Source organism: Streptomyces sp. NBC_00249 (genome assembly GCF_026342355.1).
Lineage (GTDB): Bacteria > Actinomycetota > Actinomycetes > Streptomycetales > Streptomycetaceae > Streptomyces.
In genome coordinates, this window is sequence record NZ_JAPEMV010000008.1 from 168072 (window position 1) to 225344 (window position 57273).

Sequence of the window (57273 nt, forward strand, 5' to 3'; positions counted from 1 at the left end):
GGCTGGGCCGCGGTGAAGGAACCGCCGAGCAGCTCCTTGACCACCTTCTTGTTGGCCTCGTCGGTGAGGCCGCCGTCCGCCTTCACCCCGAGCAGTTCGGTGCGGTACGCGCCCACCTTGGCGTGCTCGCCGATCCGCGACAGCAGGGCGCCGAGGTTCTGCGCGTCCAGCCCCGGGTCGAGGATCTGGCCCATGCTCTCGACGGTCGTGGCCGCCGCCTTCGGGTCGCCGGGGATCTTGCGCAGGACGGCCTGGAGCACCTTGCCGGTGCGCTCCAGCTGCTTGGCCTCGGGCTCGCCCGGGGCCCGGTACGTGGCGTAGGCGACGGCCATCGCGCCGGTGAGGCTCTGCTTGGGTCCCTGTCCGACGGCCGGGGTCCTGGCCTGGTCGTCGGCCGGGACCGCGACGTCGGTGTCGGCCTCGACGCCGCCGAGCAGCTCGACCAGCCGTTCCAGGAAGGGGGTGTCCAGGCGCCAGGTGCCGCCGATGCGGGTACCGAGGACGGTGTCGAGGGCTTCGCGGGTGCCGAGGGCGCCGGCGTCGACCGCCTTGCCGAGGGGGGCTCCGGTGCCGTCCTGGCCGGGGATTGCGAGGGTGTTGGGCAGCAGGACGGTGGCGCCCTGGCGGGTGGTGACGTTGTCCACGAGGAGGGCGGTGGAGCTGCCGCCCCGCTTGGTGTTGCGCAGGTGCACGACGATCATGTCGCGCTTCTGCGCCCCGGCGGCGGCCGCGGGGGCCTTCTTGTCGCCGGGGCCGTCGAGGAAGGGCAGCTTACCCGCGTACCAGAGGTAGCCGATGCCCCCGACGACGGACAGGGCGAGGACGACGACCAGCGCGACGATCCGGTTGCGGCCGCGGCGGCGGGCCTCCTCGCGCCGTTCGGTGCGGCTCTCGGTGAAGGCCAGCCAGTCGATGACGTCCTCGGAGTCCTCGTCGGGCTGGTCGATGAAGGCGAACTGCTCGGTGCGGTAGTCCGGGTCCTGCGGCACGGCCGGGGCACCGGCCGGCTCCCGGCGCGGCTCGGGCACCGGGGCGGCGCCGGGCGGCTCGGGGCGCGGCCCGGCCGGGGCGCCCTGCTGCGGGATCCACTGCTGGGCCTGCTGGGTGTCGTACCCGTAGGGCGGGGCCTGGGGGTACTCCTGCTGGGGCGGGTAGTACGGCTGCTGCGGCTGCTCGTACGCATACGGCTGTTCGTACTGCTGCTGCGGCTGGGGCTGCTGGTACTGCTGCTGGCCGTACTGCTGCGGCGCGGGCTGCGCGGGCACGGGGGCGTAGACCGGCCTGCCGTACGGGTCGTAGCCGACGAGCTGCTGCGCCTGGGCTGTGTGCGGATCGTATCGGCCGTACTGATCCTGTGGGTCGGTCACCGCGGGGCCCCTCTCTCCGGAAGCTCAGGCTCCCCGGTACAGCTCACGCTTGTCGATGTAACGCACGACACCGTCCGGCACCAGGTACCAGACGGGATCGCCCTCGGCGACGCGTGCGCGGCAGTCCGTGGAGGAGATGGCCAGGGCGGGGACCTCCACGAGGGAGACGCCGCCCTCGGGCAGTCCGTCGTCGGTGAGCACGTGGCCGGGCCGGGTGACACCGATGAAGTGGGCGAGGGAGAAGAGCTCGTCGGCGTTGCGCCAGGTGAGGATCTGGGCGAGGGCATCGGCGCCGGTGATGAAGAACAGGTCGGCGTCGTCGTTGAGCGCGCTCAGATCCCGCAGGGTGTCGATGGTGTACGTCGGGCCGCCGCGGTCGATGTCGATGCGGCTCACCGAGAACTGGGGGTTCGAGGCCGTCGCGATGACCGTCATGAGGTAGCGGTCCTCGGCGGGCGACACGGCCCGCTGCGACTTCTGCCACGGCTCGCCCGTGGGTACGAACATCACCTCGTCGAGGTGGAAAAGGGCGGCGACCTCGCTGGCGGCCACCAGGTGTCCGTGGTGGATCGGGTCGAACGTCCCACCCATCACGCCGAGCCGGCGCTTGACCGGGCCCGTAGGCACTTCCTGCTCTCCCATGAGCGCAGAGCCTACTGGCCCGGTGGCACGTCCACTGAGGTCCGGACCCGAAACGGGGGTCTGCGGCCGGTTCAGCGGTCGCGGTTCAGGCGCGTGGTCACCCAGAGCATGAGGAGCAGGATGACGAAGGCGCCGCCACCGGTCAGGTACGGGCTCAGGCTGTCGTGGTTACCGCCGTGCTGCTCGGCTCCCTCCGAAGCGAGAACGACCAGGTTGTGGGCGGTGGTGGAGAGGCTCATCAGGCAGGTACCTATCGAGTCGGGGAGCGGGCGGAGATTTCGCTCACATCGTATGCGGGGGCCCGGGGCACGCTCACGCCGACTCAGGCGTTGGAGAGGATAGGCACCAGGCACCACAGGCCGATCGAGGGGGAGGGCCCTATGACGGACACCGGATTCGAGAAGGCACCGGCACGGAACCGCAGGCGGTTCCCCGGTATTTCCTCGCGGGCGTACGAGCACCCCGCGGACCGTTCGGCGCTGGTGGCGCTGCGCAAACTGACGGGCTTCGACACGGTGTTCAAGGCGCTCAGCGGCCTGCTCCCGGAGCGCAGCCTGCGGCTGCTGTTCCTGTCGGACTCGGTGCGGGTGGGCGAGACCCAGTTCCCCCACCTGTACGAGATGCTGCGCGACGCCTGTTACATCCTGGACCTGGAGAAGGTCCCCCAGATGTACGTGCAGCAGGACCCGAAGCCCAATGCCATGTGCATCGGGCTGGACGAGCCGATCATCGTGGTCACGACCGGGCTGGTGGAGCTCCTCGACGAGGAGGAGATGCGGGCGGTGGTGGGCCACGAGGTGGGCCACGCCCTGTCCGGGCACGCCGTGTACCGCACGATCCTGCTGTTCCTGACGACGCTCGCGGTGAAGGTGGCGTGGATCCCGCTGGGCAATGTGGCGATCATGGCGCTCGTCACCGCGCTGCGGGAGTGGTTCCGCAAGTCGGAGCTGTCGGCTGACCGGGCGGGACTGCTGGTGGGGCAGGACGTGAACGCCTCGATGCGCGGGCTGATGAAGCTGGCGGGCGGCAACCACCTCCACGAGATGAACGTGGACGCCTTCCTGGCCCAGGCCGAGGAGTACGAGCAGAGCGGGGACCTGCGCGACTCCGTCCTGAAGATCCTCAATGTGCTGCCCCGGACGCACCCCTTCGCCACCGTGCGCGCGGCCGAGCTGAAGAAGTGGTCCCAGAACCGCGACTACCAGCGGGTCATGGACGGCCACTACCCGCGCCGGGAGGAGGACAAGGACACCTCGGTGACCGACTCCTTCCGCCAGTCCGCCTCGCACTACGCGGAGTCGGTGCGCACCAGCAAGGATCCGCTGATGAAGCTGGTCGGCGACATAGCCGGTGGCGCGGGCGACCTCGGCGGCAAGCTGCGAGACAGGTTCACCGGCGCGGGCGCGGGCACCGGCGGTTCCCCGGACGCGAAGGACCCCAAGGGCTCTGAGGGCACCTACGGCGGGGGCGCTACGGAGCGGGGCTGACCGAGGATCCGCCCTCCGGCGGGGCGGGTGTCCGGGCCGTCGGCGGCGCGGGCATCTGCGAGGGCGGGGCCGTCGCCGCTCCGGCGGTGGCCAGGACGCCGCACAGCCCGGCGGTGCGCCTCGGGTGGCCGCTGGCGTACGGGTCGCTCGCGGGCGGTCCGACGGTGGTGGGTCCGGCTCCGGCCAGCAGGGGGCGGAAGCCTTCGGCGGGCTCGGTGGCGCAGTCCTGCGGCCCGGCCATCACGTAGGCGGAGGCCAGCTCCGCGCGGCGCGCCGTGAGGTCCTCCCGGTCGAAGCGCAGCCGCAGCTCGCGGCGGACGGTGAAGAGCGAGGCCCCGTCGACGGCGGCGGGCGGCCCGGCCGCCGGGCGCACGGCGTACACGAAAGTGTGGTCGGAGGTGACCTCCAGCACCTCGGGGCTCAGCTCCTGGACGTCGAGGGTGCCGCTGACGCGGACCCGGGAGTCGGCCATCACGGCGGTGCGGGGGTCGAAGCGGACCAGCCAGCCGGTGGCGGCGTGCCGGCCGTCGCCCGAGGGCGCGGCGATGCTCTCGTCGAACTGCGCGAGCTGGCCGGGGTCGAGCAGGACCCGGACGGGCCGGGAGGCGGTGCCGGAGAGGACGTCGGGGTCCAGCGAGGACTGCACGAGGTAGTCCTTGGCGATGGACAGCGCGGCGACGACCTGGCTCTCGGCGAAGTGGTGGGTGCGGCGCACGGCCGGAAGGGTGATCCCGGCCGCCCCGACCCGGTACTCGGCGGCGGGGCTGTGCGCGTAGAGGTCGGCGGGCCGGCCGCCGGGCACCGCCCCGGCGGGCGCGAGGGGGACGACGGTGCTGGTGAGGGGTTCGGTGCCGCCGTCGGCCGGGGGCATGTAGGGGTTGCGCAGACCCATGTAGACGGCGACCGCGAAAGCGGTGGCGATGAGCAGCACGAGCAGCATGCCCTGCCGGGCGCCGCGCCCCGGGCGGCCCGTCCCGTGGGACGCGGAGCCGGCTCCCGACCAGATGGAGCGGCTGCGGACGGCCCGCGCGTGTTCGCCCATGCGTTCCTGGGCGGAGAACTCCTGGAGCCGGGCAGCGCGGACGAAGTCCTCGTCGAACACCACCGACCGGTACTCGTCCGGGCGTAGTTCGTCGTCACCCCCGCCGATGCCCTCGGGGGTGCCGCCTGGTGGATCTCCTGGAACGGCCATCGCTTCTCCCCGCTGTCCCCGCTTCAGAGAAGCCCCCAGCTCCGGCACAGGCGAGCGGGGTCGTACCTTCAGGGTTGGCGAACGACGGGGTACGTAAACGCACCGACGCCGGTGACTTCCCTGAGCGGCGTACTGGCGGGCGCAGGTGCGGGGTCCGCCTCGCCGGCGGCGCTGCGGTAGACGGCGCTGAAGGCCAGGGCGACCATGCCGAGCCCCATCACGACGGCGAGCACCCAGGCGACGGGGCGCAGCCAGGGCGATCGGCCGCGGTAGGGGCGCAGGCTGCCGCCGTAGGCCCCGTACGGGCCTTCGGCGTAGCCGTAGCCGTAGTGGCCGGCCTCCCAGCCGGGGTCGTCGAGTCCGTAGCCCTCGGGGTAGCCGTGGTCCTCGTCCTCTCCGGACCAGCCTCCGGTGACGCGGGCTGCTTCGGCCTCCGCGCGGGCGCGGTCGGCGGTGCGCTGGCGCTCGGCCGCGCTCGGTTCATGGATCTCGGCGTTCCGGACGAAGGCCTCGTCGAACACCACGGAGGCGAAGTCCTGATCCGCGCCTCCGCGGTCGTCGTCGGGCTCCCCGTCGTCCGGGAACGGCTTGCCCCCCACGTCGTCCGGCACGAGACCAACATAGACCTGGGGGGCTGCTTTGGGCAGGGTGCAATCCGGAATCCGGCCACACCGCGTTTTGGGGACGATTACCGTACGTGACCGTCGCCGGTGACGATGTACTTGGTGGAGGTGAGCTCGGGAAGGCCCATCGGGCCCCGGGCGTGCAGCTTCTGCGTGGAGATGCCGATCTCGGCGCCGAAGCCGAACTGACCACCGTCGGTGAACCGGGTGGAGGCGTTCACGGCGACCGTGGTGGAGTCGACCAGCTGGGTGAAGCGGCGGGCGGCGGCCTGCGAGGTGGTGACGATCGCCTCGGTGTGGCCGGAGGTCCAGCGGCGGATGTGGGTGACGGCGTCGTCGAGGGAGTCCACGACGGCGGCGGCGATGTCGTAGGAGAGATACTCGGCGGCCCAGTCCTCGTCGGTGGCGGGCAGGGCCGTCACCTTGGACTCCTCGGCGTACGAGAGCACCTCGGCGTCACCGTGCACGGTCACCCCGGCGTCCGCGAGGGCGTCCAGCGCCAGCGGGAGGAAGGCCCCGGCGATGTCGCGGTGCACGAGGAGGGTCTCGGCGGCGTTGCAGACGGAGGGCCGCTGCGCCTTGGAGTTGATGAGGATGTCCACGGCCATGGCGAGGTCGGCCTGGGCGTCGACGTAGACGTGGCAGTTGCCGGTACCGGTCTCGATGACCGGGACGGTGGACTCCTCGACGACGGTCTTGATGAGGGACGCGCCGCCGCGCGGGATGAGGACGTCGACGAGGCCGCGGGCGCGCATCAGCTCGCGGACGGAGTCGCGGGACTCGCCGGGGACGAGCTGGATCGCGTCGGCGGGCAGTCCGGCGCTCTCGATCGCGTCGCGGAGGATGCCGACGAGGGCGGTGTTGGAGGCGTAGGCGGAGGAGCTGCCGCGCAGGAGCACGGCGTTGCCGGACTTCAGGCAGAGGGCGGCGGCGTCGACGGTGACGTTGGGGCGGGCCTCGTAGATGATGCCGACGACGCCGAGCGGGACGCGGATCTGGCGGATGTCGATGCCGTTGGGGAGGGTGTTGCCGCGGACGACCTCGCCGACGGGGTCGGGGAGGGCGGCGACGTCGCGGACGTCGGAGGCGATGGCGGCGACGCGCTCGGGGGTGAGGGTGAGGCGGTCGATGACGGTCTCGCTGGTGCCGGCCGCGGCGGCCTTCGCCGTGTCGACGGCGTTGGCGGCGACGATCTCGGCCGTGCGGGCCTCCAGCGCGTCCGCGATGGCCAGCAGGGCCGTGTCCTTCGCGGACCGCGGGAGTGGGGCGATGGCCGCGGCCGCGGTGCGGGCGGCTCGCGCGGTGGCGAGGACGGGCGAGGTGGTGGCGGTGGCGTCGTCGAGCGAGGTCATGCGGCCAGGGTAGTCCCCGCCGCCGGGCGCCCGGCCGCGATTCCATCCCCCGAGACACCCCGCCCTGTCCCGGGCCCGGGACACCCCGGCCGGCCCCCGCACCGGGCCGCCGGCCGCCGCGACTCGGCTCGCGCCGACCCCGCTCCGGGGCCGCTACCGCCCGGGCCCGGGCCCCTCCCCGCAACGCCGGCCCGAGCCGAACGGAGGTGTGCCGCTGCGCGGGCTCCTCCCCGCCCCACCCTTCGCCCGTTCCCCGGGCGCTGCCCGGCCCCGCGCCTCAAACGCCGGCGCGGCTGAAAGCCCCTGGGGCTCCGCCCCAGACCCCGCGCCTCAAACGCCGGCGGGGCTGGATGTGGCTGGCGTAGCCGTTCGTCGCGGCTGGGGTGCCCGGAGGGCACTCCCAGCCCCGCCAGGGGGCACCTCCCAGCGGTAGCTGGGGGAGTTTGAGGCGCGGGCGCGGAGCGCCGTGTCGTGATGCGCGCCCAGCGCGAAAGGGACAGCCCGGCCCACCCAGCCCCGCCGGCGTTTGAGGCGGGAACGGTGGAAGGGCGGGTAGGGGACCCCGCCCCGCGCAGCGGGCAACGGTCCGCAGACGAAAGACGGGCCCGGCCACCCGAACCGGCCCCGCCCGGCCACCGCCGGCCGGAGGCCGGCGCAGCGGCGCGAAGCCGGTAAGGCCCGCCAGGGCCGCACCGCGCGAGCGGCGCGTCTAATAGGGGTGCACGCCCACCGGGTGGGCCGGGGGTGGGCCGTAGCCTTCCGCGACGCGTTGGCGGTAGGTCGCGCGGTCGATGACCTCGAGGCCGACGATCTCCCACGGCGGCAGCTGCGCCGACGAGCGGTGTTCGCCCCAGAGCCGCAGCGCGACGGCGGCCGCGTCGTGGAGGTCGCGGGCCTCCTCCCAGTACCGGATCTCCGCGTGGTCGTCGGCGTACCGGCTGGTCAGCAGGAAGGGGTGGTCGTGGGCCAGTTGTTCCAGTCCGCGTCGGACCTCGGACAGCGGCGCCGGCTTGCCGGAAACGCTGAGGGTGACGTGCCAGAGCCGGGAGACGTCCTGCTCCTCGCCACCGCCACCGTCCCCGGTGCTGACGCTGGTCAGCGCTCGTCTCACCAGCCGCCTCCTGTCTGCGCCCTACGCGTGTCCGCCCCTCACAGTTGACCAGTCCCCGGCCCTGCGCGCGGCGGTTTTACCGAACCTCAGCCCTGGAGCAGCACCAGATCGTCGCGGTGGACGACCTCCCGCTCGTACGCGGGTCCGAGCTCCCGGGCAAGCTCGCGGGTGGAGCGGCCGAGGAGCTGCGGGAGTTCCTTGGCGTCGAAGTTGACGAGGCCGCGGGCGACGGCGCGGCCGTCGGCGGCGCGCAGTTCCACGGGGTCCCCGGCGGCGAAGTCGCCTTCGACGGCCGCGATGCCGGCGGCGAGCAGGGAGCTGCCGCGCTCGGTGACGGCGCGGACGGCTCCGTCGTCGAGGACGAGGTGTCCTTGCGGGGTCGACGCGTGCTGGAGCCACAGCAGCCGGTCCGCGGAGCGGCGGCCGGTGGCGTGGAAGTGCGTTCCGGTCTGCCGTCCGGACAGCGCGTCGGCGGCGTGGCTGGCGGAGGTGAGGACGACGGGGATGCCCGCGGCGGCGGCGATGCGTGCCGCTTCGACCTTGGTGACCATGCCGCCGGTGCCGACGCCCGCCTTGCCGGCGCTGCCGATGGAGACGTGGGCGATGTCCTCGGGGCCGCCGACCTCGTCGATGCGGGTGGTGCCGGGCAGCGAGGGGTCTCCGTCGTAGAGCCCGTCGACGTCGGAGAGGAGGACGAGGAGGTCGGCGCGGACGAGGTGGGCGACGAGGGCGGCGAGCCGGTCGTTGTCGCCGAAGCGGATCTCATCGGTGGCGACGGTGTCGTTCTCGTTGACGACGGGCAGCGCGCCCATCGCCAGGAGCTGGTCCAGGGTGCGGTAGGCGTTGCGGTAGTGGGCGCGGCGGCTGGTGTCGTCGGTGGTGAGGAGCACCTGGCCGACGCGGATGCCGTAGCGGGCGAAGGAGGCGGTGTACCGGGCGACGAGCAGGCCCTGGCCGACGCTGGCGGCGGCCTGCTGCCGGGCCAGGTCCTTGGGGCGGCGGCGCAGGCCGAGCGGGGAGAGTCCGGCGGCGATGGCTCCGGAGGAGACCAGGACGATCTCCTTCTCGCCGCCGCTGCGGGCCTTGGCCAGGACGTCGACCAGCGCGTCCACGCGGTCGGCGTCGAGTCCGCCCTCCGCCGTGGTCAGGGAGGAGGATCCGACCTTGACCACGATCCTGCGGGCGTCCACGACACCTTGCCTAGCCGCTGACACGTCTTTCCCCTTGCCCCTCGCCCGGCCGGGAACCGGCCGGAGAACCACTGTCCGCCCCAATCTACGGGGTGGCGCGCCACGGCCGCGGCCGGGTTTCAGACCGTGGACGAGGTCCGCTCGGGTGCGGGCTCGGCGGTGGGTCCGGTGCCGGGGGTCAGGATCTTGCGGGAGAGCAGGAAGGTGAACGGGATGGCCACGACGGCCGCGACGAGCGGGGCGATGCGGGTGTCCAGCCCGGCCCAGGTCACCAGGGCGTAGAGGCCGGCCGACTGGATCACGTAGTTCGTGACGTTCGTCAGCGGGAAGAGGAGGAATTTCTTCCAGGTGGGGCGGGTGCGGTAGGTGAAGTAGGTGTTCATGAAGAACGACCCGATCATCGACAGCACGAAGGCCAGGGTGTACGCGGCGAAGTAGGGCAGCCACGGGTGCAGCAGCAGGTAGATGCCGAAGAAGGTGCCGGTGTTGACCCCGCCCACCAGGGCGAAGCGGAGGATCTGGCCGAGCTGCTCCCGCCGGGTGCGGTCGGCGGGAGGAGCGGGCGTCGGGGAGGTCATCGGCTGCTGCGCTCCGCGATCACTGCTTCGGAGATCCCGGGGACGCGTTCGGCGCCGTGGGCCTCCTTGACGAGGAAGTGCGGGCGGCGCTTGGTCTCGTAGTAGATGCGGCCGATGTACTCGCCGATCAGGCCCAGCATGATCATCTGGACGCCGCCGATACCGGCGATCATCGCGACCAGGGTGACGTAGCCGGGCGAGTCGATGCCGTTGGTGATCGCCATGACGGTGATCCACAGCGCGTACAGGACGGTCAGGCCGACCAGCGACACGCCCAGCCAGATGCCGATGCGCAGCGGCCGGTTGTTGAAGGAGATCAGGCCGTCCATGCCGTAGTTCAGCAGGGCGCCGAACTTCCACTTCGTCTCGCCGGCCTCGCGCTGGGCGTTCTGGTAGTCGAAGTGGACGGTGTCGAAGCCGATCCAGGAGAAGAGGCCCTTGGAGAAGCGGTTGTACTCGGGGAGCGCGAGGAGTGCGTCGACGGCGGGGCGGGACAGCAGCCGGAAGTCGCCGACCCCGTCGGTGAGCTCGACGTCCACCCAGCGGTTGACGCCGCGGTAGTAGAGGCGGCTGAGCGCGGAGCGGACCTTCTTGTCGCCCTCGCGGGTGCGCCGGGCGATGACCTGGTCGTGGCCCTGCCGGTAGTGCTCCAGCATGGTGGCGATGAGCTCCGGCGGGTGCTGGAGGTCGGCGTCCATGATCACCACGGCGTCGCCGGTGGCCTCGCGCAGTCCGGCGAGCATGCCGGCCTCCTTGCCGAAGTTGCGGCTGAAGGAGACGTACCGGGTGCGGTCGCCGTGCTCGGCGGCGATCGCACGGAGTTTGCCGAGGGTGCCGTCGCGGCTGCCGTCGTCGACGTAGCAGACCTCGTACTCGACGGGCAGAGCGTCCAGAACCTTGCGGATCTCGACGTCGAAGCTGTCGATGACGGCTTCTTCGTTGTAGCAAGGGACGACTACGGACAGCTTCATGAACAACTTCCTGCCAGGTCCGAACGGGTGATTATGGATGGCCGGCCCCACCACTCAGCTCTTCCTTAGAAGTATGCACGCCGGGCGTCGGCCTGCCTGAGTCGTGTGCCGCACACGGTAGCTTTGACGGGATAAGCGGAATGGAACGAAGGGATCGAGGTGCACGTGCCTGACGTCTCCGTGGTCGTCATCGTCTACAACGACGCAGAGCGTCTGCCGACAGCCGTCCAGTCGGTTTTGGACCAGACCCTGCGCGGGGTCGAAGTCGTGATCGTGGACGACTGCAGCAAGGACCGGTCCTACGCGGTCGCCAAGGAGCTCGAAGCAGCGCATCCGGGACGGGTGCGCGCCTTCCAGCTGCCGCAGAACAGCGGCGGCTGCGGCGCGCCGCGCAACCACGGCATCCAGCAGGCCACCGGCACCTACGTCATGTTCCTGGACAGCGACGACGTGCTGGAGCGCAACGCCTGCCGCAACATGCTGGCGGCCGCCGAGCGCACCGGCTCCGACCTGGTCTCCGGCATGTGCGTGCGGGTCCACCTCGACAACCGGTGGGGCAAGACCACCGAGTGGTACCCGTGGATCTACGCGCGCACCCGCACGCTGGAGTCGATCACCGAGTACCCGGACCTGCTGGTCTACGACACGCTCTCCACGAACAAGTGCTACCGCCGCGCGTTCCTGCTGGAGCAGGGCCTGGAGTTCCCGGTCGGCATCCACTACGAGGACCTGCTGTTCTCGGCGCAGGCGTACGTCGCCGCCCGCCGCATCACGCTGATCCCCAACCACGTGTACTTCTGGAACGTGGTCGAGAAGGCCTCGGCGAAGTCGATCAGCAACCGGCGCCACGAGATCGCGAACTTCGTCCACCGGATGGAGATCCACCGCCGCGTCGACGAGCTGCTCGCCGCCAAGGGCCACACCGACATCAAGTCCGCGAAGGACACCAAGTTCCTCAAGCACGACCTGGTGCTCCACCTGCGCGACCTGCCCCTGCTCGGTGACACGTACCGCCAGGAGTTCGCCCGGCTCGCCAACGGCTACCTCGCGGGGATCGACCCGGCCGCGTACGAGAACGTCACCCACCTGCAGGCCATCTGCGCCTACCTGCTGGGCAAGGAGGACTGGGACAACCTCCTCCCGGCCGCCGACGCGATGACCAACAAGGGCCGGCTGTCCTCCCCCCTCGCCGAGCGCGACGGGCGCGTCTACTGGTGCTCCCGCCACCTCGACGACGCCGAGGGCCGCCGGATACTGGACGTCACCGACCAGGGCTTCCACACGACCGCGCTGTCGTCCCTGATCCTCGGCAACCGTCTGACCTCCTACGAGGACGACGGGCGCGGCACGGTCACCCTGTCCGGTGCCGTCGTGAACCCCCTGGGCCGGATCCAGGAGGGCGCCGAGCTGAAGGCCACGCTCGAATTCCGGGCCCGCCGCCAGATCGGGGTGCGTTCTTTCAGCTTCCCGGTGGCAACCGTGCGCCACGCCGGTGACACGATCGAGTGGACCGCCACGGCCGACGTCGGCAGCACGGTCCGCCCCCTCGGCATCATCGACGCCGTCTGGGACGTCCGCCTGAAGCTGACGGCCGGCGGCGACCGGATGACCACCCGCGTCTCCGTCGGCGGCGTCGACCTGGAGTCGGCGGCCCGGCTGCGCGTGCGCCCCCGCCTGACCCGTCTGGTGTCCGACCGGTTCGAGCCGGAGATGACCAAGAAGGGCAACCTCTCCTACGTCCTGACCGCCGAGGGCCCCGCCGCCGTGCGCACCCAGTCGCTGATCAACAGCGCGATGCACGGCAAGGCCGCGGGCGTGGTCAAGCGCGGCCTGCGCCGGGCCCTGAAGGCCCGCCGCAACATCGGCTCGGGCGAGCAGAAGGTGAAGCTCTACCACGAGGTCTTCTCGAAGCTGCCACTCAAGAAGGGCACCGTCGTCTTCGAGAGCCACATGGGCAAGCAGTACAGCGACAGCCCCAAGGCGATCTACGAGGAGATGGTGCGCCAGGGCGCGCCCTTCGAGGCGATCTGGTCCTACGCGGGCGGCAAGCCCACCGGCTTCCCCAAGGAGGCCACCCTGGTGCGCCGCTGGAGCTGGGCGTACCTGCGGGCGCTGGCCCAGGCCGAGTACTGGGTCGACAACCAGGGCTTCCCGCTGGCGCTGGCCAAGCGCCCGGGGACCACGTACATCCAGACCTGGCACGGCTCCGCCCTCAAGCGCATGGGCTTCCACGAGCCCCGTACCAAGGCGCAGGGCAAGGCCGGCCAGGACCGCTTCCAGGCGGCCGTCGACCGCTTCGACCACTTCCTGATCCGCTCCGAGCACGACGCCCGCACCCTCGCGAAGGGCTTCCGGCTGCGCGACGAGGTCCTGCTGCGCACCGGCTACCCGCGCAACGACGCCCTCGTCGAGGCGCACCGCGCGGAGGCGCAGAGCGGGGAGCGGGTGCGCGGGCCGCTCGCCGCCGAGCTGGGCATCGACCCGGACAAGAAGGTGCTGCTGTACGCGCCGACCTTCCGGGCGAACGCGGACGGCACGGTGGAGGGCTTCGAGTTCCCCTTCGACGTGGAGGAGTTCGCCGACCGGCTCGGCGACCGGTACACGCTGCTGGTGCGCACGCACTACCTCAACAGCGTCTCCCTGCCGCCGTCGGTCGCGGGCCGGGTCCTGGACGTGTCCCGCCACCACGACATCACCCCGCTGCTGGCGCTGGCCGACGGGCTGATCACCGACTACTCGTCCGTGATGTTCGACTACGCGGTGCTGGACCGGCCGATGGTGTTCTTCGCGTACGACTACGAGAAGTACTCCACCGACATCCGGGGCACCTACTTCGACCTGAAGGAGAAGGCTCCGGGCCCGGTGGTGGCCACGGCGGACGAGCTGCTGCAGGCCCTCTCCGCCTTCGACGAGGCCGACGCCAAGTACGCGCAGGCCCGTCAGCGTTTCCTCACCGAGTTCGGCGAGTACGACCGCGGGGACGCCGCCCGCCAGATCGTCGAGAAGTTCTTCACCAGGAGCGGCAAGTGAGCCAGGGCCGTGACGTCTTCATCGTCTCCAACAGCGTGGACGAGCTCGGCGGCGTGACCACCTGGTCGCACCAGATGGCCCGGCTGCTGTGCGAGCGCGGGCACCGGGTGCACATCGTCGGCATCGCGCCCGTCGCACCGGAGATCCGGCAGAAGCTGCCGCAGGACCTGCCGTACGCGATGACCACGCTCTACGACACCCACCCGCCCAGGGCCCGGCGCCTGCACGGGGTCAAGGGCCGCCTCAACGCACCCGAGCGGCGCCGTCAGGCGGCCCGGCGGGCGAAGATGCGGGACAAGGCGGAGACGCTGAGCGGCCTGTTCCGCGCGGCGGGGCCGGGCGCGGTCGTCATCGTCACCCAGGTCTGGGCGATGGAGTGGGTGGCCCTCGCCGACACCAAGGGGCTCTCGGTGATCGGCATGAGCCACGAGTCCTTCGAGGCCAGCCAGAAGTCCACCCGCGGCGAGCGGGTCCGCCGCCACTACCCGGAGGTCGACCGGCTGCTGGTGCTGACCCCGGAGGACGCGGACCTGTGGATCCGGGCCGGCATGGAGAACGTCGACAGCATGCCGAACCCGCTGCCGTTCATGCCGGACTCCCCCGCCCCGCGCACCGCGAAGGTCGTCGCGAGCGTCGGCCGCCTCGCCTTCGAGAAGGGCATGGACCTGCTGCTCGACGCGTGGGCCGACGCCGCCCCGCACCACCCCGACTGGACCCTGCGGATCTACGGGGCCGGCGCGGAGGAGCCCGCCCTGCGGGCGCACTGCTCCGCGCTCGGGCTGGACGAGTCCGTCGAGTGGATGGGCAGCACCGACGACGTGCTGGGCGCGCTGCGCGGGGCCTCCGTCTTCGCCCAGGCCTCACGGGCGGAGGGCTTCCCGATCACCCTGCTGGAGGCGATGGCGGCGGGGCTGCCGGTGGCGGCCTTCGACTGCGCGCCCGGGGTACGGGAGATCGTGCGGCACGGTGAGGACGGGCTGCTGGCCCGCCTCGGCAACACGATGGAGCTGGCCGCGCACCTGGACGCGCTGATGGCGGACGCGGATCTGCGCGACCGGCTCGGCGACACCGGTTTCCGCACTGTGCGCCGCTACTCCAGCGCCGAGATCACCGACCGGTGGGAAGAGCTGTTCGCCTTCCTGGAGCGCTGAGCGCCCCTGCGCCCCCTCCCCTGTCGCAGACGAAGCCGCCCGCCCCGGACCTGGTCCGGGGCGGGCGGCTTCGTACGTCACACGGTGTGCAGGTCCCGGTGGTTGTCCTTCGGGGCGGCGGCCGTGCGGTTGGCCTCCCAGCCCGCCCAGGCGGAGGTGACCATGTCACGGACGTCGTGGCGGGCCTTCCAGCCCAGCTCGGTCGCGATCCGGTCGGCGGAGGCCACCACCTTCGCCGGGTCGCCGGGGCGGCGCGGGGTGACGACCGGGGCGTGGGTGTGCCCGGTGCCCTCGTTCAGCAGCTCGACCATCTCCTTGACGGAGACGCCCTCGCCGCGCCCGATGTTGACCGTCAGGTCCTTGTACTCCCCGGCCGCGGCCCACTGGGCGAGGCGGCGGGCGGCCACCACGTGAGCGTCGGCGAGGTCCTCGACGTGGATGTAGTCACGGATGCAGGTGCCGTCCGGGGTCGGGTAGTCGTCGCCGAAGATCCGGGCGCCCTCGCCGGCGTCGTAGCGCTCGAAGACCATCGGGACGAGGTTGAAGACCCCGGTGTCGGCGAGCTCGGGGGTGGCCGCGCCCGCCACGTTGAAGTAGCGCAGGCAGGCGGTGGCGATGCCGTGGGCCTTGCCGGCGGCGCGGACCAGCCATTCGCCGGCCAGCTTCGTCTCGCCGTAGGGGCTCATCGGGGCGCAGGGGGTCTCCTCGGTGACCAGGTCCACGTCGGGCATGCCGTAGACGGAGGCGGAGGAGGAGAAGAGGACGTTGCGCACGCCCGCGGCGGCGACGGCCTCGAGCAGGACGGTGAGGCCCTGCACGTTCTCGTGGTAGTAGTACAGCGGCTTCTCGACGGATTCGCCGACCTGCTTCTTGCCCGCGAGGTGCACCACCCCGGTGATCTTGTGCTCGCGGAGAACCTCGTCGAGGGCGAGGCGGTCCAGCACCGAGGCCGTGACCAGCGGGACGCCCTCGGGGACGCGGTTCTCATTGCCCGTGGAGAGGTCGTCGAAGACCACGACCTTCTCCCCCGCGTGCAGCATCGCGCGGACGACGTGAGAGCCGATGTAGCCGGCCCCACCGGTGATGAGGAACGTCATGCGTATCTCCCGAGCTCTAGCGTGACCTGCGCGTGCGGGCGCGGTCGAGGCGGTTGCGTACGAAGGTCAGCGCGCCCCCGGCGCCGGGCGCGAGGCGCAGCGCCAGTGCTCCGGCGGCCGTGCGGTAGGGCTGCGCCAGCAGAACACCGTACCGGCTGCTCGGCAGGGCCCGGCGGCGGAGGAGCCCGCCGAGGGGGCGCAGGGAGGTGAGCAGGGAGCTCCCGTCGGCGCACCGCACCTCCACCCGGACGTCCCAGGCCTGCATCCCGCGCAGCCCGCGGCGGCGCCCCACGGCGGCCAGCGCGGCGAGCCGGAAGGGTGACTCGGCGCTCCAGCCGTCGCCGTCGGCGGCGGGCCGCAGCGCGGCCGGGCGCACCAGGACGGGTTCGCCGCCCGCGCGGGGTACGAAGCGCAGCTCGGCGGTGCGCGGCCCGGCCCCGTCGAGGCGCCCGTACAGGTCGCGGACCCGGAGCCGGACCGTGTGGCCGGCGGCGGGTTCGGCGTCGACGGTGACGGGCAGCTCGGCGACGGGCAGGTCCGCGAGCCCGTCCAGCGGGACCGGCAGTTCCCGGCTCCACACCGGCGCCCCGTCGGCGGCGGTGGCGTACGGGGGCACCAGCCGGGGCGGCTCGGCGGCGAGCCGGGTGAGGCGCTCCAGGTCGGCGGGCGGCTCCGGCGCGGCCAGCAGGACGCGTGCGGTCCAGCGGGCGCGGGCGGGCGCGGCCTCGATGTCGGCCTCGGCGAAGCCGGCCACGTAGTCGCGGGTCAGGGTCCACCAGGCGGCCCGGTAGGCGGGGTCGGCGCCGATCTCGCGCAGGTACATGCGCAGGTCGTAGTCGAGGAACTTGGCCTGGCAGGCCCGGCCCAGTTCCGGGGAGGCGGCGGCGAGGGTCCGGGAGGCGGCGGCGTGGGCCTCGACGCGGGAGCGCCAGTTGGAGACGTCCCCGCGGTCCAGGGAGATCGACACCTGGGCGGCGCGCCGGCGCACGTGCCAGACGTAGACGAGGTCGCCGACGACGGCGATGCGGGGGGCCGCGGCCAGGACGCGGGCGGTGAAGACGAAGTCCTCGTAGACGAAGCGGCCGTCGGGGAAACGGATCGCGTGCTTCTCCAGGAAGGAACGCGCGTATAGCTTGTTGACGCAGAGGGTGTCGCGGACCAGCTCGGGCCGGTCGGCGGGGTGCTCGATGACCTCGCCCGGCGTGTGCAGGCCGGGCATCCAGGGCACGTCGCGGCCCTCGGGCAGCTCGCGGCGCACGCACGCGCCGACCGTGACCGGCGCCCGGTGCTCCTCGGCGGCCCGGACGAGGGCCTCGGCGGCGCCCGGCGGCAGCACGTCGTCGCTGTCCAGGAAGAGGACGTACGGGGAGGCCGCGGCCGCGATCCCGTCGTTGCGCGGGGTGCCGCAGCCGCCGCTGTTCTCCGTGCGGCGCAGGACCTTGACCCGGGGGTGGGCGGCGGCCAGCGCCTCCAGCACCTCCGGCGTCCCGTCCGAGGAGGCGTCGTCGACGGCGATGACCTCGGCGACGACCGGGCCCTGGGCGAGGGCCGAGGAGACGGCCTCGCCCACGAGCCCGGCGTCGTTGTACGCGATCACCACGACGGAGACCGAGGGTCCCGCGGGGGCGTCCGTGCTGGAATTGCTGCTGCTCACCCGCAGGATCCTAGGCGACCGGCGTAAAGCGGAGTTCAAACCCGTCAGAACGGGCGGAACTCGTCGTACTCCTTCTGCGCGGAGTCCCCGCGCTGGGCTTCCTTGTCCTTGCGGCGGGTGGTGGCCGGACGCGGGGCGTCCAGACGGTGGTCCTCACCGCGGCGGCCCAGCATCTCGGCGCCGGCCATGACGGTCGGCTCCCAGTCGAAGACGACGGCGTTCTCGTCGGAGCCGATGGCGACGCCGTCACCGGCGCGGGCGCCGGCCTTCTTCAGCGCTTCCTCGACACCGAGGCGGTTGAGGCGGTCCGCGAGGTAGCCGACGGCCTCGTCGTTGTTGAAGTCGGTCTGGCGCACCCAGCGCTCCGGCTTCTCGCCGCGCACCTTGTAGACGTCCTCGACCTCGTCGTAGGTGACGGTGAAGCCGGCGTCGTCCACGGCCTTCGGGCGGATGACGATACGGGTCGCCTCCTCCTTCGGCTTGCGGGCGCGGGCCTTCGCGATGCCCTCGGCGAGGAAGTAGGAGAGCTCCTTCAGGCCCGTACGGGCGACCGCGGAGACCTCGAAGACCTTGTAGCCGCGGGCCTCCAGGTCCGGGCGGACCATGTCGGCGAGCTCCTGGCCGTCGGGGATGTCGACCTTGTTCAGGACGACGAGGCGCGGGCGCTTCTCCAGGCCGCCGCCGTAGAGCCGGAGCTCCTCCTCGATGACGTCGAGGTCGGCGATCGGGTCGCGGTCGGACTCCAGCGTGGCGGTGTCCAGGACGTGCACCAGCACCGAGCAGCGCTCGACGTGGCGCAGGAACTCCAGGCCGAGGCCGCGGCCCTGGCTGGCGCCGGGGATCAGGCCCGGGACGTCGGCGATCGTGTAGACCGTCGAGCCGGCGGTGACGACGCCCAGGTTCGGGACCAGGGTGGTGAAGGGGTAGTCCGCGATCTTCGGCTTGGCCGAGGACAGCACCGAGATCAGCGAGGACTTGCCGGCGCTCGGGAAGCCGACCAGCGCCACGTCGGCGACGGTCTTGAGCTCCAGGACGATGTCGCCGGTGGTGCCGGGGACGCCGAGGAGCGCGAAGCCGGGGGCCTTGCGGCGGGCGGAGGAGAGCGCGGCGTTGCCGAGACCGCCGCGGCCGCCCTCGGCGGCCACGTAGGTGGTGCCCTGGCCGACGAGGTCGGCGAGGACGTTGCCCTCCTTGTCGAGGACGACGGTGCCGTCCGGCACGGGCAGGACCAGGTCCTGGCCGTCCTTGCCGGAGCGGTTGTCACCCGCGCCGGGCTTGCCGTTGGTGGCCTTGCGGTGGGGGCTGTGGTGGTAGTCCAGCAGGGTGGTGATCGCCTGCTCCACCACCAGGATGACGTCGCCGCCACGGCCGCCGTTGCCGCCGTCGGGGCCGCCGAGCGGCTTGAACTTCTCCCGGTGTACGGAGGCGCAGCCGTGGCCCCCGTTACCCGCGGCGACATGCAGCTCGACGCGGTCCACGAAGGTGGTCATGGTTGTTCCTCCAGATACATGCGGGAATGTCCCGGGCAGGCCTTGCTGCCCATTTAACGTGTCTATGTGACAACGCGCCGAGGGCGGACCTCTCTTCCCGGCGTGAGCCGGGAAGAGCTGAGATCCGCCCTCGGGAAGTTCAGTACGCCGTGATCAGCAGGAGCTGGATCAGGCGGCCGGAACGATGTTGACGACCTTGCGGCCACGGTGCGTGCCGAACTCGACGGCACCCGCCTGCAGCGCGAACAGCGTGTCGTCGCCGCCACGGCCCACACCCGAACCGGGGTGGAAGTGGGTGCCGCGCTGGCGGACGAGGATCTCACCAGCGGAAACGACCTGACCGCCGAAGCGCTTCACGCCGAGCCGCTGAGCATTGGAATCGCGCCCGTTCCGGGTGGACGATGCGCCCTTCTTGTGTGCCATGTCTCAGTCCCTCTTACTTCGCAGCCGTGGGGATACCGGTGACCTTGATCGCCGTGTACTGCTGGCGGTGACCCTGGCGACGGCGGTAGCCGGTCTTGTTCTTGTAGCGCAGGATGTCGATCTTGGCGCCCTTGTGGTGGTCCACGATCTCGGCCTGAACCTTGATCCCGGCCAGCACCCACGGGTCGCTGGTCACGGCGTCGCCGTCGACAACGAGCAGGGTCGAGAGCTCGACCGTGTCGCCAACCTTGGCAGTGGAAATCTTGTCAACCTCAACGATGTCGCCGACAGCAACCTTGTGCTGGCGACCACCGCTGCGCACGATGGCGTACACGCGGATCTCTCTCTCACTCGGGACGGATGCTCCTGAAGCCAGCCACTCACGCGGGCCGGGGCCCACGGTGATCCGGAATTGGACGAGCGGCCTCTCCCGTGACTCCGGCCGCTTGCGCGGACGGTGCGGGAGGAAGGTGCTCAGGAGCGCGACGCACGCTGAACGGGTAATCGTTCAAGACACGCCGACGGTCTAGGTTACGGGGCTGGTCCCAGGGGGTCAAACCGGGCCCCGCGCGCCCGTGGGCCCCGCCGTCAGGCGGGACCCACGGGCATCGGACGGATCAGGCTTCGGTCGGAGCCGAGACGGACGGGAGCGTCTGCTCCGCCGCCGCGGTCTTCTTCGTCGCCCGCTTCGCCACGGTCTTCTTGGCCGTCGTCTTCTTCGCGACGGTCTTCTTGGCGGCCGCCGCCTTCTTGGCCGGGGCCTTCTTCGCCGCCGTGGTGGTGGCCTTCTTGGCCGGAGCCTTGCGGGTGGCCTTCTTGGCCGGAGCCGCGGGCTCCTCCGGGGCCGTCTCCGGCGCGCTCTCCACGACCGGCTCGGGCTCGGCCGCAGGGGCCTCGACGACCACGACGGCCGCCTCGGCCGCGCCTGCCGGGGATCCGGCGGGTGCGGTGGCCTTACGGGTGGCACGGCGCCGCGGACGGGCCGGGGCGGCCTCGGCCACGGGCTCGGCCGGGGCCTCGACGACCACGGGCTCGGGCTCGGCCTCGACGACCGGCTCGACGACCGGCTCCGGCGCCACGACGGGCTCCGGCTCCGGGGCCGTCTCGACGACCGACGCGGTGGCCTTGCGGGTCGCCCGGCGACGGGTACGGCCCTTCGGCGCGGCGTCCTCGACGGGCGCGGCCTGTGCGGCCGTCTCCACCACCTCGGCGACGGCCTCGGCGGCCGGCTCCAGGACGGTGTCGGCCGGCTCGGTCACCGGCTCGGCCTCGGCCACGGGGGCCGGGACCTGCACCGGAGCCGGAGCGGCGGCCTGCGCGGCGCCACGCGGGGCGCCCGCCGGAGCGGTCGCCTTACGGGTGGCACGGCGGCGGTTGCGGCGCCCGCTGATGCCCGCGGCGGCCTCGGCCTCGGCCGGGCTGCTGTACAGCTCCTCGTCCGCGACGAACTGCGGCTCGGGCAGCGCACGCGGCGCGGCGGCCTCGGCGGCCACCTCGGCCTCGGTCTCCGCCTCCACCTCGGCCTCGAACACGTCGGTCTCGACGGTCTCGATCGCCTCCATGTCGTGGTCGTGCTCCAGGGAGCGGCCACCGCGGCGCTTGGAGCGCTTGCCGTTGCCGCCGCCGCCGACCGCGGTCGGGGTCTCCATGTGCACGATGACACCGCGCCCGTTGCAGTGGACGCAGGTCTCGGAGAAGGACTCCAGCAGACCCTGGCCCACCCGCTTGCGGGTCATCTGGACCAGGCCCAGCGAGGTGACCTCGGCCACCTGGTGCTTGGTGCGGTCGCGGCCCAGGCATTCGAGCATGCGGCGCAGCACGAGGTCGCGGTTGGACTCCAGGACCATGTCGATGAAGTCGATGACGACGATGCCGCCGAGGTCGCGCAGCCGCAGCTGGCGCACGATCTCCTCGGCCGCCTCCAGGTTGTTCCTGGTGACGGTCTCCTCGAGGTTGCCGCCCTGACCGGTGAACTTGCCGGTGTTGACGTCGATGACGATCATCGCTTCGGTCTTGTCGATCACGAGGGAACCGCCCGAGGGCAGCCACACCTTGCGGTCGAGGGCCTTGGCGAGCTGCTCGTCGATCCGGTACGTCGCGAAGACGTCGACCTCGGAGGTCCAGCGCGACAGCCGGTCGGCCAGGTCCGGGGCCACGTGGTTCACGTAGCCGTGGATGGTCTCCCAGGCGGTGTCACCGCTGACGATGACCTTCGAGAAGTCCTCGTTGAAGATGTCGCGCACGACGCGGACGGTCATGTCCGGCTCGCCGTACAGGAGGCTCGGCGAAGAGGTCGTGATCTGCTTCGACTTCTTCTGGATGTCCTCCCACTGGGCCTGCAGACGCTCGACGTCGCGGCGCAGCTCGTCCTCGCTCGCGCCCTCGGCGGCGGTGCGCACGATGACGCCCGCGTCCTCGGGGACGATCTTCTTGAGGATGGTCTTCAGGCGGGCGCGCTCGGTGTCGGGCAGCTTGCGGCTGATGCCGGTCATCGAGCCCTCGGGCACGTAGACCAGGTAGCGGCCGGGCAGCGAGACCTGGCTGGTCAGGCGGGCGCCCTTGTGGCCGATCGGGTCCTTGGTGACCTGCACCAGGACCGACTGGCCGGACTTGAGGGCGGACTCGATGCGGCGCGGCCCGTTGGCCATGCCGAGCGCCTCGAAGTTGACCTCGCCGGCGTACAGGACGGCGTTGCGGCCCTTGCCGATGTCGATGAAGGCGGCCTCCATCGACGGCAGCACGTTCTGGACCTTGCCCAGGTAGACGTTGCCGACGTACGAGGTGGCTTCTTCCTTGTTGACGTAGTGCTCGACGAGCACGTTGTCCTCGAGGACGCCGATCTGGGTGCGCTCGCCGGCCTGGCGGACGACCATCACGCGCTCGACGGCCTCACGGCGGGCCAGGAACTCGGCCTCGGTGATGATCGGGACGCGGCGGCGGCCCTGCTCGCGGCCCTCGCGGCGGCGCTGCTTCTTCGCCTCCAGACGGGTCGAGCCCTTGATGGACTGCACCTCGTCGGAGGACGTCGACTCGCTGCGCTCGCGCGCCGGGCGCGGCTCGCGGACCTTGACGACGGTCCGTACGCCGTCCTCGTCGCCGGCCTCGGCGTCCGTACCGCTGTCACCGCTGCGGCGGCGACGGCGACGGCGACGACGGCTGGAGGTGGAACCGAGGGCTTCCTCGGACTCCTCCTCGTCCTCCTCGTCGGCCTCCTGCTCGGCGGCCTCGGCCTCGGCGTCCTCGTCGGCGGACTCGTCGAGGTCGGCGGCCTCACCGCGACGACGGCGACGGCCACCACGACGGCGGCGGCGCGAGGGGCGCTCGCCCGACTCGTCGGCCTCGTCCTCGTCGAGCTCGGCCTCGGCCTCCGCTTCGAGTTCCTCGTCGACGAGCTCTACGTCGGCCAGCGACACAGGGCCGGACGACGGCGCGGCCGGGGCCACGGGCTCGGCGGCAGCGGCGCCACGGCGACGGCGGCGACGGCCCGCGGGCTGGGCGGCGGGGGCCGGGGTCTGGACCTCGGCCTCGACCTCGGTCTCCAGCTCGGCCTCTTCCTCCTCGGCCTCCTCCGCGCGGACGGCGGCGGCAGCGGCCGCGGCGGCCATGGCGGCGGTCTCCGGGGTCTGGAACATCGGCTCGGCGAACACCGGCGCCTGGAACACGGCGACGGCGGGACGCGCGGCACGACGGCCGCGAACCGGGGCGGCGGGCGCCTCGGCCTCGGCGGCGGGCGCCGGCGCGGCGGGGGCGGCCGCAGCGGTGGAACGGGTGGCGCGGCGGCGGCCGCCGCGCTTCGGGGAGTCCACGGCGTCGGCGACGGTCACGGAGCGGGTCGCGGCGCGGGGGGCCTGCGGGGCCTCCTCCACGACGGTCTCGGCGACGGTCTCGGCGGCGGGCGCCTCCGGGGCGGTGACGGCGCGGGTCGCACGGCGACGGGCACGCGGCGCCGGAGCGGCTTCCACGACGGCCTCGGCGACGGGCGCGGCAGCGGCCTCCACGACCACCGGGGCGGCCTCGACAGCGGCCGGAGCGGCCACGGCACGGGTCGCACGACGACGGGCACGCGGCGCGGGAGCGGCGGCGGGCGCCTCTTCCACTACGGCTTCCACGGCGGCCGGGGTCTCCTCGGCGACGGCCTCGACGGCGGCCGGGGCGGCGACGGCACGCGTGGCACGGCGACGGGCACGCGGGGCGGGAGCGGCGGCGGGCGCCTCCTCCTCCACGACGGTCTCGGCGACGGCCTCGGCGGCGGGCGCCTCCGGGGCGGTGACGGCGCGGGTCGCACGGCGACGGGCACGCGGCGCCGGAGCGGCTTCCACGACGGCCTCGGCGACGGGCGCGGCAGCGGCCTCCACGACCACCGGGGCGGCCTCGACAGCGGCCGGAGCGGCCACGGCACGGGTCGCACGACGACGGGCACGCGGCGCGGAAGCGGCGGCGGGCGCCTCTTCGGCGACGACGGCCTCGGCGGCGGGTGCCTCCGGGGCGGCGGCAGCGACGCCGCCGGGCGGGCCTGCCGGCCGGGAGGCGGCGCGGCGACGCCTGCGCGGGGGCAGGTTGTCGCTGGGGCTGCCACTGTCGGCGGCGGGGGGGTTCTCGTTTTCGGTGTTGAGCATGCGGGCGGTTCTCCCGTCACGCTCCCGGGCGCCGCGGCTGACATCCGGTCCGGCACGGCTCCGCGTAATGAGCGCGGAGCCGGCCTCCGGGGCGCGTTCGCCACACGGGAGCTGTAGTCCATGGCCGCCGGTTCCGTACGTCTTGTCCGTACGGCCTGGCGGAAGTCTTCAGGTCAGTGCGCTGCCCGACCCAGGTGGCTCCCGAGTGCCAGGGCGGCGCGACAACGACGATCCTTACGCGGCGGGACCTTCCGGCGCCTTCGCGTCGGCGGTCACGGCGGCCGTGGGTGGGGCGGCCGTGTCTGCTTCGCGGTCGGGCGCGAGCGGGTCGGTCACCGTGCCGGACTCCTCATTGAAGAGCCCCTGCGCCAGCCTGGTCACCGCTGCGGGGACCGGCGGCGCCAGGTCGGCCACAGCGTGGAGACCGGACAGGACGTCGTCGGGTCGCACGGCAGGTGTCAAATGCCGAACAACCAGCCGCAGTATCGCACAGGCATTGTCCAGCGGCCTATCAGCCTGAGCGGGCAGGGCCTCCAGGCTCACGACCGCGCCACGGGTGTCGAAGGTGCGGATCCCGTTCTTGGTGCGGCGTTGCACCTCCACCGTCTCGGCGGCGAGGAAGGCCTCCACGGCCCGCCCGGCGTCGGCGGGGTCCACGCCCTCCAGGCGCAGCTCCCACACGGAGGCGGTCAGCCGGTCGGCGAGGCCCGAGGTGCGGGCCTCGACGGCGTCGATGATGTCGAGGCCGAGCGGCATCGACTCGTCGAGCAGCTCGCGGAGCTTCTCGGGGTCGCGGGGCTCGGCGAGGGCGATCTCCAGGTACTCGGCTTCGCTGCCGGTGCCGGTGGGCGCGGCGTTGGCGTACGAGACCCGGGGGTGCGGGGTGAAGCCGGCCGAGTACGCCATGGGTACCTCGGCGCGGCGCAGGGCGCGTTCGAACGCGCGCTGGAAGTCTCGGTGGCTGGTGAACCGGAGGCGGCCACGCTTGGTGTAGCGCAGTCGAATGCGCTGCACGACGGGTGCGGGAGGCGGGCCTTCGGGCTGTCGCTTGCCCAGTGGTTCTTCTCCTTGTGCGGGGCGTCGCGCTCGCGCGTCGCCCTGAGTGTCTGTGGGGCCGGCCGGCCACGCCCTGCCTCCGGCTCACCCCTGCCGTTCGTGCAGGGAGATCTCGGGAGCGGGCGCGTTGCCTACGGCTGTCGTACTACCCAGAGTACGCGCCCGTGACCTCGCCGGTTCCCGCGGCGGGCCCCCGAACAGCACCCGGCGCACCTCGGCGCGGGCCTCGCGCACCGCGGCGCGGGCGGTGCGCCAGGAGGTGCGCAGGACATGTCCGACCGGGGTGGCCACCTGCCGGTACACCCAGGCGGCCGGGCGGGCGACGAGTCCGCGCCACAGCCACCGCAGCCCGCGCCCGAGGGCCCGGCTGATCCGGCCTGCGAGGTGCCAGGCGCCGACGAGGAGCTGCCCGAGGGGTGCGAGGACGTACCGGTGGAGCAGGGCGAGCGGCGGCGCGAGCACGTACCGCCAGAGCCCGGCGCCCAGCCACAGCAGGCCCCGCCCGACGGGTACGACGGCGTAGCGCCACAGGGCGGTCCAGGGCCAGACGAACACGGCGGCGAAGGCCCTGGGCAGCAGCCAGCGCAGCCCGTGTCCGAGGGGCGTCAGCAGCCGGCGGTACACCCAGGCCACGGGCGGGACGAGCACCTGCCGGGCGATCCACCCGGCTCCGGCGCCCAGCGGCGCCAGCACGTAGCGTCCGAACGCGAGGAACGTCCACGCGATGCCCAGTGCGGCCGGGCGCAGCAGGTAGCGGTGCAGGGCGGTGGCGACGGGGACGAGCAGGTAGCGCCAGAGGCCGACCCACGGCCAGTAGAAGAGGACGAGGGCGAGCGGCCGCAGCAGGTAGCGGTGGAGGCGCAGGAGCAGCCAGCCGAGGGCGTCGCCGAGGGGCCGCAGGGCGTGGCGGTGGACGGCGCGGGCGCCGGCGACGAGCAGGTCCCAGACCACACGTACGGGGAGCACCACCAGTACGGCCACGATCTTGACGGGGACCCTGACGATGCCGACCAGGCACCCGTCACCTCCGGGCGCGGGCTGCGGCTTTTCGATGTCCATGCAGGTAAAGACACCCGTGAGGCGGTTTCCGTTGCGTGCGGGCGGTGTACGTCAGTCGATCGAGCCGGGCTCTGCGAGCCAGCGCGACTGGAGTTCGGTGACGCCGGCGATGGTGTCGAAGTCCCGGTCGTAGTGCAGGACCGTCAGGCCGTGCGCCTTCGCGGTGACCGCCACGAGGAGGTCGGTGCCGCTCGCGGAGCGGTGGCTGCCCCGGCGCGAGAGCTCCTCCTGGAGCCCGAGGATCTGCTGCCAGCCGTCCTCGGGGACCGGATGCCAGCCGAACAGGTCACGGAGCTGGGCCTTGGTGCGCTGGTAGTCCTGCACCGAACGGGCCGAGAACAGCATCTCGAACTCCGTCGGCTCGCACAGCGAGATACGTCCGGCCTTGAGGATCTCCAGCCAGGCGTCGCGCACACCCGGCCGGAGGATCCGGCCGGCGGCGGACTTGTCGATGAGGAACTGCTGCTGCCCGATCATTCAGCGCCACGCCTCGTCCTCGAAGCCCGGCTCCGTGAGGGCATCGAACGCCCCCTCGTCGGCCAGGACGATGAGCTGCTCCAGTGCGCGCTCACGGCGAAGGCGTGCTCCTATTTCCGCCAGCGCGCCGTTGACGGTGTCCTTCTTGGTCGTGGTGCCGAGGGCCTCGGCGGCGAGCGCCAGCGCTTCCTCGTTGATATCGATCATGGTCTTGGCCATATCAGGACCTCCCGAAGTATTGCCACATGAGCACTCCCAGGATATCCCCGGAGGATAAATACAGAAACCTTCACTCGCCGATCGCACAAATAAGCCCCCCACCGTCGAACGGTGGGGGGCTCACCCGGTACCAGGGCCTCAGCCGGAGGCGAAGGTCACTTCACGACCGACAGCGGCAGCAGCTTCTTGCCCGTCGGGCCGATCTGGATGCTCGTGTCCATCTGCGGGCAGACGCCGCAGTCGAAGCACGGGGTCCAGCGGCAGTCCTCGACCTCGGTCTCGTCGAGGGCGTCCTGCCAGTCCTCCCAGAGCCAGTCCTTGTCCAGACCGGAGTCCAGGTGGTCCCAGGGCAGGACCTCCTCGTACGTACGCTCGCGCGTCGTGTACCAGGCGACGTCGACGCCGTAGGCCGGCAGCGTCTTCTCCGCGGCCTGCATCCAGCGTTCGTAGCTGAAGTGCTCGCGCCAGCCGTCGAAGCGGCCGCCCGACTCGTAGACGGCACGGATGACGTCGCCGATGCGGCGGTCGCCGCGCGAGAGCAGGCCCTCGACGATGCCCGGCTTGCCGTCGTGGTAGCGGAAGCCGATGGAGCGGCCGTACTTCTTGTCGCCGCGGAGCTTGTCCCGGAGCTTGCCCAGACGGGCGTCCGTCTCCTCCGCCGACAGCTGCGGCGCCCACTGGAACGGGGTGTGCGGCTTCGGTACGAACCCGCCGATCGACACCGTGCAGCGGATGTCGTTCTGCCCGGAGACCTCGCGGCCCTTGGCGATGACGTTGACCGCCATGTCGCCGATCTGGAGCACGTCCTCGTCGGTCTCGGTCGGCAGGCCGACCATGAAGTACAGCTTCACCTGGCGCCAGCCGTTGCCGTACGCCGTGGCGACCGTCCGGATGAGGTCCTCTTCCGAGACCATCTTGTTGATGACCTTGCGCATGCGCTCGGAGCCGCCCTCGGGGGCGAAGGTCAGGCCGGAGCGGCGACCGTTGCGGGTCAGCTCGTTGGCCAGGTCCACGTTGAAGGCGTCCACGCGGGTCGACGGCAGGGACAGGCCCACCTTGTCGTCCGTGTAGCGGTCCGCGAGGCCCTTGGCGATGTCGGCGATCTCCGTGTGGTCCGCGGAGGACAGGGAGAGGAGGCCGACCTCCTCGAAGCCCGTCGCCTTGAGCCCGCGCTCCACCATCTCGCCGATGCCGGTGATGCTTCGCTCCCGCACGGGGCGCGTGATCATGCCGGCCTGGCAGAAACGGCAGCCGCGGGTGCAGCCGCGGAAGATCTCCACGGACATGCGCTCGTGGACGGTCTCGGCGAGCGGGACCAGGGGCTGCTTGGGGTAGGGCCACTCGTCGAGGTCCATGACCGTGTGCTTGGACACGCGCCACGGCACGCCCGAGCGGTTGGGGACGACACGGCCGATGCGGCCGTCCTCCAGGTACTCGACGTCGTAGAAGCCCGGCACGTAGACCCCGCCGGTCTTCGCGAGGCGCAGCAGGACCTCCTCGCGCCCGCCCGGGCGGCCTTCGGCCTTCCAGGCGCGGATGATCTCCGTCATGTCGAGGACGGCCTGCTCGCCGTCGCCGATGACCGCGCAGTCGATGAACTCCGCGATCGGCTCGGGGTTGAAGGCCGCGTGGCCGCCCGCGAGGACGATCGGGTGGTCGACCGTACGGTTCCTGGCCTCCAGCGGGATGCCCGCGAGGTCCAGGGCCGTGAGCATGTTGGTGTAGCCCAGCTCCGTGGAGAAGGACAGGCCGAACACGTCGAAGTCACCGACCGGGCGGTGGCTGTCGACGGTGAACTGCGGCACCGCGTGCTCGCGCATCAGCTCTTCGAGGTCCGGCCACACCGAGTACGTGCGCTCGGCGAGGACGCCCTCGCGCTCGTTCAGCACCTCGTAGAGGATCATGACGCCCTGGTTGGGCAGCCCGACCTCGTAGGCGTCCGGGTACATGAGGGCCCAGCGCACATCGCACGCGTCCCAGTCCTTGACGGTGGAGTTGAGCTCACCACCGACGTACTGGATGGGCTTCTGCACATGCGGGAGCAGAGCTTCGAGCTGTGGGAAGACCGACTCGGACATCACGCGACTTTCGTGAAGCGGGCAGGGGGCGACTCTCAAGCGTACCCCGAGGGGTCGGGGCCCCCGCTCACATGATCACTTCACCGACGCGCGCAGCCCGGGGTCCGAGGCCTGCGCCCAGATGTCCGGAAGCTGCTGTTCGTGCCGTGCGGACAGGGCTTCCTCCCGGGCGTAGAGCACGCCCCAGCTGAACGCGGACTCCCCCGCGTCCGTCGCCTGGACGGCGAGGCCGTGCAGGGCCGTGCGGGCGACGACGCCGTCGCGATGGTCGCCGAGCAGGGTCTGCACGCCCTTCGCGGCGCGGGCCAGGCGCCTGGCCGGGTTCCCGAGGGCGGGGGCCGCCGCCTCCGCCGCGTACCGGGCGCGCTTCGCGGCCTTGCGGGCCTCGTGCAGGGCGAGGTCGCGGTCCTCCCCCGGGTCCAGGGCCAGCGCCGTACCGACCCGGTCGGCGAGCCGGTCCCAGTCGCGCAGCACCGCCTTCGGCAGGGTACGGGCGGCCGGGCGGGCGGCGGCGGGACGCAGCGGGGGGTCGGCGAGCAGGGCGTCGAGGGCGTCCAGGAGGGCGAGGTAGCGCGCGCTGTCGAGGGCGGCGACGGCCCGGCGGCGGGTGCTGGAGCGGCGGGTGGTGTTCCAGGTGCGCAGGCGGGAGGTGACGGGGCCCAGGCGCAGGCCGCGCGGGAGCTCGGCGAGCCCGGCGCGCAGCCGCTCGAAGAGCACCTCGCGGTCGCGGTCGGCGCCCAGTTCGGCGGCGAGCCAGCGCAGCTCCTCGCGCAGCGGGTCGGTGGCGGCGCGCTCCAGGACCCGGCGGTAGGTGGCGAAGGCGCTGCGCAGCCGGCGGGTGGCGACCCGCATCTGGTGGACGGAGTCGGGCAGGTCGCGGCGTACGGCCGGGTCCTGGGCGACGAGGGCGTCGAGCTGTTCGCGCAGGTACGCGAGGACGTGCGCGCCCGCCGTCCCGTCGGCGGGGCCGGGCCCGGGCCGGGGCGGGGGCTCGGCGCCGGTCTCGGCGAGGGCGCGGGCGAGCTTCGAGGGGGCGTCGCTGACCCGGAGTCCGGCCTTGCGGAAGCGCTTCTCGACGGCGTCGAGCAGGGCGGGGTCGCCGTCGTCGGCGAGTTCCACCTCGACCTCGGTCCACTCGGCGACGGCCGCTCCCCGCTCGGCCCGCACCTGGTCGCGGCTCAGCTCCGCGAGGAGGGTGCCGTCGGCGTCGAGGAGGTGGCTGACCTGCCGTTCGGAGCGCAGTGTGACCTGCGGCTCGAGCCCGGCGCCGCGGACCCGGGAGCGCAGCAGGGCGTCGAGGGAGCGCGGGACGGTGTCGGCGAGGGGGGCCCGGACCTCGTCGCGGACCCCGGGGGCGACGGGCAGTTTCAGGTGCCAGCCGGCGTCCTCGCCGCCGGTGCGGCGGCGCAGGGTCAGCCCGTCGGCGGCGAGCCGCTGGTCGGGGGTGTCGTAGTAGACGGCGTCGAGGCGGACGGTGCCCCGGTCGCGTACGGCGGCGATCGGGCCGGTCCCGGTCAGGTCGGGGGGCTGCGGTGGCCGCTGCTGCTTCCGGCCGGCCGGCGTGAACTCGAATTTCCGCTCGATCTCGCGCTTGATGTCCGCCATGGACCGAATCTAGTCCTGAACCGGCGGCGGTGGGAGGCTGGCGCTTCGGCCCGGCGCAAACCCGCCCCCGCACCGCCCGGATCAGGCCGACAGGGGGCGTTGCACGCGGATCGACTGGAGCAGCCCGACGGCCACCCAGACGGCGAACATCGAGGATCCTCCGTAGGAGACGAACGGCAGGGGCAGGCCCGCCACCGGCATGATGCCGAGGGTCATGCCGATGTTCTCGAAGGACTGGAAGGCGAACCAGGCGATGATGCCGGCGCACACGATGGTGCCGTAGAGCTCGGTGGTCTCGCGGGCGATCATGCAGGCCCGCCAGAGCACGACGCCGAGCAGGACCAGGATCAGACCGGCGCCGAGGAAGCCCAGCTCCTCGCCCGCGACGGTGAAGACGAAGTCGGTCTGCTGCTCGGGGACGAACTGGCCGGTGGTCTGGGAGCCCTTGAAGAGTCCGGAGCCGGTGAGGCCGCCGGAGCCGATGGCGATGCGCGCCTGGTTGGTGTTGTAGCCGACGCCGGCGGGGTCGAGCTCGGGGTTGGCGAAGGCCGCGAACCGGTTGATCTGGTACTCGTCGAGGACGCCGAGCTGCCAGATCAGGATCGCCCCGCCGGCGCCGGAGCCGAGCAGGCCCAGCACCCAGCGGTTGGAGGCGCCGGAGGCGAGCAGCACGCCGAGCACGATGATGACCATGACCATGACGGAGCCGAGGTCGGGCATCAGCATGACGATGCCCATGGGGGCGGCGGCCAGGCACAGGGCCTTCACCACGGTGCGGTGGTCGGGGTGGGTGAGGTCGCCGGCGTCCACCCGGGCCGCGAGCAGCACGGCCATGCCCAGGATGATCGTGATCTTGACGAACTCGGAGGGCTGGAGCGAGAAGCCGCCGCCGATGACGATCCACGCGTGGGCGCCGTTGATGGTGGCGCCGAGCGGGGTGAGCACGGCGATGATCAGGACGAGCGAGAGCCCGTACAGGATCGGGACGGCTCCGCGCAGGGTGCGGTGGCCGAGCCAGACGGTGCCGATCATCAGCACGAGGCCGATGCCGGTGTTCATGGCGTGCCGGAAGAGGAAGTAGTACGGGTCCCCGTTGTTCAGGGTGGTGCGGTTGCGGGTGGCCGACCACACCAGCAGCGCGCCGATGAAGGACAGCGCGAGCGCGGACAGCAGTATCGGCCAGTCGAGGCGGCGCAGGATCGAGTCCCGCGCCGTCAGCCGGGCCACGGGCCCGCGCTGGGGCGCGTACCGGGAGACGGAGAACTTGTTGGCGGTCTGCATCGGGGCCTCAGTCCTGCCGGCCCGCGGGCGGGGCGGGCGGTCCGGCGAGCGCGGGCGGCGCGGACTCCTCGGGGGACGGCGGTACGTAGGGCCGGATCTCGGGGGCCTCGATGGAGCCGTCGGGCTGGATGGTGGGCAGGTTGGCCTCGGGCTTGAGCAGCAGGGCCTTCTTGGGGTCCTGCTTGCCGGCCATGTCGAGGCCGTAGATGGCGTTGTAGACGTTGCGCACGGCGGGACCGGAGGCACCGGAGCCGGTGCCGCCCTGGGAGATCGTCATGACGATCGTGTAGTCCTCGGTGTACGTGGCGAACCAGGAAGTCGTCTGCTTGCCGTAGACCTCGGCGGTGCCGGTCTTGGCGTGCATCGGGATCTGCTTCTGCGGCCAGCCGCCGAAGCGCCATGCGGCGGTGCCGCGGGTGGCGACGCCCTCCAGCGCTTCTCCTATTTTCGACCGGGTCTCCTCGGTCATGGGCAGCTTGCCGTGGGCCTTCGGCTTGATCTCCTCGACCTTCTTGCCGTCGGCGCTGATGACCGCCTTGCCGATGGTCGGGTTCCACAGGGTGCCGCCGTTGGAGATGGCCGCGTAGATGGTGGCCATCTGGATCGGGGTGACGAGGGTGTCGCCCTGCCCGATGGAGTAGTTGACGGCGTCACCGGCGCGCATGAGGTTGCCTTCGAGGCAGTTCTCGTAGGACAGCAGCTCGACGTAGGTGCCGCCCTTCTTGCCGGTCTTGCACCACGAGTCCTTGTTGGCCTCCCAGAAGTTCTGCTTCCACTTGCGGTCGGGGACCCGGCCCTTCTCCTCACCGGGCAGGTCCACGCCGGTCTCGGCGCCGAGGCCGAACTGGTGGGCGGTCTTGTAGAAGATCTCCGCCGGGTCCTTGACCGGCTTGAGGCCGCCGTCCTTCAGCCACTGCTGGTGGCCCAGCGCGTAGAAGACGGTGTCGCAGGAGACCTCCAGGGCCCGGCCGAGGGTGATGGAGCCGTGGCCCTGGGACTCGAAGTTCTTGAAGACCTGACCGCCGATGGAGTACGAGCTGGGGCAGGGGTACTCCCCGTCGAACTTGTACCCGGCGTTGACGGCGGCCGCGGTCGGGATGACCTTGAAGATGGAGCCCGGGGCGGCCTGGCCCTGGATCGCCCGGTTCATCAGCGGGACGTTGGACTCCTTGGCGGTCAGCTTGGCGTAGTCCTTGCCGGAGATGCCGCCGACCCACACGTTCGGGTCGTAGGTCGGGTTGGAGGCCATCGCCACGACCCGGCCGGTCTTGGACTCCAGGACGACGATGGCTCCGGCGTCGGCCTTGTAGGGGACGCTGGTGTTGCGGTCGATCTGCTTGCGGGCCTCGACCATGGCGGCGTTCAGCTCGTACTCGGCGACCGCCTGGACACGGGCGTCGATGCTGGTGACGAGGTTGGCCCCGGGGACCGCCGGGTCGTTGTTGGCCTCGCCGATGACGCGGCCGAGGTTGTCGACCTCGTAGCGGGTGACTCCGGACTTGCCGCGCAGTTCCTTGTCGTAGGTGCGCTCCAGGCCGAAGCGGCCGACCTGGTCGGAGCGCAGGAACGGCGAGTTGGTCTTCTTGGCCCGGACGATCTCGTCGTCGGTGACCGGGGAGAGGTAGCCGAGGGCCTGCCCGGTGTTGGCGCCGCCGGGGGCCGGGTAGCGGCGTACGGCGGTGGGCTCGGCGGTGATGCCGGGGAAGTCCTCGGGGCGTTCGCGGATCTGGAGGGCCTGCTGGGTGGTGGCCTCCAGGGTCACCGGGATCGGCTGGTACGGGGAGCCGTTCCAGCAGGGCTGCGGGGTCTGGGAGTCGCAGAGCCGGACCTTGTCCATGACGTCCTGCGGCTTCATGTCCAGCACCCCGGCGAGGCGGGTCAGTACGCCCTTGCCCCTGTCCTTTATCTTCATCAGCTCGGTGCGGCTGGCGGAGACGACGAGGCGGGTCTCGTTGTCGGCGAGCGGGACGCCCCGGGCGTCGAGGATCGAACCGCGCACGGCGGGCTGCACGACCTGCTGGACGTGGTTGTTCTTGGCCTCGTCGGAGTACTCCGAGCCGTTGCGGATCTGCAGGTACCACAGGCGCCCGCCGAGGGTGAGCAGCAGGGAGAAGACCAGTACCTGGATGATGACGAGCCGGATCTGCACCCGGGGGGTGCGGCCGGTCTCGGGAATGTTGGTCACGACTGCTCCCCCGTCACAGCTTCTTGACGCTCTTCACGCCTTTGACGCCCTTTATGCGGCCGGCCCGGTTGGCGCGGCCCCGCGCGGTCTTCAGCCGCAGGCCGCCGCGCTGGCTGCCGATGCGCAGCCCCGTGCCGCCGGCCAGCCAGCCGGAGGACACGTCCTTGCCCTGGGGCGGCCCGCCGCCCGCTTCGACGGCCATCGGGTCGTTCTCGGCGCGCCGGGCCAGGGCCATGATGAACGGCACCGTGAAGGGCGCGAGCAACAGGTCGTAGAGGGTGGCGGTGAACAGCAGCCCGGTGAGGCCCACGTGCCGGGCGGCGGTGTCGCCGACGAGGGCGCCGACGCCGGCGTAGAGCAGGGTCGAGCCGATCGCGGCGGCCACGACGGTGAGCATCGGCCCCCAGGCGGAGCGGAAGCGGCCGTTGTCGGGGCGGACGAGGCCCACGAGGTAGCCGATCAGGCACAGCACGAGCGCGTACCGCCCGGCGGCGTGGTCGGCGGGCGGGGCCAGGTCGGTGAGCAGGCCGGCGGCGAAGCCGATGAGGGCGCCGCTGACGTGCCCGTAGACCAGGGCGAGGGCGACCACGGTCAGCAGGACGAGGTCGGGGACGGCGCCGGGGAGCTGGAGCCGGCCGAGGACGGTGACCTGCACGACGAGGGCGACCACGACGAGCGTGGCCGAGAGCAGGATCCGGTTGAAGCGCATGGGCGGTCAGCTCCTACTCGTCGGCCGGCTTGCCGGACACACTGGCGGACGGGGTGACCGTGACGGTGACCGTCGGGGTGGGCTTGGGCCCCTCGGGCTTCGGCGGCAGAACGGCGTCGCGCGGGTCCTCGCGCGGGGGCATGACCACCACGCCGACGATGTCCAGGCGGGAGAATCCGACGAAGGGCCGGACCCAGACGGTGCGGGTCAGGTCGCCGCGCGAGGGGTCGACCTTGACGACCTCGCCGATGGGGACGCCCGGCACGAAGGGCTTGTTGCCGCGCGAGCCGAAGGTGACGAGCCGGTCGCCCGGGTTGATCTTGGCCTTGCCGTTGAGCATCTGGACGGACAGGGCGCGGTCGCCCTGGCCGGTGGCGAAGCCGAGTTCGCCGGTCTTCTCCAGGCGGGTGCCGACGGTGAAGTCGGGGTCGTTGGCGAGGACCACGGTGGCGGTGTCGGGGCCGACGGTCGCGACGCGGCCGACGAGTCCGTCCCCGTTGAGGACGGTCATGTCGCGCTCGATGCCGTCCTTGCTGCCCGCGTCGATGGTGACGGTCCAGGAGAAGCCCTGGGCCGCTCCTATTCCGATGACCTCCGCGCCCTTGATGCCGTACTGTCCGGCGCCGGCGCGCTTGAGCATCTCGTCGAGCTCGTGGATGCGGCTTCGGGTCTGGTCGTCGCTGCCCAGCTTGGCCTTCAGGACGGTGTTCTCGCGCTCCAGGGTCGCGATCCGGCTGTGGCGCTCGCCGGAGTCCCGTACGGCCCCTATGGCGTGCGCGACCGGGTCCACCGCGGTCGCCACGCCCTTCTCGACCGGACCGAAGACCGCCGCGGCGGCCTGCCGGGCACCGTCCACCGGCGACTCCTCGCCCGCCCTGATGTCCACCGTGATCAATGCGAACGCGATGGCGATCAGAAGCACCAGGAGCAGCCGGCTCTCTCGTGTGTCCCTCACGTGCGGCGGCCGTGCCTTCCTCGTAGAAACTCGTGCGGCGGAGCCGCTCCGGCGGAGCCGGGGTTCCGACCGGACTGTGCCTGTATATCAACGATCCGCCGCACCGGCGCGGTAGCACCCGTACGGCGGATCCTTGTGTTCCACATGCCCCATTACCGGGGGTTCGATCACCGCCGGGGCTGGGCGTCCAGGACCTGCTGGAGTGCTTCGAACTCCTCGACGCACTTGCCGGAGCCCAGGGCCACGGAGTCGAGGGGGTCCTCCGCGATGTGGATCGGCATGCCGGTCTCGCGGCGCAGCCGCTCGTCGAGGCCGCGCAGCAGGGCGCCGCCGCCGGTCAGCACGATGCCGCGGTCCATGATGTCGCCGGAGAGTTCCGGCGGGCACTTGTCGAGGGTGGTCTTGACGGCGTCGACGATGGCGTTGACGGGCTCCTCGATGGCCTTGCGGACCTCGGCGGCCGAGATGACGACCGTCTTGGGCAGGCCCGAGACGAGGTCACGGCCGCGGATCTCGGTGTGCTCGTCCTTGTCGAGGTCGTACGCCGACCCGATCGTGATCTTGATCTGCTCGGCGGTGCGCTCGCCGAGGAGGAGCGAGTACTCCTTCTTGATGTGCTGGATGATCGCGTTGTCCAGCTCGTCGCCGGCGACCCGGATGGACTGCGCCGTGACGATTCCGCCGAGGGAGATGACGGCGACCTCGGTGGTGCCGCCGCCGATGTCCACGACCATGTTGCCGGTGGCCTCGTGGACGGGCAGGCCCGCGCCGATGGCCGCAGCCATGGGCTCTTCGATGATGTGCACCTGACGGGCGCCGGCCTGCGTGGACGCCTCGATGACGGCGCGTCGCTCCACTCCCGTGATGCCGGAGGGCACGCAGACCACGACGCGCGGGCGGGCCAGGTAGCGGCGCTTGTGGATCTTGAGGATGAAGTACCGGAGCATACGCTCGGTGATCTCGAAGTCGGCGATCACGCCGTCCTTGAGGGGCCGTACGGCGACGATGTTGCCGGGCGTCCGGCCGATCATCTTCTTCGCCTCGGAGCCGACCGCGAGAATTCCGCCGGTGTTCGTGTTGATGGCGACCACGGACGGCTCGTTGAGAACGATTCCCCGGCCCCTCACGTACACCAGCGTGTTGGCGGTCCCGAGGTCGATCGCCATGTCACGGCCGATGAACGACATGTTGTTCCCCTTGTTCCCCATGAGGAGCGTCTGGCCTTCCAGTTGATAGCGGCTGCTGTCAGGTCGGCGAGGTGGGTGTGTGGGTGGAGGCCCCATCGTAGTGCCGCAGGTACGGACATCGCGCGACGGGACTCCGGCAATCCCGCCGGATCGGATACCCGCCCCCTTAGTGGTGACGTCGTGTCCTGTCCTTGCGTTCCCGGTCGGCGGCACCTATACCGAAGGGCGACCGAAATTACTTCGGTCGCCCCAGGTCATGAGCGCTATTTGGCTGATGTCTCGTCAGGAAAGACTGTTCCGCGCAGATCAGAGAGCGGGGAAGAAGAGCTTCAGCTCGCGCTCCGCGGACTCCTCGGAATCCGAGGCGTGGATGAGGTTCTCCCGGGTGATGGTGCCGAAGTCACCCCTGATGGAACCGGGCGCGGCCGCGATCGGATCGGTGGGCCCGGCCAGCTGGCGGACACCCTCGATCACACGTTCCCCTTCGACCGCCAGGGCGACGACGGGACCGCTGGACATGAAGCCCATGAGGGGCTCGTAGAAAGGCCTGCCCTTGTGCTCACCGTAGTGGGCCTCCAGGGTCTCCAGGTCCAGGGTGCGCAGCTCCAGCGCGGGAACGGTCCAGCCGGCCTTCCGCTCGATACGGCCGATGATCTCGCCGATCAGGCCGCGCCTGACGGCGTCGGGCTTGAGCAGGACGAGAGTGCGCTGGGTCATGTGACAACTCCTTGCGGCATACGGGTGCGGTAGGGCGAATCTACAGGGCCGAACGGGGCCCCCGTCACGCAGCGTCAGGGGCAGGGGCTTCCGCCTGCGCCGCGGCCCAGCGGGCCTTGATCGTGTCGATGCGGCGGCCGTAGTGGACCGAGCACCACCACAGCGCCGCGAAGACCGTGCCCAGGATGAACATCGTGGGGACCACGAAGCCGCTCGCGATCAGACCGAGCTGCAGCGCCCAGCCGAGCTGCACCGCGCCGGGGCGCGAGAGCATCCCGCACAGCAGCAGCGACAGCAGCATCGTCACGCCGCAGACCGTCCACACCTGGGCCTGGGTCAGGTCCGGGTTCTTCATGGCCACCAGGCCCGCGAAGCCGACGATGAAGAATTCACCGATCAGCGTGCTCGCGCAGAGCGTGCGCATCGATCCCTCAGCCCCTCTTGAACAGCAGGCGGGCCTCGCCCACCGTGATCACGGAACCGGTCACCAGGACCCCGGCCCCTCCGAACTCGGCCTCTTCCTCCGCCAGGGTGATGGCCGCCTCCAGCGCATCGTCCAGCCGCGGCTCCACCTGCACCCGGTCCGGCCCGAAGACCTCGACCGCGACCGCCGCCAGCTCGTCCGCCGACATCGCCCGGTGGCTGGAGTTCTCCGTGACGACGACCTCCGCGCAGATCGGCTCGAAGGCCTCCAGGACCCCCTTGACGTCCTTGCCCTCGCTCGCCGCGAGCACGCCGATGAGGCGGCTGAAGCCGAAGGACTCCGTCACCGCCTCGGCGGTGGCCAGGGCCCCCGCCGGGTTGTGCGCGGCGTCCAGGACCACGGTCGGGCTGCGGCGCACGACCTCCATGCGGCCCGGCGAGGTCACCGAGGCGAACGCCCGCCGCACGGTCTCCGCGTCCAGCTCGCGCGCGTGCTCCCCGCCGACGCCGAAGAAGGCCTCGACGGCCGCGAGCGCCACCGCCGCGTTGTGCGCCATGTGGGCCCCGTACAGCGGCAGGAAGATGCCGTCGTACTCGCCGCCCACCCCGCGCAGGGTCAGCATCTGGCCGCCGACCGCCACCTCGCGGGAGACGACCCCGAACTCCATGCCCTCGCGGGCGACGGTCGCGTCGACCTCGACGGCCTTCTTCAGCAGCACCTGCGCCGCGTCGACCGGCTGCTGCGCCAGGATGACGGTGGCGTCCTGCTTGATGATGCCGCCCTTCTCCTGGGCGATCTCGGCGGGCGTGGAGCCCAGCCGGTCGGTGTGGTCGAGGCTGATCGGGGTGACCACCGCGACGGCGCCGTCGATCACGTTGGTGGCGTCCCAGCTGCCGCCCATGCCGACCTCGACGACGGCGGCGTCGACGGGGGCGTCCGCGAAGGCCGCGTAGGCCATGCCCGTCAGCACCTCGAAGAAGGACAGCCGGTACTCCTCGGCGGCGTCGACCATCTCCACGTACGGCTTGACGTCGTGGTACGTCTCGACGAAGCGCTCGGCGCTGATCGGCGCCCCGTCCAGGCTGATCCGCTCGGTGATCGACTGCACGTGCGGGCTGGTGTAGCGGCCGGTGCGCAGCTCGAAGGCGTTGAGCAGGGCCTCGATCATGCGGGCCGTGCTCGTCTTGCCGTTGGTGCCGGTGACGTGGATGGTCGGGTACGCGTGCTGCGGTGCGCCCAGGACGTCCATCAGCGCGGCGATCCGGCTGACGGACGGCTCCAGCTTGGTCTCGCCCCAGCGGCCGGCGAGCTCCTGCTCCACCTCCAGCAGCGCCTTCGCCACCTCGGGGTCCTCGGGGCGGGTGGGTACGGGGTCACCCGTCGGCGGTCCGGCCTGGGCGCGCAGGGTACGGCTGCCGGCCTCGATCACCGCCAGGTCGGGGTCGCGGCCGGATTCCTCCGCCACTATCTGGTCGAACTCGTCGGAGGAGTCGTGGGGGTGGTCGACGTCGTCGCGGTCGTGGCTCTCGGGCTGCTGCTCACTCACGCACCCAGTCTACGGACGAGGACCCCGAGGACTTTCGGCCCGGCCGTTTCGGGACTTTCGCCGCGCGTCGCGACCGGATCGTTATGCAAGCCTTGCGACCAGGAGATTGGGGAACAAATGCCGCAGGCCAGCACCGACAAGACAGCTTCCAGCCGCGACATAGGGATAGACCTGGGGACCGCCAACACCCTCGTCTACGCACGGGGGTACGGGATCGTCCTCAATGAGCCGTCCGTGGTGGCCGTCAGGGCGGGCACCACCACCGCCCTCGCCGTCGGGACCGAGGCCAAGGAGACCATCGGCCGCACCCCGGGCTCCATCACCGCGATCCGCCCCCTCAAGGACGGGGTGATCTGCGACTACGAGGCCGCCGAGGCGATGATCCGGCACTTCGTCCGCAAGGCGGTCCCCGGCCGGCGGCCGCGCACCCGGATGGTGATCTGCGTACCGTCCGGGGTGACCCCGGTGGAGCGGCGGGCCATCGTCCACGCCTCCACCCGCGCCGGGGCGAAGAGCGTGCACCTGATCGAGGAGCCCATGGCGGCGGCGATCGGGGCCGGGCTGCCGGTGGCCGAACCGCGCGGTTCGATGGTGGTGGACATCGGCGGCGGCACCTCCGAGGTGGCCGTGATCTCGCTGGGCGGCATCGTCACCTCGCAGTCGCTGCGCGTCGGCGGCGACCGGCTCGACGCGGCGATCATGGACCACGTGCGCAAGGAGCACTCGCTGCTCATCGGGGAGCGCACCGCCGAGGACGTCAAGGTCGCCATCGGCTCGGCCTGGCCGGTCCCGGAGCGGCCGGAGCTGGAGACCCGCACCTTCACGGTGCGCGGCCGCGAGAAGGTCGGCGGCATGCCCAAGACGCTGGAGCTGACCGCGCCGGGCGTGCGGGCCGCGCTGGACGAGCCCGTCGAGGCGATCATCGCCGCCGTCCGCACCACCCTGGAGGACTGCCCGCCCGAGCTGTCCGGCGACGTGATGGAGCACGGCATCGTCCTCACCGGCGGCGGCGCCCTGCTGCCCGGCCTGGACCTGCGCATCGCCTCCGCGACCGGCATCCCCGTCTTCGTGGCGGACGACCCCCTGGACTGCGTGGCGCTGGGCTCCGGCAAGTGCGTGGAGAGCCTCGACACCCTCGAAGGGGGCGCCTTCGCCTCCGGGCTGCTGAAGGCCTGACCGGGGGCTGGCTCAGCCCTGCGGGACGGTCGCGATGACCACGTACGCGTCCTCGGTGCGGGTGGCGCTCAGGGTGCCGCCCAGGCTGCGGACGCGTTCGGACATGCTCGCGGTGCCCGAGCCCGCCGAGACGGGGGCGCGGCCGGGGGTGCGGTCGGGCAGGGCGTTGCTGACGGCGATGCGCAGCTGGGGACCCTCGGCGGCGATCGACACGTCGATGGTCTGGCCGTGCGCGTGCTTGGCGGCGTTGGTCAGGCACTCCTGGACCACCCGGTAGACGGCCGCCTGCCGCAGCGGCGACAGTCCGTGCGCCTCGGGGTCCATCACCAGGCGGACGGGCGAGCCGGCCCGGCCGCTCTCCTCGGCCAGCGCGGCCAGACCGTCCACTCCGGGGGTCGCGGCCCGCTCCCCGCGCTGCACGATGATCTCGTTGAGCACCAGGTGGGCCCGGCGCGCGGTGTCGGCGAGTTCCTCGAAGTCCTTCGCGTACCGCGTCTCGCGCGCCCGCATCGACAGCACTTCGGAGCGCACCGTCAGCAGGGTCAGCTCCCGTCCGACGAAGTCGTGGACGTCGCGGGCGACGGAGGTGCGTTCCTGCTGCACCGCGCCCAGTACCGCCGCCTCCGCCCGCCGGGCCTCCAGCTCGCGCACCAGGTCGTGCCGGTAGGCGGCTATCCCGACGGCCGAGGCGAGGACGCCGATGGGCACGACGAGGCTGAGGAAGGCGCTGAGGGTCTCGGCCCTCGGCTCGGGCCAGCCGGGCAGGCTGAACACGGCGAGCGCGAAGGCGACGTAGCCGAGGGTGGCCAGGATCCCGGCCCGGCGGCCCCGGTAGCGGCCGACGGAGTACAGGGCGAACTGGATCAGCGTCAGTTCGTGCAGCCATCCGATGAACAGCAGGGCCGTCAGGTACGGGATCCAGGGCAGCCGGCGCCGTACCACCAGGCTCGCGCAGCCGGCGGCCAGCACCAGGGCGGCGAGCCAGCCGTTGAGGGAGTTGTCGGCGGCGGCGAGGCCGGGGAGGTCCAGGGTCATGAGGGCCAGGCAGCCGAGCGCCGTGAGGACGTCGAGCGCCCGGGGCGATCCGGCCCAGCTCTCGGCCAGCCGCCGGCCGACGGCCACGGTCCGGTGGTACGCCGAGACGACGGGCTTGACGTGCATGTCCCCCATCATCCGTGGTCGGCGCCCGGGATCGGTTCAGCCGACGGGACATATGAAGTGATATACGGCACTACGGGTCCCTCCGGACAGGGCCGGACGGCCCTCATGCGGAAGGGCCCCCGTACCGTCGGGCGACGGTACGGGGGCCCTTCGAAAGCCACGACTAAGCGGCGGGCAGGGCGTCCAGCTGCGCCTGGATCCGGGCGATGTCCGCCTCGGCCTTGGCGAGCCGGCCCTTGATCTTGTCCACGACGTTGTCGGGGGCCTTGGCCAGGAAGGCCTCGTTCCCGAGCTTGCCCTCGGCCTGCTGCTTCTCCTTCTGCGCGGCCGCGAGGTCCTTGGACAGGCGGTTGCGCTCGGCGGCCACGTCGATGGTGCCCGACAGGTCGAGCGCGACGGTGGCACCGGCCACCGGCAGGGTGGCGGTGGCGCTGAAGCCCTCGCCCTCCGGCTGGAGGCGCAGCAGCTGGCGGATGGCCGCCTCGTGCGCGGCCAGCGGGGTACCGGACAGCTCCAGGCGGGCCGGGACCTTCTGGCCGTCCTGGAGGCCCTGCTCCTTGCGGAACCGGCGGACCTCGGTGACCACGGCCTGGACGCTGCCGACCTCGGCCTCGGCGGCCTCGTCACGGAAGCCGCTGTCGGCCGGCCACTCGGCGATCACGAGGGACTCGCGGCCGGTCAGCGTGGTCCACAGGGTCTCGGTGACGAAGGGGACCACCGGGTGCAGCAGGCGCAGGGTGACGTCGAGGACCTCGCCCAGGACCCGGCCGGAGACCTTGGCCTGCTCGCCGCCCGCGAAGAAGGTGGTCTTCGACAGCTCGACGTACCAGCTGAAGACCTCGTCCCACGCGAAGTGGTAGAGCGCCTCGCTGAGCTTCGAGAACTGGTAGTCCTCGTAGTACGCGTCGACCTGCGCGACCGTCTTGTTCAGGCGGGACAGGATCCAGCGGTCGGTCGCCGACATCTGCTCGGGGGCCGGCAGCTCGCCCTCGATGGTGGCGCCGTTCATCAGCGCGAAGCGCGTGGCGTTCCAGATCTTGTTGGCGAAGTTGCGGGAGGCCTGGACCCAGTCCTCGCCGATCGGCACGTCGGTGCCGGGGTTGGCGCCCTTGGCCAGGGTGAAGCGGACGGCGTCGGAGCCGTACTTGTCCATCCAGTCCAGCGGGTCCACGACGTTGCCGAAGGACTTCGACATCTTCTTGCCGCGCTCGTCACGGACCAGGCCGGTCAGCGCGATCGTCTTGAAGGGGACCTCGCCGTCCATGGCGTACAGGCCGAACATCATCATCCGGGCGACCCAGAAGAAGATGATGTCGTGGCCGGTCAGCAGGACGTCGGTGGAGTAGAACTTCTCCAGGTCCGGGGTCTTCTCCGGCCAGCCGAGCGTGGAGAACGGCCACAGGCCGGAGGAGAACCAGGTGTCCAGGACGTCGGTGTCCTGGGTCCAGCCCTCGCCGGTGGGCGGCTGCTCGTCGGGGCCGACGCAGACGACCTGGCCCTCCGGGCCGTACCAGACGGGGATCCGGTGGCCCCACCACAGCTGGCGCGAGATGCACCAGTCGTGCATGTTGTCGACCCAGTCGAAGTAGCGCTTCGACATGTCCTCGGGGTGGATCGCGACGCGGCCGTCACGGACGGCGTCACCGGCGGCCTTGGCCAGCGGCTTGACGTTGACCCACCACTGGAGGGACAGGCGCGGCTCGACGGTGGTGCTGCAACGGGAGCAGTGCCCGACGGAGTGCAGGTACGGCCGCTTCTCGGCGACGATCCGGCCCTGCTCGCGCAGGGCGCCGACGACCGCGGAACGGGCCTCGAAGCGGTCCAGGCCGAGGAAGGGGCCGTGGACGGTGATGACACCGCGCTCGTCCATGATCGTCATGTTGGGCAGGTTGTGGCGCTGCCCGATGGCGAAGTCGTTCGGGTCGTGCGCCGGCGTCACCTTGACGCAGCCCGTGCCGAACTCGGGGTCGACGTGCGTGTCCGCGACGACCGGGATGGAACGGTCGGTGAGCGGCAGCTTGATGAGCTTGCCGACCAGGTGCTTGTAGCGCTCGTCGTCGGGGTGGACGGCGATGGCCGTGTCACCGAGCATCGTCTCGGCGCGGGTGGTGGCGACGACGAGGGTGTCCTCGCCCTCCCCGTACGTGATGGAGACGAGCTCGCCCGCGTCCTCCTGGTACTCCACCTCGATGTCGGAGATGGCCGTCAGACAGCGGGGGCACCAGTTGATGATGCGCTCGGCGCGGTAGATCAGCTCGTCGTCGTAGAGCTTCTTGAAGATGGTCTGGACGGCCTTGGACAGGCCCTCGTCCATGGTGAAGCGCTCGCGCGACCAGTCGACGCCGTCGCCGAGGCGCCGCATCTGGCCGAGGATCTTGCCGCCGTACTCTTCCTTCCACTGCCAGACGCGCTCGACGAACTCCTCGCGGCCCAGGTCGTGGCGGGACTTGCCCTCCTCGGCGAGCTGCTGCTCGACCTTGTTCTGGGTGGCGATGCCGGCGTGGTCCATGCCGGGCAGCCACAGCGCCTCGTAGCCCTGCATGCGCTTGCGGCGGGTCAGGGCGTCCATGAGGGTGTGCTGGAAGGCGTGGCCCAGGTGCAGGGAGCCGGTGACGTTCGGCGGCGGGATGACGATGGTGTAGGCGGGCTTCTCGCTCGCCGGGTCCGCCGTGAAGTACCCACGCTCCACCCAGCGCTCGTAGAGCTTCCCCTCTACCTCGGCCGGCGCGTACTGGGTCGGCAGTTCGGAGTTGGGGGCACTGGGTGTCTGCGTGTTCTCGGTCACGGGGCACAGGATACGGGGGGTGCCGCCCGCGTCACGAATCCATTCCGCAGTACGGCTTCCCGTTGACGGCGACCGCTCCCCACCCGTCTGATGCCCCTCATGAACGAGATCACCGAGCCACCCGCCCCTTCCCCCGCCCCCGGGCAGTCCACGCCCTACACGGCGACCGGCCCGACCCCGCCGTCCAAGGGCAAGCGCGTCCTGTTCGTCGTGGGCGGTCTGCTGGCGACCGTCGCGGCGGTGGTCAGCGGACGGCTGGCCGTCAGCACGCTCTTCGACACCGGCCCCGACCGTCCCGCGGACGCGGGGCAGTACAAGCTGGTCCCGCCGGCCTCCTTCCAGGGGCTGACCCTCCAGGACTCCGGTCCCCGCGTGGACGCCATCAAGCAGGGCCAGGGGACGCCGAGGCCGGGGACGGCGCCGGTTTCGGTGGTGTACGCCGACCAGGCGGGCACCGCGCAGCTGGTCATCAGCGGGTCCGCGGGCACCTTCGCCGACAAGGACCCGGGGGCGGCGATCACCACCGGGCTCACCTCCATGGGCGTCAAGCCGACGGACATCACGCAGCACGAGGCCGGCAAGCCGGCGGGCGGCGCGATGCGCTGCGGGCCGCTCGACGTCCAGGGCAGCACCCTGACGCTGTGCATGTGGGCCGACCACAGTTCCCTGGTGACGGTCACCGTCCCGGTGGAGAACGCGCCGGTCACGATAGACGCCCTGGCGGAGCGGGCACGGGCGCTGCGGGAGGTCATGGAGGTCCCGGCGTCGTAGTGGTTCCGTAACGCCTGGGACCCCGACGCCCCGGCCGGGCCGCCCGTCCGACAGGATGTGAGGAACGGATAAGCAACCTCACAGGGGGACGCGGGATGAGTTACAACCAGCCAGGACCGTACGGCCAGCAGCCGCAGCAGCCCGGACCCTACGGGCAGCAGCCCCCGCCGCCGCCGGGCCCGTACGGCCAGCCCGCCGCCCCCCAGCCCGGCTACGGCTACCCGCAGCAGGCCCCGCCCCCGCCGGGCTACCAGCAGCCGCCGCAGCCGGGCTACCAGCAGCCCGGCTACCCCCAGCAGCCCCCGCCGCCGCCCGCGTACGGCTACCAGCAGCCCCAGGGCCAGCCCCCGTACAACGGCGGCATGCCCCCGCAGCAGCCCCCGAAGAAGTCCAAGGCGGGCGTCATCATCGGCGTGGTCGTAGCGGTGGCCGTCATCGCGGGCGGCGGCTGGTACTTCCTGGGCGGCACCGCGGGCGCGGTCTCGGACTCCACCAAGGGCTACAAGCTGGTCGCGCCGGAATCGGTGGGCGAGTTCCAGAAGAACCCCAAGTACCAGGAAAAGCCCATAAGCGACGAGGACAAGAAGGAGGCCGAGGCGGCGGGCATCAAGAACCCCACCCAGGTGGGCATGAGCTACAAGGCGGGCGACCCTGCCAACCCGCTGACCGCCAAGGGCCTGAATTTCAGCGGTCTCTACGGTGAGCTCGCCGACCCGGAGAAGTCGGTGGACGCCTACTTCGCCACGTTCAAGCTGAACGCCGCGAAGCAGAACGAAAAGGCGACGGTCGAGCTCGTCGGCAGCCCCAAGGAGATCACTCCCGCTGGCTTCAAGGGCGCCGTGCTCAAGTGCCAGGAGATCAAGAGCACCTCGAAGGACCCGGCGACGGCCAAGGGGCCCAAGGAGTTCACGCTACCCGTCTGCATCTGGGGCGACTACAGCACCCTGAGCGCGGTCAGCGCCAGCGACGCGGCCTCCCTCCTCGCCGGCAAGACGAGCTACACCTTGGAGCAGACCGCGGACCTCGCCGCCAAGCTCTACAACACGTCCCGCGTCAAGCGCTGATCGGGCAGCGGCCGGCGCGAGCACTTGTTACCGTGCCAGCCGGCCGCGGCCGCATCAGGCCCTCGCCGCCTCGCTACACGCCCTACTGGCGATCTCGTCCCTGACCCCGATGTCGACCAGGCTGACGTAGCAACCGTGGAAGGCTCCCGGGTGGAGGATGGTGGCACCGAATTTGCAGGCAGCCTGCACCTTCGGGCCGACGGTATAGCCGGCATCGAACACCACGTACTGGCAATCACGCTGAGCGGCCGACGCGGGCGAAGCCACCACGATCGGCAACGCAGCAGCGGCGAATACCGCCGCCAGGACTCCCCCTGCACGCTTCATCTTCATCTCTCGTTCCCCTCTACAGCAGGCAGCATCGAGACAAAGTTGATCAAGGAAGTCGCCGCCACGCCACACCGAAGCGAACTTTTGTCCGATTGCCGGTCGCGGTAGTCCTAAATGCGAGGAGGGGCGCCCCGGGTATCCGGGGCGCCCCTCCTCGTACGTACTCCCCTTGCCGCTACGCCGACTTCTCGTGCGGGCCCTGGTCCTTCGGGACGATGCGGGGGACCAGCGTCGGGTTGACGTTGGAGCGGACCACGTCGGAGGTGATGACCACGCGGGCCACGTCCTTGCGGGACGGGACCTCGTACATCACCGACATGAGGACCTCCTCCATGATGGCGCGCAGGCCGCGCGCGCCGGTCTGGCGGAGGATCGCCTGGTCCGCGATGGCTTCGAGGGCCTCGCGCTCGAAGTCCAGCTCGACGCCGTCGAGTTCGAACAGGCGCTGGTACTGCTTCACCAGCGCGTTGCGCGGCTCGACCAGGATCTGCAGGAGCGCCTCGCGGTCCAGGTTGTGCACCGAGGTCAGCACGGGCAGACGGCCGATGAACTCGGGGATCATCCCGAACTTCACCAGGTCCTCCGGCATGACCTCCTGGAACTGGTCGCTGGCCTCGATCTCGCGCTTCGAGCGGATCGTCGCCCCGAAGCCGATGCCCTTGGCGCCCGCACGCGACTCGATGATCTTCTCCAGGCCGGCGAAGGCGCCGCCCACGATGAAGAGCACGTTCGTCGTGTCGATCTGGATGAACTCCTGGTGCGGGTGCTTGCGGCCGCCCTGCGGCGGGACCGAAGCGGTCGTGCCCTCGAGGATCTTGAGGAGGGCCTGCTGCACGCCCTCACCCGAGACGTCGCGCGTGATCGACGGGTTCTCGCTCTTGCGGGCGACCTTGTCGATCTCGTCGATGTAGATGATCCCGGTCTCGGCCTTCTTGACGTCGTAGTCCGCCGCCTGGATCAGCTTCAGCAGGATGTTCTCGACGTCCTCGCCGACGTACCCGGCCTCCGTCAGCGCCGTCGCGTCGGCGATGGCGAACGGGACGTTCAGCATGCGCGCGAGCGTCTGCGCGAGGAGGGTCTTGCCGGAGCCGGTCGGGCCGAGCAGCAGGATGTTGGACTTCGCGAGCTCGATCGCGTCGTCACGGCCCTGCGCGCCGCCGTTCTCGCCGGCCTGGACCCGCTTGTAGTGGTTGTACACCGCTACGGAGAGCGCCTTCTTCGCCGGCTCCTGGCCGACGACGTAGCTCTCCAGGAACTCGTAGATCTCGCGGGGCTTGGGGAGTTCCTCCCACCGGACCTCGGAGGTCTCCGCGAGTTCCTCTTCGATGATCTCGTTGCAGAGGTCGATGCACTCGTCGCAGATGTACACACCGGGTCCTGCGATGAGCTTCTTCACCTGCTTCTGGCTCTTTCCGCAGAACGAGCACTTGAGCAGGTCGCCGCCGTCACCGATGCGTGCCACGAGGTGCTTCCCCTTCGCCTGGGAGACGCCTGGTTCAGCGCTCCTGGTGCCTCATATCCGACGGTACCTTGCCGGAGGCCCCGTACGGGGCCCCCTTGACGTGGTTCACATCGCCGAATGCGGCGACGTGCCCACGCCAACTGGCGGCAAGGATCAGACCGCGCTGCTCTTACGGGTGGAGACGATCTGGTCGATCAGGCCGTACGCGAGGGCGTCCTCGGCCGTCAGGATCTTGTCGCGCTCGATGTCCTCGCGGATCTTCTCCAGCGGGGTGGTCGAGTGCTTGGCCAGCATGGACTCCAGCTGGTCACGCATGCGCAGGATCTCGTTGGCCGCGATCTCCAGGTCGGAGAGCTGCTCGCGGCCGGTGCCGCCCGAGGGCTGGTGGATCAGCACACGGGCGTTCGGCAGGGCCATGCGCTTGCCGGGGGTGCCGGCGGCCAGCAGGACGGCGGCGGCGGAGGCCGCCTGGCCCATGCAGACCGTCTGGATGTCCGGCTTCACGAACTGCATCGTGTCGTAGATCGCCGTCAGCGCGGTGAAGGAGCCACCGGGGCTGTTGATGTAGATCGAGATGTCGCGGTCCGGGTCCATCGACTCCAGGCACAGCAGCTGCGCCATGACGTCGTTGGCGGAGGCGTCGTCGATCTGCACGCCGAGGAAGATCACGCGCTCCTCGAAGAGCTTCGCGTACGGGTCGTACTCGCGCACGCCCTGCGAGGTGCGCTCGACGAAGCGCGGGATGACGTAGCGGTTGTCCACCTGCGGGCCGGAGTAGAGGCCGCTCGCGGAGAAGTTCGCGGAGAAGTTGTTCTGCATCTGGGTGTTCACCATCCTGGTGGCGTTCTGCGGGCTGTCGGCTGCTGGGTGCTGGCGGTGGGAGCCGGGATCAGGCCCCGGTGCCGCCGCCGCCCGGAGCGAGGGACGCGGCCGAGATGATGTCGTCGATGAGGCCGTACGCCTTGGCCTCCTCGGCGGTGAACCAGCGGTCGCGGTCACCGTCGCGGATGATCGCCTCGATGGTCTGGCCCGAGTGGTGGGCGGTGATCTCGGCCATGCGCTGCTTGGTGCGCAGCAGGTACTGGGCCTGGATCTTGATGTCCGACGCGGTGCCGCCGATGCCCGCGGAACCCTGGTGCATCAGGATGTCGGTGTTCGGGAGCGCGAAGCGCTTGCCCGCGGTGCCGCCGGTCAGCAGGAACTGGCCCATGGAGGCGGCCATGCCCATGCCGATGGTGACGACGTCGTTCGGGATGAACTGCATGGTGTCGTAGACCGCCATGCCCGCCGTCACCGAGCCGCCGGGGCTGTTGATGTACAGGTAGATGTCCTTCTCGGGCTCGGCCGCGAGGAGGAGGAGCTGCGCCGTGATCTTGTTGGCGATGTCGTCGTCGACCTGCTGGCCGAGGAAGATGATGCGCTCGCCGAGCAGCCGGTTGTAGACATGGTCGCCGAGGCCGCCACCGATGGACGGCTCACCCGCGGCGTAAGGCTTCAGATTCGTCACGTATCCACCTGCTCGTCTCCGACGGCCACATGCCGTCTCAGCGTCTCGTTCTGGGGCGCGGACCTACCGGTGGGGCGATGCCCTCCGGCTTCGGGTACTCCCGTGCCCTCGTATTCATGGACCCTAACGCGCAGGTAGGACAACGCCATCCCGCTTCCCGAACTGTTCGCTCGGAGCGCAAGGTGGCGGACCCCTCCCGCAGCGTGTCCGCGGCCCTCGGAACACCATGCCGAAGGGCCCGGACGCTGCTGCGTCCGGGCCCTTCGGGCACGTGCTCAGTGGGCTACGCCCGGGGTGTTACTTGGCCTCGTCGGCCGGCACCTCGGTGTCGCCGTCGACGGCGGCCTCGACGACCTCGGCGGCCGTCTCGGTCTCGTCCTCGTCGTCGGAGAGGTCGATGACCTCACCGTTGGTGTCCTTGACCGTGGCCTTCTCCACGACGACCGCGAGGGCCTTGCCGCGGGCGACCTCGCCGACGAGCATCGGGACCTGGCCACCCTCGACGACCGCCTGGGCGAACTGGTCGGGGGACATGCCGGAGGACTGCGCGCGGCGCATGAGGTGCTCGGTGAGCTCCTCCTGGTTGACGCCCAGCTTCTCCTTGTTGACCAGGGCGTCCAGCAGGAACTGGGTCTTGATGCCCTTGACGGCCTGCTCGGTGGTCTCGGCCTCGAACTCCTCGAGCGTCTTGCCCTGGATCTCCAGGAACTTCTCGAGGTCCAGGCCCATCTGGCCGAGCTGGTGGTGCTCCAGGTTGTGCTTGCGGGTCTGGACCTCGTCCGCGAGCAGCTTCTCGGGGACCGGGATCTCCGCGAGCTCGAGGAACTTCTCCAGCACGCGCTCCTGGGCCTGGGTGGCCTGGTCGTACTGCTTCATGTTCTCGAGGCGCTTGCGGCTGTCCGCCTTGAGCTCCTCGAGGGTGTCGAACTCGCTCGCCATCTGCGCGAACTCGTCGTCCAGCTCCGGCAGCTCCTTGGCGGAGACCTTGGTGACCTTGACGGTGACCTCGGCGTCCTGGCCCTCGGCGGAGCCGCCCTTCAGCTGGGAGGTGAAGGTGGCCTCGCCACCGGCCTCCAGGCCCTTGACGGCCTCGTCGATGCCGTCGAGGAGCTCGCCCGAGCCGATGGTGTAGGAGACGTCGCTCGCGACACCGTCCTCCAGCACCTCACCGTCGACCTTGGCCTCCAGGTCGATCGTGACGACGTCGCCGTCCTGGGCGGCGCGCTCGACGTCCTTGGTGGACGCGAAACGGCCGCGCAGCTGCTCGACCGACTTCTCGACGTCCTCGTCGGAGACCTCGATCGCGTCGACCTCGACCTCGATGCCGGAGTACTCCGGGATCTCGATCTCGGGGCGGACGTCCACCTCGGCGGTGAAGGACAGCAGCTCGCCGTCCTTCAGCTCCTTGATGTCGACCTCGGGCTGGCCCAGCGGGTTCAGGTCGGCCTCGTTGACCGCCTCGGTGTAGAACTTCGGGAGGGCGTCGTTGACGGCCTCCTCCAGCACCGCACCGCGGCCGAAGCGCTGGTCGATGACGCGGGCGGGGATCTTGCCCTTGCGGAAGCCCTTCACCGTGACCTGCTGGTTGATCTTCTTGTACGCCGCGTCGAGGCTGTCCTTGAGCTCCTCGAAGGGCACCTCAACAGTGAGCCGAACCCGAGTCGGGTTCAGGGTCTCCACGGCGCTCTTCACGGTTCGGTCTCCTTGTGGCTGACTGCTGGGGGTTCTGCCGTATCACTGCGATTCAGTGGTTCGGCGGATTCGGCCCGGTACATCAGACACACGGGCACGCAGCTTGCATAGTAACCGCAAGCGGCAATCAGCCCACAACGCGATCTTCCCGCGTGATCTCGTGCGAAGGCAGTACTGGATGGTCGGGGTGGCCGGATTCGAACCGACGACCTTCCGCTCCCAAAGCGGACGCGCTACCAAGCTGCGCCACACCCCGTCGGTGCGACACGTAGGGTACATGCCCGGAGACACTCCGACGCCCCCGGTTTCCCAGGTGGCCGCGGGCCGGGCCGGCCCCGGCTCCCGGCGCGGCGGCAAAGGGGTGTGCACTCCCCCGGCGTGACCCGCTAGGATGCTGTCCGTAGCCGCGGTCCCCCGGACCTGCGGCGCGCGCGTTGCGGGTGTAGCTCAATGGTAGAGCCCTAGTCTTCCAAACTAGCTACGCGGGTTCGATTCCCGTCACCCGCTCAGAATGGCTCAGGGCCAGGTCGGAGGAAGTCTCCTCGACCTGGCCCTGATGCGTTCCCGGGGTGTTTCCCGGGCCGGGGCCCGGGCTTCGGCGGTCAGAGCTTGATGCCGGCGATGGTGTCCGCGAGGGAGTTCAGGAAGCGGTTGACGTCCGGGGCGATGGAGCTGGACGCGAGGAAGAAGCCGAAGAGGACCGCGACGATCGCGGGGCCGGCCTTCATGTGCTTGCCGCGGATCAGGATCACCAGAATGATCGCCAACAGAACCACGACTGACAGCGAAATGGCCACTACTGATCACACCTTCGGTCGTCCCCTGGCCGGCCCGGGGCGTACGGCCGCGTACGCCCCCACATGCACCATCCTCCCACCAACCGGCCCCGGCTATCCGCCCCGTGGCGAATCGCCGTCGTTTCCTTTCCGCCAAGTGCGCGTGTCCCGGCCACCTTTCGGGGCGGCGGAGGGGGTCACGGGGTGGTGATGCCGAGGAGGGAGCGGACGTACGCGTACTTCGCGGACAGCCGGTCGCGGGTGGGCGCGTCCAGTACGGACAGGCGTACGGGATCGGCGTTGTGCGCGAGGTCCGACTCCTTGACCAGGACGGCGCCGGGGGTTGCGAGGATGCGGGCGGCGTACTCCTCGACCGGTTCCCCGGGGCGTTTGGTGAGGGCCAGGACCATGGCCTTGACCGGGTCCGGGAGGGCGGCCGAGGCCAGCCAGTCGGGGGTCAGGGCATGGTCCTCGATCGCGTCGTGGAGCCAGGCGGCGGCCTGCTGTTCGGCGCTGCCGCCGCGCAGGCGGACGCCTTCGGCCACGGCCGCGAGGTGCTCGGCGTAGGGCCGGCCGGCCTTGTCGGTCTGGCCTTCGTGCGCCGCGCGGGCCAGGGCCTCGACCTCGATCAGGGTCAGGGGGTGCGCCGTCATACGAGCTCCTTCGCCGCCGTACGGAGAGCCTCGGCGACCCGGAGCGCATCCGCGCGCGTGGTGCGCCAGTTGGAGAACGCCGCGCGCAGGGCGGGGGTTCCCGCGTACACGGTCGGGGTGAGGAACACCTCGGCGCCGACGGCCTCCCGGAGCGCGGCCAGGCGTTCGGGGGTGGGGGCTTCGGCGAGGGTGAAGCAGACGACGTTGAGGCGGACCGGGGCGAGCAGCCGCAGGGCCGGATCCTGCTCCAGGGCGGCGCCGAGGGCGCGGGCGCAGTCGATGTCGCGCTCGACGATCTCCCGGTGGCCCTCGCGGCCGTAGGCGCGCAGGGTGAACCAGGCGGCCAGGGCCCGCAGCCGGTGGGAGTTCTCGGGGGTGAGGTGGACCAGGTCGGGGTCCGGGCCCAGGGGCCCGAGGTAGGCGGCGGAGTTCTGGAAGACGCGGGCCTGGAGGTCGCGGCGGCGGGTGAACTGGACGGCGCTGTCGTAGGGGACGTTGAGCCACTTGTGCAGGTCGACGCAGACCGAGTCGCTGGCGTCGAGGCCGGCGGCGAGGTGGGCGTGGTCCGGGGAGAGGGCCGCGAAGGCGCCGAAGGCGGCGTCGGTGTGCAGCCAGAAGTCGTGGCGGGGGCGGAGGGCGTCCACGGCCCGCAGGTCGTCGAAGTCGACGGTGTTGACGGTGCCGGCGTTGGCGACGACCACGGCGGGGCCGGGCGTGTCGGCCAGGGCCCGGTCGAGGGCGGCGGGGTCGACGGCCTCCCGGCCGGGGAGGGTGGGGACGCGGACCAGGCTCGCGCGGCCCAGGCCCAGGACGGCGAGGGCCTTGGCGACGGAGGAGTGCGGGGCGCCCGACAGGACGCGGACGGGGCCGAGGGCGCCGACGCCGTCCTCGGACACCGAGACCCCGGCGCGTTCGCCGAGCCATTCGCGGGCGATGGCGAGGCCGACGGTGTTGGACTGGGTGGCGCCGCTGACGAAGGTGCCGGTGTGGGCGTCGGAGAGGCCGAAGAGCTCGCGCAGCCAGCCGACCGTCTCGCGTTCGAGGTGCTGGCCGGCGCCGTCGAGGGCGGAGTTGGAGTTCTGGTCGTGGGTGGCGGTCAGCCAGTCCCCGGCGAGGGCGGCGGGGGTTGCGCCGCCGGTGACGAAGCCGAGGTAGCGGGGGCCTGCGGAGGCGGAGAAGCGGGGCTCCCAGCGGGACCGGAAGGCGGCCAGGGCCTCCTCGGCGCCGCTGCCGTGCCCGGGGAGCGGCTCGGGCTCGGGGGGCGCGGCGGCGGGCGGTACGACGGGCCGCGCGTCCAGGCCCGTGAGGGCTTCGGTGGCGGCGCGGCGGGTGGCGTCGAGGAGCTCGGGGAGGCGCGCGAGGTCGGCGGCGAGGGTGCGGTCCATGACGGCACCGTAGGGCGCGCGGGGGCCGGGCGGGCGGGCCAATCGGGGGTGAGTGGCCCGGGGCGGGCACGTAGGGTCGGCGGATGGGCGGACCGGGGTGGGCGAAGCGGATCGGTTGTCTGGCAGGGGTGTTGGCCCTGGCCGGGGCGGTGGCGGTGGGGTGCGACCCGCTGATGGAGGCGATGGGGGAGGCGGCGCCGACGGGGCCGCCGGATCCCTGCCCGGAGGGCGGGGTACGGCTGCTGGAAGGCGACGGGAACGCGGCGATGGGGCTGCGGGTGGCCGGCTTCCAGCTGGTCAACTGCGGTTCCGCGGCGTACGTGCTGGAGGGCTACCCGGAGGTCCGGCTGCTGGACGGGCAGAACCGCCCGGTCCAGGTGGACATCGGGCACGGGACGAACGGGGTGACGCCGCCGGACGGCCCGGACGCCCCGCCGCGGCAGGTCACCCTCCAGCCGGGGCAGGCCGCCACGACGTCCCTGCTGTGGCGCAACCTCGTCACCGAGGCGGCCGGGCCCGCCGCCGAGGGGCGGGTGCTGGAGCTGGTCCCGAAGCCGGGCGCGCCCCGGCTGACGCTGCGGCTGCGGGCCCCCGTGGACCTGGGCGGCACCGGGAAGGCGGGGCTGAGCGCCTGGTCGGCGCTCGCGCGGTGACCGCCTGGACGGCCTAGGCCGCCGTCGGGGTCCGGTACCCGGGGCTGGTGGTGAGGGTGGTCATGCGGGTGGCGATGGTGGTGGCGGGGCTGCGGGGGAGGCGGTCCGCGATGAGGCCGTCGGCGAGGAAGAGGACCTGGTCGGCGTGGGCGGCGGCGGCCGGGTCGTGGGTGACCATGACGACGGTGGCCCCGAGGGAGTCGACGGCGTCCCGGAGCAGTCCGAGCACCTCGGACGCGGTGGTGGTGTCGAGGGCGCCGGTGGGCTCGTCGGCGAAGACCACGTCGGGCCGGGTGACCAGGGCCCGGGCGATCGCGACGCGCTGCTGCTGGCCGCCGGAGAGTTCGGCGGGGCGGCGTCGGCCCTTGCCCTCCAGGCCGACGCGGGCCAGCAGTTCCGCGGCGCGGGCCCGGTCCTGGCGGATGCCGCCGAGGCGCATCGGGAGCAGCACGTTCTGCTCGACGGTCAGCGCGGGCATCAGGTTGAAGGCCTGGAAGACGAAGCCGAGGCGGCTGCGGCGCAGTTCGGTCAGTTCGTTCTCGTTCATGCCGGTGAGTTCGGTGCCGCCGAGGCGTACGGAGCCCTCGGTGGGCAGGTCGAGGCCGGCGGCGCACTGGAGGAAGGTGGACTTGCCGGAGCCGGAGGGGCCCATCACGGCGGTGAAGCTGCCGCGCGGGAGGGCGACGTCGATGCCGCGCAGGGCGTGGACGAGGGTGGCGCCGCGCCCGTAGGAGCGCCGTACGCCGCGCAGCTCGACGGCGTACGCCGTGCCCGTGCCCGTGCCCGCCGAGCGGTGATCGGTGCCCTCGGACTCGTGCCGCCTGTTGCGCCGGAACCCCATGGTGTGCCGCCTTCCTGCCGGAGCCGTTGTCGTCATCGACGCTACGGATCACCGCGGGGCCGCGGCCATGGTGCGGCCCGGCCGACGGCGGGTGGGGTAAACCCCACCCCCTCAGGGCGAGCGGCGGATGAGGAGCAGGGCGCGGTCGTCGTTGACGTCCTTGGCGACCTTTTCGATCAGGTGCCAGGCGGCGCCCTCCCAGCCGGCGGCGACGTAGCGGTCGGCTTCGCCGGTGAGCCGGTCCATGCCCTCGCTGATCTCGCGGTCGGCGGTCTCGACGAGGCCGTCGGTGAAGAGCATCAGGACGTCGCCGCGCCGCAGGTTGCCGCGGGCGGGTTCGAATTCGGCTCCGTCGTAGACGCCGAGGAGGGGGCCCTCGCCGGAGACCTCCTGCCAGCGGCCGGTGCCGGCGGAGAGCTGGAGGGCGGGGAGGTGTCCGGCGGAGAGGAGTTCGTAGTCGCCGGTCTCCAGGTCGAGGACGAGGTGGATGGAGGTGGCGAAGCCCTCGTCCCAGTCCTGGCGCAGGAGGTAGCCGTTGGCGGCGGGCAGGAAGCCGTGCGGGGGCAGGGCGCCGAGGAGGCCGCCGAAGGCGCCGGAGAGCAGCAGGGCGCGGGAGCCTGCTTCCATGCCCTTGCCGGAGACGTCGGTGAGGACGATCTCCAGGGTGCGGCCGCCGTTGGTGCGGGCGGCGACGACGAAGTCCCCGGAGAAGGACTGGCCGCCGGCGGGGCGCAGGGCCATCTCGCGGTGCCAGCCGCGCGGCAGGGCGGGCAGCTTGCTCTGGACCCGGATGCGTTCGCGCAGGTCGAAGAGCATGGTGCCGCCGCGCCGCCAGGGCACGCCGACGCGGCTGCGGAACTGGGCGATGACCAGTCCGAAGAACCCGCAGGCGGCCACCACGAGCACGGTGCCCGGGGTGACCCGGGCGGGTCCCTGGGTGTACGGGCCGAGGACCAGCGCCTCGACGATCAGGGCGGTCGCGGAGGCGGCGTAGAGGGCGAGCAGGCTCGCGGGCCGCAGCAGCAGTCCGCCGGCCACGATGGGCAGGACCAGGGCGGCCGGGGAGAACCAGACGGGCAGCAGCAGGGTTCCCCAGGCGAGCGCGGGGATGGTCAGGAGGAGGCCCGCGAAGGCCAGCCAGTCGGAGGCGTCGCCGCGGAAGTAGTCGACGGCTGATTTGCGCAGGGCGGTGCGGGCCCGGTGCGACAGCATGCGCGTCCGGGCCATGAGCGTCTCCACGCGTGCTCGGGCCATTGCTTCGGGACCTTATCCATCCCGGCTGTGTGTGCGCAGGGGTACCCCCGGACCGCGGGCCCGGGCAGGGGGTCGAAAACATTTCGACCGGGGCGGATTGCCCTGGTAGGGATGGGGCCATGGCTCTTGATACGCGGGTTTTGCAGGGTGATGAGTGGGATGTCTGGTACGACCAGCTGGAACTGGCGTTCGGTGGCGTGCCCGAGTCTCCGGAGGAGCGGCAGCTCTACCGCTCCCTGACGGAGCTGGAGCGTTCGCTGGGGGTCTGGGACGGGGAGACCTGCGTCGGCA

At 71.6% G+C, this 57273-nt stretch carries 50 protein-coding genes and 2 tRNA genes (2 of these 52 running past the window's edge); 9 read left to right on the plus strand and 43 right to left on the minus strand.

Annotated features, from left to right (window positions below):
- The 3 genes from OOK31_RS30475 to OOK31_RS30485 form a co-directional block, all read right to left on the minus strand.
- A protein-coding gene (locus OOK31_RS30475) for an LCP family protein (RefSeq protein ID WP_267090600.1) crosses the window boundary here: on the minus strand, positions 1-1367 show its 5' portion. Its footprint begins 286 nt before the window's first position; 1367 of the gene's 1653 nt are visible here — the first part of the coding sequence; it begins with the start codon at positions 1365-1367; the stop codon falls past the left edge of the window.
- Between the two features lie 24 nt (positions 1368-1391).
- Positions 1392-2009, minus strand: coding sequence for a nicotinate-nucleotide adenylyltransferase (nadD, locus tag OOK31_RS30480; RefSeq protein ID WP_267090601.1), 618 nt, complete (start codon positions 2007-2009; stop codon positions 1392-1394).
- A 71-nt stretch (positions 2010-2080) separates the two neighbouring features.
- Positions 2081-2248, minus strand: coding sequence for a hypothetical protein (locus OOK31_RS30485; protein WP_267090602.1), 168 nt, complete (start codon positions 2246-2248; stop codon positions 2081-2083).
- 141 nt (positions 2249-2389) lie between these two features.
- Here OOK31_RS30485 and OOK31_RS30490 point away from each other — a divergent pair, with 141 nt between their 5' ends.
- Positions 2390-3496, plus strand: a complete 1107-nt coding sequence (locus OOK31_RS30490; RefSeq protein ID WP_267090603.1) for a M48 family metallopeptidase — start codon at positions 2390-2392, stop codon at positions 3494-3496.
- On the opposite strand, the gene OOK31_RS30495 is transcribed toward OOK31_RS30490, so the two are convergent.
- The 7 genes from OOK31_RS30495 to OOK31_RS30525 form a co-directional block, all read right to left on the minus strand.
- Entirely contained in the window at positions 3480-4688 is a 1209-nt protein-coding gene (locus OOK31_RS30495) for a hypothetical protein (protein ID WP_267090604.1), read from the minus strand. The two genes, OOK31_RS30490 and OOK31_RS30495, sit on opposite strands and share 17 nt — an antisense overlap.
- A gap of 68 nt (positions 4689-4756) precedes the next feature.
- Positions 4757-5299, minus strand: a complete 543-nt coding sequence (locus OOK31_RS30500; RefSeq protein WP_267090605.1) for a hypothetical protein — start codon at positions 5297-5299, stop codon at positions 4757-4759.
- Positions 5300-5376: 77 nt separating this feature from the next.
- On the minus strand, positions 5377-6663 hold the full coding sequence (locus OOK31_RS30505; RefSeq protein WP_267090606.1) for a glutamate-5-semialdehyde dehydrogenase: 1287 nt from the start codon (positions 6661-6663) through the stop codon (positions 5377-5379).
- 709 nt (positions 6664-7372) lie between these two features.
- Positions 7373-7777, minus strand: a complete 405-nt coding sequence (locus OOK31_RS30510; RefSeq protein WP_323188277.1) for a hypothetical protein — start codon at positions 7775-7777, stop codon at positions 7373-7375.
- Between the two features lie 83 nt (positions 7778-7860).
- Positions 7861-8988, minus strand: a complete 1128-nt coding sequence (gene proB / locus OOK31_RS30515; protein ID WP_267090608.1) for a glutamate 5-kinase — start codon at positions 8986-8988, stop codon at positions 7861-7863.
- 95 nt (positions 8989-9083) lie between these two features.
- Positions 9084-9542, minus strand: coding sequence for a GtrA family protein (locus OOK31_RS30520; RefSeq protein ID WP_267090609.1), 459 nt, complete (start codon positions 9540-9542; stop codon positions 9084-9086).
- The gene (locus OOK31_RS30525) at positions 9539-10513 is read right to left on the minus strand and encodes a glycosyltransferase family 2 protein (protein ID WP_267090610.1); all 975 of its coding nucleotides are present in this window, start codon (positions 10511-10513) and stop codon (positions 9539-9541) included. The genes OOK31_RS30520 and OOK31_RS30525 overlap by 4 nt, the downstream gene beginning before the upstream one ends.
- A 159-nt stretch (positions 10514-10672) precedes the next feature.
- Here OOK31_RS30525 and OOK31_RS30530 point away from each other — a divergent pair, with 159 nt between their 5' ends.
- Both OOK31_RS30530 and OOK31_RS30535 read left to right on the plus strand, forming a co-directional pair.
- The gene (locus OOK31_RS30530) at positions 10673-13543 is read left to right on the plus strand and encodes a bifunctional glycosyltransferase family 2 protein/CDP-glycerol:glycerophosphate glycerophosphotransferase (RefSeq protein ID WP_267090611.1); all 2871 of its coding nucleotides are present in this window, start codon (positions 10673-10675) and stop codon (positions 13541-13543) included.
- Positions 13540-14694 (plus strand): glycosyltransferase, encoded by a 1155-nt coding sequence (locus OOK31_RS30535; protein WP_267090612.1) that lies wholly within the window; start codon positions 13540-13542, stop codon positions 14692-14694. The genes OOK31_RS30530 and OOK31_RS30535 overlap by 4 nt, the downstream gene beginning before the upstream one ends.
- Before the next feature lie 77 nt (positions 14695-14771).
- Here the strand turns inward: OOK31_RS30535 and galE are convergent, their stop codons facing one another.
- The 20 genes from galE to OOK31_RS30635 all read right to left on the minus strand — a co-directional run bounded on the left by galE (position 14772) and on the right by OOK31_RS30635 (position 39391).
- Entirely contained in the window at positions 14772-15791 is a 1020-nt protein-coding gene (gene galE / locus OOK31_RS30540; RefSeq protein WP_267090613.1) for a UDP-glucose 4-epimerase GalE, read from the minus strand.
- Between the two features lie 16 nt (positions 15792-15807).
- Positions 15808-17445 (minus strand): glycosyltransferase, encoded by a 1638-nt coding sequence (locus OOK31_RS30545; RefSeq protein WP_267090614.1) that lies wholly within the window; start codon positions 17443-17445, stop codon positions 15808-15810.
- A gap of 44 nt (positions 17446-17489) precedes the next feature.
- On the minus strand, positions 17490-18935 hold the full coding sequence (gene obgE, locus OOK31_RS30550) for a GTPase ObgE (protein ID WP_267090615.1): 1446 nt from the start codon (positions 18933-18935) through the stop codon (positions 17490-17492).
- 168 nt (positions 18936-19103) lie between these two features.
- On the minus strand, positions 19104-19358 hold the full coding sequence (gene rpmA, locus OOK31_RS30555) for a 50S ribosomal protein L27 (protein WP_048480572.1): 255 nt from the start codon (positions 19356-19358) through the stop codon (positions 19104-19106).
- A gap of 13 nt (positions 19359-19371) precedes the next feature.
- Entirely contained in the window at positions 19372-19692 is a 321-nt protein-coding gene (gene rplU, locus OOK31_RS30560) for a 50S ribosomal protein L21 (protein ID WP_030159347.1), read from the minus strand.
- 283 nt (positions 19693-19975) lie between these two features.
- Positions 19976-23974: an Rne/Rng family ribonuclease gene (locus tag OOK31_RS30565; protein WP_267090616.1), complete on the minus strand. Its 3999-nt coding sequence runs from the start codon at positions 23972-23974 to the stop codon at positions 19976-19978.
- A gap of 234 nt (positions 23975-24208) precedes the next feature.
- The gene (locus tag OOK31_RS30570; protein ID WP_267090617.1) at positions 24209-24988 is read right to left on the minus strand and encodes a TIGR03936 family radical SAM-associated protein; all 780 of its coding nucleotides are present in this window, start codon (positions 24986-24988) and stop codon (positions 24209-24211) included.
- 126 nt (positions 24989-25114) lie between these two features.
- Positions 25115-26089: a hypothetical protein gene (locus OOK31_RS30575; RefSeq protein WP_267090618.1), complete on the minus strand. Its 975-nt coding sequence runs from the start codon at positions 26087-26089 to the stop codon at positions 25115-25117.
- Between the two features lie 51 nt (positions 26090-26140).
- Positions 26141-26566 (minus strand): PIN domain nuclease, encoded by a 426-nt coding sequence (locus OOK31_RS30580; RefSeq protein ID WP_267090619.1) that lies wholly within the window; start codon positions 26564-26566, stop codon positions 26141-26143.
- Positions 26567-26785 carry a type II toxin-antitoxin system VapB family antitoxin gene (locus OOK31_RS30585; RefSeq protein ID WP_267090620.1) on the minus strand — a complete coding sequence of 73 codons (219 nt, stop codon included), beginning with the start codon at positions 26783-26785 and terminating at the stop codon, positions 26567-26569.
- 155 nt (positions 26786-26940) lie between these two features.
- Positions 26941-28866: a TIGR03960 family B12-binding radical SAM protein gene (locus tag OOK31_RS30590; protein ID WP_267090621.1), complete on the minus strand. Its 1926-nt coding sequence runs from the start codon at positions 28864-28866 to the stop codon at positions 26941-26943.
- Positions 28867-28938: 72 nt separating this feature from the next.
- Positions 28939-30468, minus strand: a complete 1530-nt coding sequence (locus OOK31_RS30595) for a CYTH and CHAD domain-containing protein (protein ID WP_267090622.1) — start codon at positions 30466-30468, stop codon at positions 28939-28941.
- Between the two features lie 81 nt (positions 30469-30549).
- Positions 30550-31749, minus strand: a complete 1200-nt coding sequence (rodA, locus tag OOK31_RS30600; protein ID WP_267090623.1) for a rod shape-determining protein RodA — start codon at positions 31747-31749, stop codon at positions 30550-30552.
- Positions 31750-31756: 7 nt separating this feature from the next.
- On the minus strand, positions 31757-33934 hold the full coding sequence (mrdA, locus tag OOK31_RS30605; protein ID WP_267090624.1) for a penicillin-binding protein 2: 2178 nt from the start codon (positions 33932-33934) through the stop codon (positions 31757-31759).
- A gap of 13 nt (positions 33935-33947) precedes the next feature.
- Positions 33948-34643 carry a rod shape-determining protein MreD gene (mreD, locus tag OOK31_RS30610; protein WP_267090625.1) on the minus strand — a complete coding sequence of 232 codons (696 nt, stop codon included), beginning with the start codon at positions 34641-34643 and terminating at the stop codon, positions 33948-33950.
- 13 nt (positions 34644-34656) lie between these two features.
- The gene (gene mreC, locus OOK31_RS30615) at positions 34657-35598 is read right to left on the minus strand and encodes a rod shape-determining protein MreC (protein WP_267090626.1); all 942 of its coding nucleotides are present in this window, start codon (positions 35596-35598) and stop codon (positions 34657-34659) included.
- Positions 35599-35765: 167 nt separating this feature from the next.
- Positions 35766-36785: a rod shape-determining protein gene (locus tag OOK31_RS30620; RefSeq protein WP_069923827.1), complete on the minus strand. Its 1020-nt coding sequence runs from the start codon at positions 36783-36785 to the stop codon at positions 35766-35768.
- Positions 36786-37091: 306 nt separating this feature from the next.
- Positions 37092-37502, minus strand: coding sequence for a nucleoside-diphosphate kinase (gene ndk, locus OOK31_RS30625; RefSeq protein WP_267090627.1), 411 nt, complete (start codon positions 37500-37502; stop codon positions 37092-37094).
- Between the two features lie 64 nt (positions 37503-37566).
- Complete coding sequence (locus tag OOK31_RS30630; protein ID WP_267090628.1) at positions 37567-37926, minus strand: DUF4233 domain-containing protein; 360 nt, start codon at positions 37924-37926, stop codon at positions 37567-37569.
- A 7-nt stretch (positions 37927-37933) separates the two neighbouring features.
- Positions 37934-39391 (minus strand): folylpolyglutamate synthase/dihydrofolate synthase family protein, encoded by a 1458-nt coding sequence (locus tag OOK31_RS30635; RefSeq protein WP_267090866.1) that lies wholly within the window; start codon positions 39389-39391, stop codon positions 37934-37936.
- A gap of 198 nt (positions 39392-39589) precedes the next feature.
- Here OOK31_RS30635 and OOK31_RS30640 point away from each other — a divergent pair, with 198 nt between their 5' ends.
- Complete coding sequence (locus OOK31_RS30640) at positions 39590-40648, plus strand: rod shape-determining protein (RefSeq protein ID WP_267090629.1); 1059 nt, start codon at positions 39590-39592, stop codon at positions 40646-40648.
- Between the two features lie 12 nt (positions 40649-40660).
- Here the strand turns inward: OOK31_RS30640 and OOK31_RS30645 are convergent, their stop codons facing one another.
- Both OOK31_RS30645 and OOK31_RS30650 read right to left on the minus strand, forming a co-directional pair.
- Positions 40661-41809: a sensor histidine kinase gene (locus OOK31_RS30645; RefSeq protein WP_267090630.1), complete on the minus strand. Its 1149-nt coding sequence runs from the start codon at positions 41807-41809 to the stop codon at positions 40661-40663.
- 163 nt (positions 41810-41972) lie between these two features.
- Positions 41973-44594, minus strand: coding sequence for a valine--tRNA ligase (locus OOK31_RS30650; protein ID WP_267090631.1), 2622 nt, complete (start codon positions 44592-44594; stop codon positions 41973-41975).
- A 99-nt stretch (positions 44595-44693) separates the two neighbouring features.
- On the opposite strand from OOK31_RS30650, the gene OOK31_RS30655 reads away from it, so the two are divergent.
- Positions 44694-45365 (plus strand): hypothetical protein, encoded by a 672-nt coding sequence (locus tag OOK31_RS30655; protein WP_267090632.1) that lies wholly within the window; start codon positions 44694-44696, stop codon positions 45363-45365.
- 95 nt (positions 45366-45460) lie between these two features.
- Complete coding sequence (locus OOK31_RS30660; protein WP_267090633.1) at positions 45461-46429, plus strand: hypothetical protein; 969 nt, start codon at positions 45461-45463, stop codon at positions 46427-46429.
- Positions 46430-46483: 54 nt separating this feature from the next.
- Here OOK31_RS30660 and OOK31_RS30665 read toward each other — a convergent pair whose 3' ends face one another.
- The 6 genes from OOK31_RS30665 to OOK31_RS30690 form a co-directional block, all read right to left on the minus strand.
- Positions 46484-46762 carry a hypothetical protein gene (locus tag OOK31_RS30665; RefSeq protein ID WP_267090634.1) on the minus strand — a complete coding sequence of 93 codons (279 nt, stop codon included), beginning with the start codon at positions 46760-46762 and terminating at the stop codon, positions 46484-46486.
- Positions 46763-46934: 172 nt separating this feature from the next.
- Complete coding sequence (clpX, locus tag OOK31_RS30670) at positions 46935-48221, minus strand: ATP-dependent Clp protease ATP-binding subunit ClpX (RefSeq protein ID WP_031145485.1); 1287 nt, start codon at positions 48219-48221, stop codon at positions 46935-46937.
- Between the two features lie 153 nt (positions 48222-48374).
- Entirely contained in the window at positions 48375-49055 is a 681-nt protein-coding gene (locus tag OOK31_RS30675; RefSeq protein ID WP_267090635.1) for an ATP-dependent Clp protease proteolytic subunit, read from the minus strand.
- A gap of 55 nt (positions 49056-49110) precedes the next feature.
- Positions 49111-49728, minus strand: a complete 618-nt coding sequence (locus OOK31_RS30680) for an ATP-dependent Clp protease proteolytic subunit (protein ID WP_267090636.1) — start codon at positions 49726-49728, stop codon at positions 49111-49113.
- 297 nt (positions 49729-50025) lie between these two features.
- Entirely contained in the window at positions 50026-51420 is a 1395-nt protein-coding gene (gene tig, locus OOK31_RS30685) for a trigger factor (RefSeq protein WP_267090637.1), read from the minus strand.
- Between the two features lie 179 nt (positions 51421-51599).
- Positions 51600-51676: transfer RNA gene (locus OOK31_RS30690), tRNA-Pro, on the minus strand.
- 180 nt (positions 51677-51856) lie between these two features.
- On the opposite strand from OOK31_RS30690, the gene OOK31_RS30695 reads away from it, so the two are divergent.
- A tRNA-Gly gene (locus OOK31_RS30695) sits at positions 51857-51927 on the plus strand.
- Between the two features lie 95 nt (positions 51928-52022).
- Here OOK31_RS30695 and OOK31_RS30700 read toward each other — a convergent pair.
- The 3 genes from OOK31_RS30700 to OOK31_RS30710 form a co-directional block, all read right to left on the minus strand.
- The gene (locus OOK31_RS30700) at positions 52023-52217 is read right to left on the minus strand and encodes a hypothetical protein (protein ID WP_079426944.1); all 195 of its coding nucleotides are present in this window, start codon (positions 52215-52217) and stop codon (positions 52023-52025) included.
- Positions 52218-52393: 176 nt separating this feature from the next.
- Entirely contained in the window at positions 52394-52849 is a 456-nt protein-coding gene (locus OOK31_RS30705) for an HD domain-containing protein (RefSeq protein ID WP_267090638.1), read from the minus strand.
- A complete protein-coding gene (locus OOK31_RS30710; RefSeq protein WP_267090639.1) occupies positions 52846-54234 on the minus strand; it encodes a pyridoxal-dependent decarboxylase in 1389 nt (462 codons plus the stop codon). The genes OOK31_RS30705 and OOK31_RS30710 overlap by 4 nt, the downstream gene beginning before the upstream one ends.
- An 83-nt stretch (positions 54235-54317) precedes the next feature.
- Between OOK31_RS30710 and OOK31_RS30715 the strand changes: the two genes are divergently transcribed.
- Complete coding sequence (locus OOK31_RS30715) at positions 54318-54887, plus strand: DUF4232 domain-containing protein (RefSeq protein WP_267090640.1); 570 nt, start codon at positions 54318-54320, stop codon at positions 54885-54887.
- A gap of 13 nt (positions 54888-54900) precedes the next feature.
- Here the strand turns inward: OOK31_RS30715 and OOK31_RS30720 are convergent, their stop codons facing one another.
- Together OOK31_RS30720 and OOK31_RS30725 are read right to left on the minus strand one after the other, a co-directional pair.
- Positions 54901-55728, minus strand: a complete 828-nt coding sequence (locus OOK31_RS30720; RefSeq protein WP_267090641.1) for an ABC transporter ATP-binding protein — start codon at positions 55726-55728, stop codon at positions 54901-54903.
- A 111-nt stretch (positions 55729-55839) separates the two neighbouring features.
- Positions 55840-56982, minus strand: coding sequence for a PP2C family protein-serine/threonine phosphatase (locus OOK31_RS30725; protein ID WP_267090642.1), 1143 nt, complete (start codon positions 56980-56982; stop codon positions 55840-55842).
- A 119-nt stretch (positions 56983-57101) separates the two neighbouring features.
- Here OOK31_RS30725 and OOK31_RS30730 point away from each other — a divergent pair, with 119 nt between their 5' ends.
- Positions 57102-57273: the start of a GNAT family N-acetyltransferase gene (locus tag OOK31_RS30730; RefSeq protein WP_267090643.1), read on the plus strand. 1064 nt of this gene lie beyond the right edge of the window; 172 of the gene's 1236 nt are visible here — the first part of the coding sequence; the start codon lies at positions 57102-57104; the stop codon falls past the right edge of the window.

Bases quoted from the DNA above. Each gene is read 5' to 3' on its own strand.
- nadD (WP_267090601.1), bottom strand. From the start codon at position 2,009: ATGGGAGAGCAGGAAGTGCCTACGGGCCCGGTCAAGCGCCGGCTCGGC.
- OOK31_RS30485 (WP_267090602.1), bottom strand. From the start codon at position 2,248: ATGAGCCTCTCCACCACCGCCCACAACCTGGTCGTTCTCGCTTCGGAG.
- OOK31_RS30490 (WP_267090603.1), top strand. From the start codon at position 2,390: ATGACGGACACCGGATTCGAGAAGGCACCGGCACGGAACCGCAGGCGG.
- OOK31_RS30495 (WP_267090604.1), bottom strand. From the start codon at position 4,688: ATGGCCGTTCCAGGAGATCCACCAGGCGGCACCCCCGAGGGCATCGGC.
- OOK31_RS30505 (WP_267090606.1), bottom strand. From the start codon at position 6,663: ATGACCTCGCTCGACGACGCCACCGCCACCACCTCGCCCGTCCTCGCC.
- OOK31_RS30520 (WP_267090609.1), bottom strand. From the start codon at position 9,542: ATGACCTCCCCGACGCCCGCTCCTCCCGCCGACCGCACCCGGCGGGAG.
- OOK31_RS30525 (WP_267090610.1), bottom strand. From the start codon at position 10,513: ATGAAGCTGTCCGTAGTCGTCCCTTGCTACAACGAAGAAGCCGTCATC.
- galE (WP_267090613.1), bottom strand. From the start codon at position 15,791: ATGACGTTCCTCATCACCGGTGGGGCCGGCTACATCGGCTCTCACGTC.
- obgE (WP_267090615.1), bottom strand. From the start codon at position 18,935: ATGACCACCTTCGTGGACCGCGTCGAGCTGCATGTCGCCGCGGGTAAC.
- rpmA (WP_048480572.1), bottom strand. From the start codon at position 19,358: ATGGCACACAAGAAGGGCGCATCGTCCACCCGGAACGGGCGCGATTCC.
- OOK31_RS30565 (WP_267090616.1), bottom strand. From the start codon at position 23,974: ATGCTCAACACCGAAAACGAGAACCCCCCCGCCGCCGACAGTGGCAGC.
- OOK31_RS30575 (WP_267090618.1), bottom strand. From the start codon at position 26,089: ATGGACATCGAAAAGCCGCAGCCCGCGCCCGGAGGTGACGGGTGCCTG.
- OOK31_RS30580 (WP_267090619.1), bottom strand. From the start codon at position 26,566: ATGATCGGGCAGCAGCAGTTCCTCATCGACAAGTCCGCCGCCGGCCGG.
- OOK31_RS30585 (WP_267090620.1), bottom strand. From the start codon at position 26,785: ATGGCCAAGACCATGATCGATATCAACGAGGAAGCGCTGGCGCTCGCC.
- OOK31_RS30595 (WP_267090622.1), bottom strand. From the start codon at position 30,468: ATGGCGGACATCAAGCGCGAGATCGAGCGGAAATTCGAGTTCACGCCG.
- rodA (WP_267090623.1), bottom strand. From the start codon at position 31,749: ATGCAGACCGCCAACAAGTTCTCCGTCTCCCGGTACGCGCCCCAGCGC.
- mreD (WP_267090625.1), bottom strand. From the start codon at position 34,643: ATGCGCTTCAACCGGATCCTGCTCTCGGCCACGCTCGTCGTGGTCGCC.
- OOK31_RS30620 (WP_069923827.1), bottom strand. From the start codon at position 36,785: ATGTCGTTCATCGGCCGTGACATGGCGATCGACCTCGGGACCGCCAAC.
- ndk (WP_267090627.1), bottom strand. From the start codon at position 37,502: ATGACCCAGCGCACTCTCGTCCTGCTCAAGCCCGACGCCGTCAGGCGC.
- OOK31_RS30630 (WP_267090628.1), bottom strand. From the start codon at position 37,926: ATGCGCACGCTCTGCGCGAGCACGCTGATCGGTGAATTCTTCATCGTC.
- OOK31_RS30640 (WP_267090629.1), top strand. From the start codon at position 39,590: ATGCCGCAGGCCAGCACCGACAAGACAGCTTCCAGCCGCGACATAGGG.
- OOK31_RS30645 (WP_267090630.1), bottom strand. From the start codon at position 41,809: ATGCACGTCAAGCCCGTCGTCTCGGCGTACCACCGGACCGTGGCCGTC.
- OOK31_RS30655 (WP_267090632.1), top strand. From the start codon at position 44,694: ATGAACGAGATCACCGAGCCACCCGCCCCTTCCCCCGCCCCCGGGCAG.
- OOK31_RS30660 (WP_267090633.1), top strand. From the start codon at position 45,461: ATGAGTTACAACCAGCCAGGACCGTACGGCCAGCAGCCGCAGCAGCCC.
- OOK31_RS30665 (WP_267090634.1), bottom strand. From the start codon at position 46,762: ATGAAGATGAAGCGTGCAGGGGGAGTCCTGGCGGCGGTATTCGCCGCT.
- OOK31_RS30675 (WP_267090635.1), bottom strand. From the start codon at position 49,055: ATGGTGAACACCCAGATGCAGAACAACTTCTCCGCGAACTTCTCCGCG.
- OOK31_RS30705 (WP_267090638.1), bottom strand. From the start codon at position 52,849: ATGACGGCGCACCCCCTGACCCTGATCGAGGTCGAGGCCCTGGCCCGC.
- OOK31_RS30710 (WP_267090639.1), bottom strand. From the start codon at position 54,234: ATGGACCGCACCCTCGCCGCCGACCTCGCGCGCCTCCCCGAGCTCCTC.
- OOK31_RS30715 (WP_267090640.1), top strand. From the start codon at position 54,318: ATGGGCGGACCGGGGTGGGCGAAGCGGATCGGTTGTCTGGCAGGGGTG.
- OOK31_RS30720 (WP_267090641.1), bottom strand. From the start codon at position 55,728: ATGGGGTTCCGGCGCAACAGGCGGCACGAGTCCGAGGGCACCGATCAC.
- OOK31_RS30725 (WP_267090642.1), bottom strand. From the start codon at position 56,982: ATGGCCCGAGCACGCGTGGAGACGCTCATGGCCCGGACGCGCATGCTG.